The following is a 50,488-nucleotide window of genomic DNA, read 5'->3' as shown; positions in this document are numbered from 1 at the left end:
CCCGCGACCCCCGGCGTGACAGGCCGGTATTCTAACCAACTGAACTACCACTCCCAAACTGGCTATATTGATTGGTGGGTGCTGACGGGATCGAACCGCCGACATTCGCCTTGTAAGGGCGACGCTCTACCAGCTGAGCTAAGCACCCCAATCAGAAAGTGCGCTAGTTTACTGCATCTTTGAGTGCTTTACCAGCACTGAATTTAGGTACCTTAGCTGCTTTGATCTTAATGGCTGCACCGGTACGAGGATTACGGCCCGTGCGTGCAGCTCTTGTGCCTACTTTAAAAGTCCCAAATCCGACCAAAGTTACACTTTCATTCTTTTTAAGCGCTCCCTTTATTGCAGTTAATGCTCCATCCAATGCACTTCCTGCTGAGGCTTTGGAAATTTTAGCCGATTTCGCGATAGCTTCAATGAGTTCGGATTTGTTCATATAATTCCCCTTCTAAGTTAATGGTAATTAAATCACAAGAAAATACTGCAGTCGCACTTATATCAAGCCGTTAACGCCCGGTCAAGCAAATTAAGGCATCCCCGCAACATCATTAATTTGATTGATCAATGTTACAGAAAGCCACACACTTTACATTAAAATAATAAAAATACATACAAACAATGTGTTATATTCAAAAGATAGAAATCATTAACACCTCATCGAATCAATTTAATATCAATAAATTTCTGATTTCTGTTCACGATTTAACAACACTTCCACAGCACTTCGCGCTGGAACACCTTCATGTAAAATACTGCAAATTGCTTGTGTAATGGGCATTTCAATATTCAATCTCTTACCTAATTGCAGCACTGATAGCGCTGCATGCACACCTTCAGCTACATGTCCAAGCTCATTCAAAATATCGTGCAATGTTTTCCCTGCAGCTAACATCAATCCTACTCGCCTGTTCCGTGATAGATCGCCAGTACTTGTCAAAATCAAATCACCCACACCCGCCAATCCGATAAAAGTTTCCATCTTTCCGCCCAAGCTGAGCCCTAGCCTAGTTATTTCCATTAACCCTCGCGTGATTAATGCGGCACGTGCATTGTGGCCAAACCCAATACCATCAGAGATACCTGCCGCGATTGTAATTACATTCTTTATCGCGCCTCCGGTTTCCACACCGACAATATCTTCACTGGTATAGATTCTCAATCTTGGGCTATGCAATTCTGCCGATATTCTGCTTGAAAACTCAGGTTCGTTAGAGGCAAATGTCAAAGCTGTCGGCAATCCCTGTGCAACTTCTTCCGCAAAACTAGGGCCCGATAAAACTCCGCAATAAGAAAATTGAACACCATACTCTTCCTCAACAACTTGATGCGGTAGATAAGCAGTTCCTGCCTCTAAACCCTTACATCCCCAAATAAGCGGCACTCTGATATCGCTTGCAACGATAGTCCGTAAAGTTTCGCGTAAGCCTGCAATGGGAACAACAATCAAAGCAAGATCAACACCATCCAGTGCCTCAGTAAGTTGCGAAGTAATTTTTAGAGATTTAGGTAACAAATATCCTGGCAGGAAAGATTGATTAATGCGTCGATTATCCATATCAACTGCATGTTCTGGATCTTTCGTCCACAAATTTATTTGATGACGTGCAGAAAAACTAATTGCTAATGCGGAACCCCATGCACCTGCACCCAGTACTGCAATTTTCATGAACCCCAAACCTGACTGACTTTAACATAACCCATTGAACCGTCGCTATGTCGCACTTTTACCCACCCTTGAATTTCGGACTGCAACCACTCCATAACTATATTCTCTTCAGCTTGAAATACTAATTCTGAGTTAATATCTGCAGACAGGTAAACATCAGCTAATGGCACTGTCACAATAACATAGCGTTGCTGGCTCAAATCTTTCTTCTGAACCCAAGCAAGCCCCCCGCTACTATCACGAACTTTTGCCCATCCATCGACATCCACCACGACCTCAACTGGGAGATGGCGCCCTGCAACAAATAATTTATCAGCTTGTAGCGACGGCGCATCATACATAACAATGGCATTTTCAGCTATTGAGAAAAACTCCATCTCAGCCATCACATAATCTGGAAGTAAAAATAAAATACTCATCATCGCGGTCAGCATTTTAAACTTCAGTCTAGGCACAGGACTCCGCAATTTTCTTTTCATTGTAGGATAACTTCCAAGCTTCAAGATTTTTATCAATTTAATGTGTACTGGATTCCGCTTTTTTTTGCTGATAGATTGCTTCAAAATTTACCGGATTGAGAATTACCGGTGGGAAACCGGCTCTAGTCACAATATCCGATACCACCTCGCGCAAATAGGGGAAAAGAATATTAGGACACCCGATCCCCAAAACGGGATCTATTTCCTCATTCGGAATATTTTGAATACGAAAAATGCCGGCCTGTTGCGTCTCAATCAAAAACATTATCTTATCTTTAATCTTAGCGGTAACCGTTACCGTTAATTGCACTTCGTACAATCCTGCATCAATACTCTGATGTTTAGTTCCCAGTTGCAAATTAATCTCGGGCGTATCTCTTTCCAAGAAGATATTAGGTGCATTTGGAATCTCCAGAGATAAATCCTTCACATAAATTTTTTCTATAGCAAAAACTGGTTGCAGCTGCTCACTCATATATTAATATCCAGTAGTGAATAAAAGTTATAAATTACATTTAAATCGCAATAAAGACTCTAATCCTGCGATCAAGTTGCCAGCAATACTGCTAATTCCCCCTTACGATCAAGTTGTGTTAAATCATCATAACCTCCCACATACCGCTCTCCAATATAAATCTGAGGAACAGTACGGCGGCCGGTTTTATCCATCATCTCGACACGCTGGTCAGGCTCTAAGTCAATACGAATTTTCTCAATCTCCTCAACACCTCTTGAACGCAATAAGCTTTCGGCCATTTTACAATAAGGACAAAAACCTGATGTATACATAATTACTCTGGGCATATGACTCTCTAACGCTTGGCGATAGGTAAACCAGCACGCTTCCATGCATCAATGCCACCCATTAGATTAATTACCTGAGAAAAACCATTTTTCTTCAAAACCACGCTGGGATTATTCGATCGAATACCAGCCCGATATATTACAAGGATAGGTTTTTCCTTAAACTTCTGAAGTTCTGTCCAGCGCTCCGCAATTTTCTCAGCCGGAATATGTTTAGAATTTGGTAAATGACCTGCTGTATACTCACTATCATCACGGACATCCAGCACTAACGCGTCCTGGTAGTTGATTAATTGAACCGCGACTCGCGTATCGACCTCTTTTATGCCCCGCTGTGTAAGCATAGGCCACAACAACAGTGATCCACTGACTAATGCCGTAATAACAAAGAGCAAATTCTCCAATCTCAGCAGAAAATGGTCTTGAAATATTGATAATTCCATATAAATTTTATTCTAGTATTAAATAATGATTTTATCAGAAACTAAAAAACTACGGGGTTCCTTTAACCTCCTGCAAAGAGTAAATACTTTATCCTGATAATATTCTGATAAAGCAGACAAACACTGTAACTTCAAACTTTATGGCGAGTTATCCGCTCATCCAATAACTCAATCCAGTGTTTCACGGGTGTTGATGTACCGTTCTTCAGATGCATCAAACACCCAATATTCGCAGTAGCAACCTGATCCGGTTTTCCGGACTCAAGCGCAATGATTTTATTTTCTAAGAGCTGTTGCGAAAGTTCCGGCTGCAAAATTGAGTACGTACCTGCTGAACCACAACATAGATGCGCATTGGGAACAACGGTTAAATCAAAACCGGTAAGCATCAGTATTTGCTCCACTACACCACGAATTTTCATGCCATGCTGCAGAGTACAAGGAGAATGGAAAGACAATCTTGTCTGATTCAACTCTAATCGCGATTGGACCAATTGTTGCAGATTCTCGATTTCAACCAATAACACTTCACTAATATCTTTGGTCAGAGCTGAAATATTCTCCGCTTTTTCTGCATAATCCGGATCATGACTTAATAAGTGCCCATATTCTTTGACCGTTACACCACATCCACTCGCAGTCATCACAATCGCTTCGATTCCTTTTTGCTCCACCAAAGGCCACCAAGCATCTATATTGCACCGCATATAGTTAAGTCCATCCTGCTGGGCATTCAAATGAAAGGCAACTGCGCCACAACATCCCGCATTTCTAGCCTTGATCAATGATATGTCCAAGCTGTTTAGCACACGTGCAGTAGCGGCATTAATATTAGGCGCCAATGACGGTTGCACGCAACCGTCAAGAACCAGCATTTTGCGCGCATGCCGCTCTGCAGGCCACGCACCGGCAGGATCAGGCTTAACCGGAACTTTTCTTTTGAGTTTCTGCGGCAAGAATGGGCGTACGACCTGACCCACTTTGAAAAACGTATTGAATAGCGATGGATTAGGCAAAATTTTCCGCAGTGTATAACGCAAAACTTCTGGTCCAAGATTACGCTTTACCTGTTTCTCAACAATGCCTCGGCTGATATCCACTAAGGCACCGTAACGCACCCCTGATGGGCAAGTCGTTTCACAGGCACGGCATGTAAGGCATCGATCCAGATGCAATTGCGTTTTTTGCGTGACCGGCTGCCCTTCCAGCATCTGTTTCATCAGATAAATACGGCCGCGTGGACTATCCAGCTCATCACCCAGAATCTGATAAGTAGGGCAAGTCGCCAAACAAAAGCCGCAATGCACGCAACTACGCAAGATGGCATCCGCTTCCTGCCCTTGGGGTGAGTTTTTTATAAAATTAGCAAGCTTGGTTTGCATTTAAAACTCTGAATAAAGCCGGCCGGGATTAAAAATTCCCGATGGATCAAATTTTTCTTTCAGCAGACGATGAATTTCCATCATAGCCGGATCCAACGGATGAAACACAGCATTGCGAAACGCATTACTACGAAACAAGGTAGCATGACCGCCCGCATTTTTAGCTATTTTACGAATTATTTCCTGATCCACACTTGCATCGCAAAGCAACCACCGTAAGCCGCCACACCACTCCAGTAATTGTTTTCCGGGTAGCAATATAGGCGCTGCTGTTGATTTAATTGATAAACGCCATAGAAGCTTATCTGATTGAAAAAAATCATGCGATTGCTCGCGCACCGATTGCCAGAAGGCCTTACCTCCTGCCAACTCTTCGCCTCCCAATTTTATTTGTGCTGCGCGCACTGCTGATTCAGCACCAGATAGCCTGAGAAACAATACGCCATCAACATAACAAGTTGCTGAAATCGGCAGCGGCTTGCTAGCCCATTGATTCATTTTCTCGATCGCTGCAGCTTCATTCATAGGCATCTGCACCGTAATTTCAAATGACGGTTTTGGCAAGACCTTCAGCGAAACTTCCAGCAACACGCCTAAAGTACCCATGGCTCCCACCATCAACCGGGAAACATCATAACCCGCGACATTTTTCATTACTTGTCCGCCAAAACGCAAATCTCTACCTTTTCCGTCGAGCAATCGCGTACCCAACACAAAATCACGCGTCGCACCAGCAGCAACACGACGCGGACCTGATAAACCAGCCGCTATGCAACCACCCAAAGTCGCATCTGCACCAAAATGTGGCGGCTCGAATGCCAACATTTGCCCATGCTGCGCTAGCAAAGCATCCAGATCCGCTAAGCGTGTACCTGCGCGCGCTGTAATCACCAACTCAGTCGGTTCGTAATCAATAATGCCGTGATACGCCGTCGTATCTAGCAAGGTATCTTTTTGCCCGAATGAGGAATTACCATAAAAATGCTTGGTGCCGCCGCCGCGTATTTGCAATGAGGACTTATTCTCAGCCGCAGCACAAATGACTGCGCTATATTGATCAATAATAATTTGTTGCATAGATTTTAAAAGCGTGGCAATTCCGCAAATTTTTCCTCGCCCCGATGCACATGCATGGCGCCCAATTCCGCGCAACGATGTAAAGTAGGAACCGCTTTACCGGGATTCAGCAATCCCGTTGGATCAAATGCCGCCTTCACCGCATGAAACATTGCCAACTCACCTGCGCCGAATTGGATACACATCTGATTGATTTTTTCCATTCCCACGCCATGTTCTCCGGTAATCGTACCCCCTGCATGAATACACATCTCCAGTATCTTTCCACCAAATTCTTCGGTTCTTTCCAATTCACCAGGCTGATTGGCATCGTATAAAATCAAGGGGTGTAAGTTACCATCCCCGGCATGAAACACATTCATGCAGCGTAACCCATATTCCTGGGATAATTTCTCAATGCCGCGCAGCACGTCGGCCAATCGTTTACGCGGAATCGTTCCATCCATGCAGTAATAATCCCGCGAAACTCTACCAGCAGCAGGAAATGCCGCTTTCCGTCCGGCCCAAAACCTAAGGCGCTCTGCTTCATTGCACGAGGCGCTGATTTTGGTTGCTCCGCTTTGCTGCATGATGGTATAAATTTGCTGAATCTCATCTACCACTTCTTCATCGCTGCCATCGGATTCACACAACAAAATTGCCGCCGCATCCAAGTCATAACCCGCTTGTAAAAATTCTTCCACTGCATGGATAGTAATTTTATCCATCATTTCCATACCGGCGGGAATAATGCCTGCGGCGATGACATTCGCCACCGCATTACCTGCCTTGAGTACATCATCAAATGCTGCCATCACCAACTGTGCTTTCTCCGGCATTGGAATCAGTTTCACGGTAATTTCCGTGATTATACCCAGCATACCTTCGCTACCGGTCATTAACGCGAGCAAATCATACCCCGTACTATCCAAACTCTCGCCGCCTATTTCCAGACACTCACCGCCAATCGTCAAAACCCGCAATTTGACAATGTTGTGCACAGTTAGGCCATATTTCAAGCAATGCACACCCCCCGAATTCTCCGCAACGTTACCGCCGATCGAGCAAGCAATCTGCGATGAAGGATCGGGCGCATAATATAAGCCATACATCGCCACTGCCTCACTAATCGCCAGATTCCTGACTCCTGGCTGCACACGCGCCATACGCGCCAGTGGGTCAATCGCGACAATCTGATTCAGTTTGGCTAATGACAGCAAAACACCTTGCATATGCGGCAGTGCGCCTCCTGATAGACCAGTACCTGCACCACGCGCCACGACAGGAGTGCTCGTAGCATGGCAAAGCTGCAAAATTTTGATGATCTGCTCTTCCGTGTGCGGCAACACAACCACCAGCGGTAATTGCCGATACGCTGATAAGCCATCGCATTCATACGGCCTCAAATCTTCGGTTTCGTATAGCACCGCCTCATGCGGCAATATCGCACGCATTTTGTTAACAAGTTCTTGTAGAGCCATGCAGTTAGTTATTCCAGATGCTTCCGAATTTCGTGGTTAGCAAGTTTTTCCAGCATTTTGACAATAGCGGAATTATCCCATTTTGCACCGCCATGCGCGAGACAAGCAGAAAATAATTCACGCACCGTTGCGGTATTCGGCAAACTCACACCCAAAGCCGATGCGCTTTCCAATGCAATATTTAAATCTTTTTGATGTAATTCAATGCGAAAACCGGGCTCAAAGCGCCGGTTAATCATGCGCTCCCCATGCACTTCCAACACGCGCGAAGCCGCAAAACCGCCCAACAAAGCCTGTCGAACCTTAGCCGGATCCACTCCTGCTTTGGAAGCGAACAATAACGCTTCAGCCACTGCCTCGATCGCTGAAGATACGACAATCTGATTGGCAATTTTGCAAACCTGGCCAGCACCATTTTCACCCACGCGCACAACGCTCTCTCCCATTAACTCAAGAATGGGTTTCACATTCTCGAACACTGCCACGCTCGTACCTACCATGATCGTCAGCGCCGCATTTTTCGCCCCGACATCACCGCCAGACACAGGTGCATCCACATAATCATGACCCAGCGCATTGATGCGCGTTGCAAATTTACGCGTTTCCAATGGCGAAATCGAACTCATATCCACAATCGTTTTGGCCTGTCCTGAACCAAGTCTCAATCCCTCGACAATGCCATTTTGGTCAAACAAAACCTTCTCCACATCCGGCGTATCTGGCAACATAGTTATAATTATATCCGCATGCCGAGCCACTTCTTTAGGCGACAAAAATTCCCTGCCACCCAGCGCAATCAAATCCGCAGTCACCCCGCTGCGCGAATGCAGAAACAGACTATGCCCCCCCTTGATCAAATGTCCAGCCATAGGCTTCCCCATGATACCCAGACCGACAAAACCGATATTTGCCATAAAAATATAAACCGGATTTAAGAAAAATCAAATGAAAGAAGCTAATTACACCATACTTAGCCACTTTTTAGAAACCAATCACGCGGACAACTGCAGCGGCTCCATTAACCCATTCTGGTTAACTGATCACCCCACCAATTGCTGGCAGATGATGGGAAGAACGTGGGAAAGGCGATCAGGTCGGCCCACAATGGCATAACCTCCTTTTCCAAAGAGATAGGGAAAATAATCCTGAGCCTTGCGGTCTATCGTAATCCCAAATACCGAAAGCCCGGCTTTACGGGCTTCCAGAATCGCTCGCCGGGTATCTTCAATACCGTAACGGCCCTCATAATAATCCAGATCATTGGGTTTGCCATCGCTTAATAAGAACATCAGACGATGGCGCTCAGGACGTTTACTCAGAAGTTGACAGGTATGACGTAAAGCGGCTCCCATACGCGTGTAGTAGCCAGGGCGCAGCACCGCGATGCGACGCAATACCTGGCTATTAAAAGCTTCATTAAAATCTTTGATGACTGAGACACGGACATGGTGTTTTTTGCGCGAAGTGAAGGTATAAATTGCGAAGGTATCTTTACAAGTAGCAAGACCCGACGCCAATGTTATCAAAGCTTCTTTTTCGATATCCAGGATGCGTCGGTTATTCACCCAACTATCGGTGGAAAGCGACACATCCATCAATATGGCAACAGCCAAATCGCGCGTCTGCTGGCGCGATTTTAAATAGATTTGATCAGAATTATTTCCATTAGCAAAAAAATCACATTGCGTCCGCACCAATGCATCGACATCCAATTCAATCCCATCCAATTGGTCACGCAAAATTTCACGCTTGGGCCGCAAGGCTTCAAACTGACGCTGGACTTTACGAAAAAGGCGCCTGGCCTGAAGGTCGGGCACCCATAATTCGCTGCCTTCTTCTGCATTCTGAAAAATAACTCGACATTGCTGAGCATGATAATCTTTGCGCCGATAGTCCCACTCAGGATAGGTGTGTTCTGCAATCAAGGCAGCTGGATTGACATCATCGGGTGCGAAATCAAGGTCAAATTTCAGCTTGGTCGCAGCCCTACGCTGATGCGGATTCAACGCTATTTCTTCAATTTTTTCAGAAACTTCCTTAGCTGCCTCTTCATCATCATCCTGCACAGCGCGATTGACATTGACCATTTCAGACCAACTGATGAGCTTCTCAAAACGATTCAATAACATTGGATCATCCCGCTCGCTTTGCTCGAGTCTCTCTCTACGACTTTTTTTCTTGCGCTGATCCTTACTTTCCGCACTGCTACTGCCATCATTCTGATCTGAACGATCCGCCATCGCACCTGAAGAAGCCTTGCCAAAATCTATTCTTCCCCACAAAGGAACTGGCAGAAAAGTATGATAATGCAGTGCGGCATTCCAGCACTCAAAATCAGGCTCAGGCTGCTTAATAGCATGCAAAAATATCTGACCACCTGCGTTTGAGCATGGCTTTCCTAATAGAGCCTGGATCACGGCTTCAATAGCTTGTTCCTGTTCAGACAGGAACCGTTCAGGCCGCTGTCTACAAAGCGCCTGACAGAGTTCTTGATAATCCTGAGCAAGTCCCGGAAAGGTATCGCATACTTTTAAGCTACTCCAATAGGCGTTATGCAAGAAAGCAAGATCCGTTTGCAAGGGATCACCCGATGTTTCACAGTGGAAATCTTCCGCCACGGCAAAGTAGGCGGCTAACCAAAAGTATAGACGCCGATTTAAGGCTGTCGATGGAAAGCAAGCAATGATAGCAGGCAGCAGCATCCGCTCGGCATTACATTCTATTCGCGGCATAGATTCCTGATCCATACCAAGGCGTTGCTTTATTTTCAGACGATGTCCAGAAGATTGCGGCGTCCCTGCTGCCAAAACAATGCCCGGCGCACCACCCATACCGCGAAAAAAAACACTCAGAGAAGAGCGAATCGAATCCAACGTAACCGCATCATCCGGGTAATAGGGATAACTATCTGCCTTACCGACCAGACGATGCCAATAGCGGCCGATTTGCTCTTCCAGATCGAGAAATTCCCACATGCTTTAGCCGTAAGTTGCGCGTATCAGTTCCAACAAACCTTGCTTAATGTCAAGATCATCACACAATGGTTCGACCAGCGCCGCTTCAGCCGCTTGGGCAGGATCCAATCCGGTTTTCATTAGAATCGCGCAGTAAACCAACAAACGAGTGGACACGACTTCTTCCAGATCGACTTCCTTCAGTTCGCGTAATCTATTCGCAAGATTCACCAGTGGCCTGCATTGTTCCATCGATAAACCGCTTTCGCTAGATACAATTTCAACTTCCGCTTCGAGCGGAGGAAAATCAAAGCTGATGGAAACAAAACGCTGGCGCGTACTTGGTTTCAAAGACTTCAGAATATTTTGATAACCTGGGTTATAAGATACCACCAGCATAAATTCATCAGGCGCCTTTAGAATCTCACCGGTGCGTTCCAACGGTAGAATCCGACGATCGTCCGTCACTGGATGCAGCACGACCGTGACATCTTTGCGTGCTTCCACGACTTCATCCAGATAACAGATACCACCCTCGCGCACGGCACGCGTCAATGGACCATCCACCCATACCGTTTCACCCCCCTGAAGCAGATAGCGTCCGGTCAAATCAGCCGCAGTCAGGTCATCGTGACAGGATACTGTATGGAGTGAGCGACTCAATCGAGCCGCCATATGGTTTATAAAACGGGTTTTGCCACACCCTGTCGGTCCCTTGATCAGCAAAGGCAATTGTTGACGATAAGCCGTCTCAAAGATTACGCATTCATTACCAATCGGTTTATAGAATGGAATTTCTTCCAATATGGATGGTCTTTGTAGTTCCTTCTGATGCTGGAACTGACTCACGATTGATAGCCGATATCATTATTGCGCATTCGATTGCGCCGTGACCTGCCCTCGGACAGGCCCCAATGCCGAATAAATATACAGTATTGCTCCGATCACAAAAAATATGCCGGAACCTAACCGGAACCAGTAGAACAATTCAACTTGCGACTGAATTTCCATGAAGCCCATTCCTAGCACACGCTGAAGATGTGTCTGCAAGACACCCGCAAACGCAAGCGTAAAAGTCATCAATACCATCGAACCGGTCATGATCCAGAAGCTCCACATATTCAGAATCTGATTAAATGGCTGCAATCCCCGCAGAGCCGGTAACGCATAAGTAAAGAAAGCTAGATTTAGCATGACATAAGCTCCATAAAAAGCCAGATGTCCATGAGCCGCTGTCAATTGGGTACCATGGGTATAGAAATTTATTGATGGAAAACTATGCATGAGACCTAGCACGCCAGCACCAAAAAAAGCCATTACCGGGCAACCCAGGCTCCAAAGCATGGCCGCTTTATTGGGGTGGTTACGCCCACTTCTGTGAACAAGATAAAAAGCCCATAAGATCATAGCAAAAAAAGGCACCACTTCCAGAATCGAGAATACCGCGCCAATCCAATGCCAGTATTCCGGTGTGCCGATCCAGTAATAGTGATGACCGGTCCCCAGCAAACCACTAAACAGAGAGAAGCCCACAATGACGTATAGCCACTTTTCTATCACCTCACGGTCAACTCCAGTTAACTTGATCAGCAGAAACGCCAACATAGCTGCCATGATCAATTCCCAAACCCCTTCAACCCAGACATGCACCACCCACCACCAATACAACTTATCCAAAGCCAGATTATCAGGGTTATAAAAAGCAAACAGGAAAAAAATCATAGCGCCCCATAGACCCAGCAACAAAACAATAGAAACCACGGTTTTCCGACCTTTGAGAACCGTCATGGTGATATTATAAATAAACACGATAAAGGCAATGGCCATGAGAATTTTGATCACAAAAGGCTGCTCCAGAAATTCACGCCCCTCATGAATGCCAAAAAGATAACTAACTACAGCAGCCAAAGCAGCAAACACAAAGATTCCAAGTTGTAACCAAGCCAGCTTTGGACTATGAATTTCACATTCGCTCTCTTCAGGTATCAGAAAATAGCTCGCTCCAAAATAGCCCAGCAGAAGCCAAACCAGAAGCGCATTGGTATGGATCATGCGGATAATATGAAAAGGAACCGCTTCAGATAAAAAATTTGGAAAAACGTAAACAGTCCCCGCCAGCACACCAGCCAATACTTGGACCAGGAATAAGGCTAGTGCGGCTATAAAATAGGGATATGCAAGCTTCTGAGTCTGGTATTTCATTATGAATCTCCTTAGGCAAATCTTATATACGGTCAGCCGGCATCATTGGGAGGCCAACCCAGTGTATCAATGCGACTTGTCCATTCAAGAAAGTCAATTAAATCGTCCAGCTCTTGTTCTGTCAGATTAAACTGCGGCATTTGCCGCCGCCCCTCTGTGCCAGTGGGCTGCGCACGCATCCAGGCTTTAATACCCATGCGCGCTCCTACCGGACTTTCACGCCCGCCATAACGAACCCATACATTTCCCAGCTCCGGAGCAAAATAAGCGCCTTCGCCCAGCAAGGTATGGCAATTAATGCAAGAATTGCGCTCCCACACATGTTTTCCTCTGGCGACAGCTTCTGTCAGAGTCGATTCATCGGTCGAAACGTTCCTGATATAGTAGTGACTGTGCACTGTTAACAACACAAAAACCACTAGAAAAAAAATCGAACCACCATAGAAAATATTGCGTGCTGCGGACTTAGTCAGACGGTCTGCCATACCTCCCCCTTATTCACAAACGCTCAAAATACACACACCATTAATAGTGTCTTTTATCCATAATAATCAGATGGATAAATTGTTTTTATAGAATATGGTTCAATAATAGCGTAAGTCAATGGCTATGTGAAGCAATGTTTACATAGTCAGAGCAAAGTCGCTTCTTATTGAAAAAATGGATGAGAATTCGTTTCAGTGAAAATCTCAACAGTTTCCCAGCCAGCGCTTCGTACAAAGCATAGAGTTTATTTTGGTTAATGCGTGCCAAGCTCAAGCGTGTCAGCTTCACATACCCCGGGTGATAAAGACGATGGACTGGCTCCGTCTTTACGTATTCTTGCAAATACAAAAAACCATCTGCACTAAGAATGATAAAAAAATAAGTACATGATCAAATTTGCCATTTAGCTATTAAAAAGCCGCTTTATTATCACAAAGCAATCATCGACTTTGCTATATGCTCCTCTGCGTGAAAGATAATATACATTCCTATCACTCGAGTATCGTTAGGGTTTTAGCAATAGCATCGAACAACCAAGAATTATGCGCTGCAATCAATTTTTCTGGAGAAATCTATGGGGAGCATCTGTCTTGGCCGCCAGCCAATTCTAGATCGTAATCGCAATCTAGTGGCATTTGAGTTACTGTTTAGACAAGAAGGCTCTGAAGAAGCAGCTAATGTCATTAATGACTTGTCGGCATCCGCGAACGTTATCGTAAATGCCTACGGAAAGTTCGGAATCCACAATGTGCTAGGTCATCAGCGGGGCTTCATCAACGCGGACCCCGATCTCATCTTGAGTGACATTATTAGCTTACTGCCCAGCAAGCATATCGTGTTAGAAGTGAAGGAATTCGCATCCATTACACCGGAGTTTCTACAGCGCTGTAAGGAACTGAAGCAAAGGGGGTATCAGTTTGCGCTCGACAATATTGTGGCTGTCAACAATCAAGTTGAGCTGCTGTTGCCCTTGGTCAGTGTCGTCAAAGTCGATGTTCTGGCTCAGACCAAAGATCAGCTCACCCAGCTGGTTAATCAGCTCAATCTTTGGCCTGTCTTACTCTTAGCGCTAAAAGTTGAAAACCAAGAACAGGAGACGCACTGCAGGCAATTAGGTTTCCAAATGTTTCAAGGCTATTATTTTGCCAAACCTGAAGTTATGTCGGCCAAGCATGTTGACACTGACAAGGTCTCCTTATTAAAGCTGTTAGCTTTGGTGATGCGCAATAATGATCAAGACAGTGATATAGATCAAATTGAGAAAGAATTTAAAAATCAACCAAGCTTAAGTTATAACCTGTTGCGTATGGTGAATTCAGGTAACGAAGGTTTACCACTCATAATTAATTCTATTAAACAAGCCGTTCAGTTAATGGGACGCAAGCAGTTACAAAGATGGATACAGCTTTTACTCTATACCTCCAGCCAATCGGCGGATACGGATAGTCTATCTGATGAAATCACACAAACTGCCGTAACACGCGGGAAATTGATGGAATTAATCGCAACGGCTGAACGCCCTCATGATAAGAACCATCACGAACGTGCTTATATGGTTGGCATCTTGTCGCTTCTGGACGAACTACTTGGCATTGAAATGCAACAAATCGTCAGCAAATTAGGAATTTCTGATGACACAAGCCAAGCCTTATTAACTCGGCACGGACGTTTGGGTCAGGCATTAAAATTAATCGAAGCCAAAGAAAAAGGTGAAATAACCTCCATTCACTCCCTATTATCCGAACTCGGTTTTCTCAGTTTGGATGACTTTTCAGATATTGAAATGCAAGCAATAGCATGGGTTAATCGTGCAGAAGAAATCATGAATTAACATAGCCTGTAGCAATATTACGCTTAACAGCCTGCGATAAGCCTACGATAGATTCTTTCCATCACACCATTATTGTATTCCTGAACTACAATCTGTGCGTTAAATAGGGCCTTAAGCTCAATGATCGTAATAGCAAGCAATAAAAAAACACCTAAAATAACCGCAGGCGTGAATAGCAACATGACTCCCAGCAGAAAAATACTGAAATTGACTAAACCCCGAAACCATTTACCCAGATAAAAATGATGCAACCCGGCGATGAATAAGAAATTAAGCGTAGCGTAAGTATCCGGATCTTTCAGATCTTTCTCAACTTGCTGGAAGAATTGCAGTCGTTTGTCATCCGGTAATTCGCGCACCAGCCTCCTAATACGTTCTTCCTCCTCCTGAATCACCTGTTTCGTTCCCATCGCACTAGCGTGCCAACGTAATGATCACCGCCTCGCGCTTCCAGAACAGCAAGAACCGTTTCTGCTCAACGAACTGAAAAACCAGTGTCCAACCATCGGCTGCCTCTTTATTCAACGTCGTTTCTAGTCGTTTGATCGGAATACCGGATGCGCCCAAAAAAATTGTTCCGACCCCGCCTTCTGTTACGTGTAACACTTTATATTCCTTATAAGCCATTATTCGATTTCCTTCGATTTAAGTAAAATGTCTGCTTCAAAACCAGCCTTCAAGGCGCCACCCACGCATGACGAACAGCGGAACGAATGCGGGCGGAATAAACAACCGATCCTCTGCATTGGGAATACGAAAATAATGTTGCGCTTGCAGAATGACATCATCATCGCGACTCAAATCAATTACTGCGCGATTGGGTAATTCGCGCCGCCCCAGATAGCGCACTTCAAACGCTTCGAAGCGCAATGGATTGGCTGGATTAAAAACACCCATTCCATTCGCGCGCGCCTGACGCACAAAATCACGAGTACGCCTTAAATCGGAACTAGCTTCAGCTGTTCGCCTTGCCATACCAGGTGAAAAAACAGCTTCCAACAACGATTCTTTCCGGAATGGAGCAATATTCGGCCAGATAAAATACGGCAGTGCCGCACCGCTTTCCAGTTGCCGCTCATTGTACGAAAGCGGCCGTGAGCCAGGTATATTAGCGTTGGGTTGATTACGATTGATAAAAGCCAGAAAACGCCCGTAAGAATCAAATACCTCGAAAGAGAAAGAAAGAAAGTATCCAAATGTATCCGAGGTTTGCCCAAGTGCATCCATATCCGCTTGTACCTGCGCAATCAATGCCTGCTCAGCGTTATCACCGTGGAAGCGATGATTGATGCCTACGCCTGGGCCGATACGAGTACGCAAGTGAGCTATGAGATCAGCATCTAGATTATAAGAATCAAACTGGGGTAGAAAAGGATCCGTCAGATAAGTGTCCCATTCCTCTGAATCAAGTCGACGATGTGCTTGTGAGCCCGGTAGTTGAAAATTCTTTTCCGGTGTATCCACACCGAGAAAACGCACCGATCCACTTCCGGAGAAATAAAAACCAATCGTATCGCCATCCGCGATGGAAGCATCCAGTGATTGCGGATTACCATTCGCCCCGCGACGAATAGAACCAACAGCACGGATATTGCCGTTTACGTCAAAGAAAACATCAGCCATAATTACCCTCCCTGCAGATCAACAGAATTAGGTTCCAAAACAGCTTTTCTTGTTAAGGCCATCAACGAAGTCGCATTTCATCATAACATAGCACGTTAGATCTACCATAGAGTCCGTAGCCCGCAGATTGGAGTGGGTCTGCGAATCCCCAATAGGTTTTATCCTAAATAATCAGAGAAAAACAGGAACTCAATTCCCTGAAAACCTTTTCACCCTTATTGTCGCTTAATTTTCCCGCAATCCCTCTATGTTCTTATACAATATAAAAAATCCGTGCAAAAATTATTTTACGTAAAAAGGACAAAAAATGTGCCAAGCCTCTAACGAGCAAGAAAACACGCATCTGCAACAAAATCAGCAAAGGCGCTCATTTCTAAAAATGGCCGTGGCATCTTCGCTCGGGTTGGGAATTGCAGCTGCTGATAAGGTAATGGCCACATCGGGTGTCGTTACAACGCCGCCACAACCTGAAAATGTACTCACACCGGAAGCGGCGTTAGAGAGATTGATGGCGGGTAATGAGCGTTATGTTGCAGGTCAGTCTACGCCATTGAATTTTAAACATGAGCGTGCCGCATTGGTCAGCGGACAGAATCCCTATGCCAGTATATTAAGCTGCGCTGATTCACGGGTGGGCCCTGAGTTCTCATTTGATGAGCAACGGGGGGATTTGTTTGTCGCGCGCGTTGCTGGAAACTATCTAACTACAGATTTTGTAGCCACACTTGAATATGCCGCATTGGTTTTACATACTCCCCTTATTATGGTGCTTGGTCATCAAAATTGCGGCGCAATCCAGGCTGCTATTGATGCTGTAGATAATAGCACGCAATTTCCTGGGCATATTCAATCTATAGCCAGTGCACTGGCGCCAGCGGTGAGAGCCATTGACAAGAAATCGGAAAACCGCATTGACGATGTAGTGGAAATGAATGTGATACAAAACGTGCGTGAATTGAAAAAGCAGACACCAATCCTCAGTCGATTGGTCGCCGAGAAAAAACTGCTTGTGGTCGGCGGTGTATATAGCTTGAAAACAGGCAAGGTCGATCTGGTTGCTTGATTCTTAACTAGTACAACGCGTAAAAGTAGCAGGCGACCTTAAGAAACGGTAGTTGATACAACAGAATCTGTAGTATTTACAATTCATTTCCCGGTCGATTTTTTATTCCCAAATCACCATCTTGAAACGCTCTTTGACAATACCAAAGTAGTTACACTTCCAATCACTTTGCGCAAAAAAATCCAAGTGATGCCACTGATCTTTCAGTTTCAGGATACTCGCAGCGGCATCGTCCCAATCGATGGCGGCAAGCTTAAGTTCCAGCTGCCGTTTGTGCACTTCGACTTCATCAAAGTCAAAACCATCATATTCCCAGTGTAATACCTCAAATACATTGCCAACGCGATCCGCATAATCCATGCTGAAATCCAACCCCCACTTGGGGCGCATCCTGATAATTTTATAGACGAGCGGGTTTGTTTGCGCCCATCGCTCCAGCTGCTCCAGGGCTTCGCCGGTGTAACCTTTACGCTCAAACAGCAAACTGTGATTCAGCACAGCGCCTTCCACCCGTTCCGGTTGCGTGAACCAAGGTAATTTTAAAGCACGCCGATGTTCTCGATGCGCTTTAGCAGGCGTTAAGTTAACTTCGGCATAACATTGCTCCAAGTCGGTCAGGTCATAGCCATTTTGATCAAAAAGCGCTAATTCACGGGCTGTCGGCGGATTCATGCCACCAAGCGGTTGATTCCAATAGCCGTTAGGGGTAAATTGATTGTTGGTTAAATCCAAGTAATTCATGGTTATGAAAAATTTTATCTGATTGACAAGCTGTTGTGAAACGATCGGCTAAAGTTCGATTCGCGTCTTTCCATACAGTTCACGCAGCTCATTCTTGCCTTTCTCCAGCACATCGCTCTGATGCGCAGACAAATGCTTCCCCGCCCGGTTAATATAAAAATTAAGCATCGACATTGCCGACGCGAGCGGCCCGGCCTTGCACCGCCCGCTATTGTCGGCAGATCGTTTCAGCGACAACGCAATTTTGTGCGGATCATCCCATGAAAAAACACCGGATTCAAGATCCAGTGCATGACTGGTCTCGGTGACTTGTTGTAACCAATGTTGGGATTCATTTTTAAGCATTTATGATTTCAGATATAAAAGTCAAACATTGCAGTATTGCATACTGGATATATAACCTTAGGGCGTGATGTAATGCGCAATAAGTTGTCATTACAACTCACAACACTCCAAATTTTTTAATAAAACACTTTGCAAGTTTATTTTAAGAAAGATGCTAGTGCCAATACTCCAACAACAATAGGTATGTATACCTTCATCCAAAGATTTTCACTAACTATTATAGCTTTAAGACCGCAGAATACCGATTCTATATGCTCCTGTATGCTTGGATAGATAATCACTGATTCACTCAATGTCCCATTTGATTCTTTCCATTTCCCGAGATCGAATTGCTTCCTAAAAAGACAAGCAGTAGAATTGAGAGGTTGCAGCCCGTACTTGTTTGTCTTAGCTGCCAAAGCAATACTTTCTTGTATTAAAATCCCAAGCTTAGGAGCATCTCCATAACCCAAAGTATACTTCTCAGCCACTTCGTCAAACTTAGACCATAAATGACCAATTAAGAGAACAAAAACCATAAAGGGCACTAGCATTGCTACAGCAAACTGGTTGGTTATCTTGATACCCGATAATTCAATCCCCCATGCACTAAAATTCAAGGATTCAACAGTGACACCCAGATACTGAACTATCAGTGAAATCACAGAGACTATCAACAAATAATTTGTACAATTCATCTTCATTTTTCTTATACCCAGAATTTCTCGAGTTTTGAGATAACTAAAGACTTAGCAATTTTTTGCGATTCCATTTTCAAATCAAATGACAATACACTCAGCAAAGGACAACCCAACCGCTGTTCCAATGTCGCAATATTCTGTTCCAGAACTCGCATCTGCGGATCGATACAATTCGCCACCCATCCCGCCAAGGTCAAACCAGCAGCTCGTATTGCCTGAGCCGTCAGCAACGCATGATTCAAACAACCCAAACGCATGCCAACCACCAATATCATCGGAAGATTCAATTTTATCGCCAAATCCGCGCCAGTCTGCTGCTGATTGATCGGCACCAGAAACCCGCCCGCACCTTCGACGATGACAATGTCCGCTTTGCTACTGAGTTCCTGGTAAGCCTGATGAATAATCATCAGATCAATTTCTGTTCCGGTTTGTTGCGCGGCGATGTGCGGAGAAATGGGGGAATCAAACGCATACGGATTGATTTGCTGGCGGGTAATGCTTATGTTGCTGGTGGCGAATAATAGTTCGACATCCGGCCATTTTCCATTCTCGCTGCCTGCCGCGATCGGTTTCATGCCGGCGACTTTGTTGCCTTGTGCGGCGAAGGCGTGCAGCAACGCGCAACTGACAGTGGTTTTGCCGATTCCGGTATCGGTGCCGATGACAAAAAATCCAGCACCCATGCTTAAGGAATCAAACCCAGTTGCCGACGTGTTTCTGGTGTCAGTATTGAATGGCGGTCAAAGGGCCGCCAGGCGTGGCCGTAAATTACTTCAAAGGTGGCGGGCAGTTTGCCGTCGCAGCGTAGTTTTTCGTAGGCGTTGATGGCTTGCTGCCATTTGTTTTTACCCATCAATCCTTGTCGCCTGCCAAGCAAAACGTTATGCGCGCCGATCGCTTTTAAATCGCGCATTACGCTGATCACATCGGTATAGGTCAACGTAATATATTCCATATCCATCACTGGCGTGGAGAAACCATTGTGCACCAGCAAATCGCCGATGTCGTGCATGTCGATGAAGCGATTAACGTGGCTAAACGTATCGGCTTGCGCAAAAGATTGGCGCAGCTCCTTCAACGTGTCCGGACCGAAAGTGCTGAACAGCAGCAGACCATCCGTGCGCAGAATACGGTGCATCTCGGCAAACGTATGCTCCAGATTGTTACACCACTGAAATGCAAGGTTCGACCATACCATGCCGACACTCTCATTTTTGATCGGCAGCTGCTCAATATCGGCGCACACATAGTCCGTGCGTTGCTGCTGCAACGGCAACAAGCGTTGCCACCAGGCCGTATCGGGACGCGCGTGAGACAGCATCGTCCAGGCAATATCCAGCGCAATTAATTGAATTTTCGGATAGCGTTTGGCCAATTGCTGGCTGCCGTAGCCGGTGCCGCTGCCAGCATCGAGGATGACATCAGGCCGGTATTTGATGTATTCCAGGCGCGACAGCATGCGGTTGCTGATTTCACGTTGCAGCACTGCCGCCTGGTCATAGCTGTGGGCGGCACGCCCGAACGCAGTGCGCAGTTGTTTTTTATCAAGCGTGTATTCGGAATTCATTGAGGTAAGTCACAAATTGTTCAGGATAGGATAAAAATGGTGCGTGACCACAGTGCGCAAACATTACCCGCTGCGATTGGGGCAATTGTTGATGCATCCAATCGGCAGCAGCCGGATGAGTAATCACATCATTTTCACCATGTAATAATAAAACCGGCTGTTGAATTGCGGCGACACGATCACGCAAATCACTCTGCTGCAAAATCCTCAGTCCTTTCTCCAATGCGCCGGAATCTGGTTCGGCGCGCTGAAAAAAATGCTTACGCAGTTGCGACAGAACCTTGCTCGCATCACGGTCACCACTCATTTGCAAGGTTAAAAACCGGTTAATGGTCGTGGCATAATTGAGTTTCAGATTTTCCAGGAAAAGTTGCAACAATTTACGCTCCATGCCCGATTCCCAATCGTCGTTTTTGGCAAAGCACGGCGTGGTGGAAATCAGAACCAGTTTCTGTACACGTTGCGGTTGACGCAACGCCAATTCCATCGCGATCTGCCCGCCCAATGACCAGCCACCCAGCATGCAACGCTCGGGCAGAATTTCCGCAATGATCTCGACCAAATGATCCAATGTCCCTGGCTCGCACGCAGAGCTCAGTCCATGTCCTGGCAAATCCACCAGATGCAAGCGGAACTGTTGCGTCAATTGATCACGAACACCACTCCAGATACCGCTGTGCATCGCCCAGCCATGCAACAACACCAGATCGGAGCCATGCCCCATGGATTCAATGTGCAACTGCGTCATGCCTGCAGTGCGATTTCTTGCAATGCTTCTGCCAAACGCAAGACGTCGTGCAACTGATGCGCCGTGGACAACGAAATGCGCAATCGCGCTGTCCCTTGCGCAACCGTTGGCGGACGAATTGCTGGCACCAGAATTCCCCGTTCGCGCAAACGCTGACTGATGCGCACTGCCTCAGTACTTTCCCCGATCAGCAAAGGCTGGATCGGCGTGCTGGAGGGCAACAGCTTCCATGACAGCGATTGCAGCACTTCTCTCAATTGCGCGATATTTTGCATTAACGCATCCCGTCGCCATTCATCCTGTTGAATTAATTTCAGGCTGGCCATCAGCGCTTGTGCTAACAAAGGCGGTGTCGCCGTGGTGTAAATATAACTGCGTGCGGACTGAATCAGGGTTTCGATGACTTCCGCTTGCGCTGCGACAAAAGCGCCGAATACGCCTGCAGCCTTTCCTAAGGTCGCCATATAGATAATATTGGGCGAATGAATGCTAGCACAATCCGACAAAAACAAGCTACCGCGTCCCTGCCTGCCCAACACACCAAAACCGTGTGCATCGTCCAGCAATAATACTGCATGATGTTTCTCGCACAGAGTTATCAGTTCAGAAATGGGTGCAATGTCCCCTTCCATGCTGAATACCGCGTCTGAGATCACAAGCTTACGCCGTGCACTGCTACCAGACAATCGCTGTTCCAATATCGCAAGATCGGCATGCGGGTAGCGGATAAACTCAGCGCGCGATAACAAAGCTGCGTCATTCAGTGATGCATGGTTCAGTTTATCGGCGAATATAGCGTCTTCTCGGCCAACCAATGCCGTGACGACACCGATATTCGCCATGTAACCGGTAGAAAATAACAATGCTTGCGGAAACCCGGTAAATTCCGCCAACGCTTCTTCAAGCACATGATGCGCGGAAGAATGGCCGTTGATCAAATGCGACGCGCTTGCTCCGACACCATAACGCCGCGCTCCTTGACAGGCTGATTCGATCAAATCCGGATGATTGGCCAATCCCAGGTAGTCATTGCTGCAAAAAGCCAGGTAATCACGTCCATCCATAGTGATATGGCTTGATTGCGGGCTTTGGAGAATTCTTCGCTGTCGCAGCAAGCCTTGTTGCTCACGCTTACGTAACTGCTCAGCCAGGTCGGGAAGCATCTATGACAGTGCGTGAAGTCCCAATTTCCCCATCAGCACTTGATCGCGATCGGTTTCGGGATTCCCCGTCGTCAACAACTTATCTCCATAGAAAATGGAATTGGCACCCGCCAGAAAACATAATGCCTGAATAGCTTCAGGCATTTCCTGCCGTCCAGCGGATAAACGCACCATGGCTCTCGGCATGGTAATCCGCGCGGCGGCGATGGTACGGACAAATTCGAGCAGGTCTAGCGCCGCAGTACCATACAGCGGTGTGCCCTTGACTTGCACCAAATGATTGATCGGAACCGATTCGGGGTACGGATTCATGTTGGCCAGTTGTGCGATCAATCCTGCGCGCGAACGGCGTGTTTCGCCCATGCCAACAATGCCGCCGCAACATACGTTGATTCCAGCATCGCGGACTTGCTGTAATGTGTTCAAGCGATCCTGATACTGCCGCGTGGTGACAATTTCTTCGTAGTATTCAGGTGCTGTATCAAGGTTGTGATTATAATAATCCAGCCCTGCATCCCCCAGTTGTTGGGCTTGTCCGGGTTTTAACAAACCCAGCGTGGCGCAGGTTTCCATGCCCAGTGATTTGACTGCACGCACCATTTCAGTCATTTTTTCGATATCGCGCTGCTTCGGACCCCGCCAAGCAGCGCCCATACAGAACCGCGACGCGCCCTTGTCTTTTGCTGCTGCCGCAGCAGATACCACTTCATCCAGTGATAGCATGTCCTGGTTTTCAACTTCGGTATGATAGCGCGCCGCCTGCGGACAATAACCGCAATCTTCCGGGCAACCGCCCGTCTTCACGGAAATCAGCGTAGATAATTGCACACCATTTGGGTCATGGTATTGGCGATGCACCGTTTGTGCTCGAAAAATCAAATCATTAAAAGGCGCATTCAACAATGCTTCAACTTCTGTCACATCCCAAAATTCAGTATCCTGCGATTCCTCGGTAATATTGCTTGAGCTGTTTTCCGTTTCGCTACTCGTAATAAGTGAATTCAAATTCATGCCGATTAACCTGCCATTCTCTTTAAATAAAACACGATCTTCTATCATCAATACTTCGGATGATCAAGGATTCAAGTGGCTCTGTCAATTTTTCCGTGACTCTTTATTCATAACAGATCAGACATTATTCCCATCATGACTCAAACAAACTGTGTGTTATGCGGCGTATCCACAAATCAGGATTTCTGCGAACCCTGTATTCTCGATCTGCCGCAATTGCCAATCAACCATTGCCCTGTTTGCCTATGGCCAGTTCCTACCTCGGAAATATGTGGTGCTTGCCTGAATAAACCACCTGCATTTACACGCACCATTGCAGCCCTTCGCTACTCCTTTCCTGTCGATGCGCTGATTCATGCATTAAAATATCGAAACCATCTTTCCTTGGCATCGATCCTAGCCAACTTGCTCATCAAAAAACTAAAGACCACTAATACACTTCCGGATATCATCATACCGATGCCTTTGCATCCAATCCGATTACGTGAACGTGGATTTAATCAGGCAATGGAAATCAGTCGCTACATTTCGAAATCGATGGAGATAATTGTGCTGCCTGATAGCTGCAGCCGGATTAAGCACACGCTACCGCAAACCGGATTACCCTGGAAAGACAGACAGAAAAATATTCGCAGTGCTTTTAATTGTAAAATAAACCTTTCCGGCAAGCATGTTGCGTTGGTTGACGATGTCATGACAACGGGCGCCACATTGAATGAGCTAGCCAAAGTATTACGTAAACACGGGGCAATTGAAATCAGCAACTGGGTAATAGCCCGGACTTTACCCGAAAAAAGTCAAATAGACTCCCATCCATTATGATATGCAAATAATCGCACACTATGTACAACATTATTCTCTATCAACCCGAAATTCCGCCCAATACAGGTAACATTATCCGTCTCTGCGCGAATACCGGTATGCAACTACATCTTGTTAAGCCTTTAGGATTTCCCCTCAAAGATAAGCAATTATTGCGCGCAGGCCTAGATTACCATGAATTCGCTCAAATCAGAGTACATGACAATTGGGTAGATTGCTGCCAGAACCTGCAAAGCCATCGAATGTTTGCAATCACCACCAGAGGAAAGCAGCAATATGACAAAGTTGCCTACGCAGCGGGAGACACCTTTCTGTTTGGCACAGAAAGCCGCGGATTGCCCCCACATATTATGGACACTTTCCCGGAACAACACCGCATCCGGGTGCCGATGGTAGCCACTAGTCGCAGTCTGAATTTATCCAATGCTGTCGCCATTATTGCTTATGAAGCATGGCGACAGGCTGACTTTTCTATGGGAAGCTAGACAGTGCTATTGTAGATTCAGGCTATCGTTTAAAATACGCGGAGTCACAAAAATCAACAATTCGCGTTTATTGTCGACCCTGCTTGTATTGCGAAAAACGTGACCGAGCACAGGAATATCACCCAACATCGGCACTTTATTGACTACTCGATTCTCGGTTCGATCAAAAATACCACCAATCACTACAGTCCCCCCATTTTCCACCAATACTTTGGTAGTTACTTGCTTAGTATTAATTGATGGTGGGAGGAATTGATTAATAATCGCACCAATTTTGTCCTGATTGACATTTAGTTCCATATCAATCTGACCATTATAGGTAATCAGGGGTTTGACTCTTAAGCGAAGCGTTGCATCCATAAAACGAATACTTGTAGCACCACTGCTTGTGGCTTGTTGGAAGGGAATCCGATCACCTTGTTCAATAATTGCTTCTACGCCATGGGCTGTGACTACACGCGGACTGGCAACCACTCTACCTTTCTGATCTGTTTCCAGCGCCGACAACTCAAGATTGATTAATCGATTATTATTAATCTTCATTAAGCTCAAACCCAATGCGGCCGGACCGCCCAACAAACCGGTGGCAACCGCAGCAGGTAAATTCACATTCAAATTGTTGGCACCGCTCACCCCACCACCAGCAGCCAGCGCACTTGAACCTGTTACATTACCCGAAACCCCCAATGTTTGATCGCCTAGCCCGCTCGCATTTTGTATACCAAAGCGCGCTCCTAAATTGCGACTAAAAGTATCTGTCGCTTCAACAATGCGCGCTTCAATCATGACTTGTCTTTCAAATACATCCAGCTTCTGGATGCGTTTTCTAACTTCATCTATTCTGACTGGAATATCGGTAACCGTCACTGTATTACTAATCTCATCCATATTAATCGTACCACGCCGGCTAAGCATGCCTTCAAATGAAATTGAATTAACCCTGCGATGATTCAGATGATAAGTTTCTGAACGTAACGGCTCCATCTCGGCTATTTGCATTTGCGCCTCCACATCAAGCAACTCTCTGTCTGCCATTTCTTTTCGCGGCGCCACGAAAATGACGTTACCTACCTTACGTTTATCTAACCCGTGTGCCTGTAACACAATATCAAGCGCCTGATCCCAAGGCACATCTTTTAACCTTAATGTGAGATTCCCTCCCACCGAATCACTGGCGATAATATTCAAATTGGTAAAATCAGCGATTACTTGTAACACCGCCCTAACCTCCACATCTTGGAAATTAAGCGATAATCTTTCACCGGTATATCCACCATTAGCACGTCTCTTTTTCGCTTGTTCTTCTTCTTCCTCTGTCAGTGACCTTACTTCCAGAACAAATCTTGTACCAGATTGGCGCGCCGAATGCTCCCAACGTCCACCGGATTTAACATGCATACGAACATTATTCCCTTTCTTGGATGTTTCAATGATCTGTACAGGCGTAGCAAAATCCATCACATCGAAACGCTTTCTAAGACTACCTGGTAGTAACGTATCAACAAATTCAACGAAAATATCATCGCCTTGTTGCTGTACATCGACGCTTGCTCCAGCTTTTGTCATATCAACTTCGATACGACCTTCACCTTTTGCGCCACGGCGAAAATCGATGTCTTGCAAGCTATTCATATGCAAATTAGAAGTTTCCTCGGCAAAACGCACAACAGCAGTAGATGTTCGATTTTCAGGCACAGTGAGCAACTTGATTAATAGTATATTCTCCTGCGCTATGATTTCATGCCGCATTAACCTAGCCAAGTTTAATACCAACCGTGTTCTATCGCCTACCTGAATGACATTTATGCTGCGCAAGTCTCCTTCAGAAGCCTCCTGTTCATTCCGCCCTAAGCCGTTGGAAACTTGATAAAAGTCAAAATAAATACGGTTTGGATTATCTAAAGCAACCCCCATTGGAAGCGCTTGCAGCGGATGATCAAGGGCAATCTTTGCGATTACCTCGCTATTTTGGAAGGTTGAAATATCGATTGAACGAATACTATTATGGAGTGCCTCTGCTGTTGCCGTTTGCGGAGAAAAAATCACCATTGAAAAACAAATCAATATTGCAGTAAATACCATATTAAGGCCATATCCTTTCATAGCTATTGTTAGCTTAATGGTTGTTACGTTGCTAATTTTTCAGCGTAAGTGCACTAGTTCTTTCAATCCATTCATTCACCCCGTCTTGTACGATTTCTAATAATTTAACCTCAGATTCTGTAATATAACTAATCTTTCCGAAATTCGAACCTAAATAATTACCAACCTTTACACGATATAGCGCCCCATCCGGTGATTTTATTACAGCAAAAATCACATCATGCTGTTGTAGTGAGCCAACCATAGATAAGTTCTCCAGCGGATAGGATTCCAAAAACTCTTTACGTCGATTCAAATCAGGTTGAATTTCACTTGTAGGCGCTTGCACTTGATTATTTTTGCGTGGCAGAAAAGGACTTGGCATATCAAACACCTGATAAGTAAAAGATTTATATGGAACAACTTCAGGCAACGGATCAATCTCACCTTGCAACCCTTCCCCCGAACTATGTATGAAAGCTTCCAAATCACTGTAATCACTTCGACTGCACGCAGTTATCAAGTTAAACCAAATTATAATTAATGCTAGCAGATATATGTTTTTAATCATAATTTATTTACTCCCAGTCTGCTTTAATACTTCTTCTTCATCCAAGTAACGAAATGTCTTTGCAACCGCATCCAATACGAGTTTCCCGTCATTCCCAGGTAAAATGCTAACGTCATTTAACGTAACAATCCGTGACATTTGCGCAACATCACTGGCAAATGCGCCAATATCATGATAGTTTCCGGTCACCCGAATTGAGACTGGCAACTCGGCATAAAATGCATTAATCGTTTCCTGCGTATCTGGTTTAAACAATTCAAACTGCAATCCGCGCCCCAAACCAGCTTGATTTATATCCACCAACAATGCTTCCATTTCTGATTTATCAGGAAGCTGTTTCAACAATGCGCCAAGGGATTGCTCAATTTCTTTCAACTGCAAACGCAAAGCAGACAAATTGACAGCACTCCTTTTTTTAACCAAATAAGTATTTTTTAGTGTTTCTTCTTCAGCATGAATATTTTCCAGCGTTTCGATCTGATCCTGCCAAACTAGAAAATGCCCCGCCACGATAATCACAACAAATAATATTACCAGCGCAGCAACCTTAAATACCGCCGGCCAATTTCCGGCATTATTGATATCAAGCTGACGTAATTCTATGAGTAAATTATTCATCATAGTATGATTTTATTTTATCCGGCAGAACTCAAAGTTGAGTCTTGTCGATCACTGATCGATGCTTGTTTAAGCTTTATTCTCATATTGAACTCATTTTGACGTACATTATTAATTGTCATCGCTTTGATTTCCACCAACAACGGTGACTCAAGCCAAGGTGAGGACTCAAGATTTCGCATCAACGTCGATACCCATGCATTGGATTGCGCATATCCAACTAAAGTAATGTTGTTACCCTCTTGTTTGACGCTTTGCAGATATACACCATCGGGAAGCAACCTCACCAATTGATCCAACAAATGGACAACCTCTGATCGACTGTTCTGTAAGGTCTCTACGATTTGTTTACGTGTAAGTAGCTCTTGTGTTTGATTCTTAATTTCTCGGATCTCTGCGATCTCTTTATCCAAAATCGCAATCTGCTCATTTAAGTATTGATTACGGTTATTCTGAAATTCTATTTTTTCAGCAATAATGTCATGAACACCCCAAACCGCTATCAAACCTAAAAAACCAACCAAACCAGCCAATACCGCAATTTGCTGCTGCCGTGCTTTACGTTTAAGTTCACGATGAGGGAGTAAATTAATGCGAATCATGATGGATCAAAATTTCTTAAAGCTAGACCACAAGCAATCAAAAGAGAAGGCGCGTCGAGATTCAGTTGCCGCGAAATAATACGGCTCGACAATTCCATAGTTGCAAAAGGATTCAGAACCAAAGTGCTGACTTGCGTACGTGCTGCAATAATCGCGTCCAATCCAGGAATCACTGCGCTTCCACCCGCTATAAAAATATAATTCACTTCGGTATATTGCGTTGAGGTATAGAAAAACTGAATGGCACGCATCACTTCGATAGCCAATGTTTCGCAAAATGGTTGCAAAACATCCGCTTGATAGTTTTTAGGTAACTCTCCGCTACGCTTAGCTGCTTCAGATTCTTCCAGCGAGAGATTAAATTGATTATGAATTTCTTGTGTTAATTGATTGCCACCGAATGATTGATCTCGAGAATATATCGACTCATTATTAAGTAGCACATTAATTTTCATGACAGTCGCGCCAATATCAACCAGTGCCATTACCTGATCTTTGCCTCCCCCTGGCAATTGATTCAGTGTCAATTCGAACGCTGCTTGCGCCGCATAAGGCTCCACGTCCATAACAATGGCTTTCAAACCGCCAGATAGAGCTGCTGCCACACGATCTTCAACTTTTTCTTTACGCGAAGCCGCAATTAAAACTTCAACTTCCTCCAAACTATCGGGAATTGATCTAGTAATTTGAAAATCAAGATCAACTTCATCTAATGGAAATGGAATATATTGACTCGCCTCATTTTCCACTTGAAAAATTAAATCATCTTCTCGCTGTCCCGCCGGGACAATTATTTTTTTAGTAATCACATCTGTCGCAGGCAATGCTAGTGCTACATTTTTATGGCGAGTTCCCAAACGCTTCCATCCACGTAGTAAGCATTCACTCACTGCTTCCATATTCGCAATGCCACCATCTAGCATCGCATCTACTGGCAAAGATTCTATAACATAGCGATCTATCCGATAAGTTTGGCTTCCCTTATCAATCTGTGATAACTCAACCATTTTTACCGATGAAGAACTGATGTCTACACCAATCAATGGAGACGACTTCATTTTTAAGAAGCCTAGATCAATAGCTAAATTTTCCTTGAACATTGTCTGTTTAGCGACGATACTCGCAAATTAAAAGTTGCCCTATTAGAGCTAGAATATGTAAAATTCCAACTGTCGGCATAAATTCCATGAAACTATTCGACAGATTGAAGAAACTGGAATTGATTCTGACAGAATCTGAAAAATTCTATTCAAAGAAAAACACTAGATATACCCCCCCTTTCACTGGGTAAATTGACAATACCACTCTATGACAAACCCATATCTATTTTCATGTTAGCTCGTTGGTCATATTATTTCTTCCTTACATTTTCAGCATTAGGCTTAATTGGTATACTATTAGCAGGCTTTGCTGCGTTGGTTATCTACTCAAACCTGCCATCGCTGGAAACATTGACTGATTACCGTCCTAAAATTCCCCTAAGAATATACAGTGATGAAGGTTTATTAATCGGAGAGTTTGGTGCAGAGCGAAGAAATGTTGTAACTATTTCTCAAGTTCCAGAAAATCTAAAACAATCAATTCTTGCAGCAGAGGACGATCGTTTTTACGAACACGGCGGCGTTGATTATCTTGGTGTGCTACGAGCAGCCTATTCAAATTTTTCTGCAGGAAGTGTACGACAAGGTGCCAGCACCATAACAATGCAAGTGGCACGAAACTTTTTTCTGACGAGGGAGAAGACACTCACCAGAAAATTCAGCGAAACACTATTAGCATTTAAGATTGAGCGCAGCCTTACTAAAGACAAGATTTTAGAACTCTACATCAACCAAATCTATCTTGGACAGCGTAGTTATGGTTTTGCAGCAGCAGCACAAACATACTTCGGAAAATCTTTACAAGAAATTAATATTGCAGAAGCCGCCATGCTGGCAGGACTTCCTAAAGCGCCTTCTAGCTATAATCCTGTTAGTAATCCTAAACGAGCTAAAAGCCGACAACTTTACGTTTTAGGAAGATTATATAAACTTAACTACATTTCTAGTAAAGAACTAAGCGAATTAACAAAACAATCTGTTCCAGTAAAAAAAAGGGCGGCAGCCTTTGCAGTACCAGCAGAATATGTTGCCGAAATGGTTCGTCAGGTAATCTACGATCGATATCAGGAAGATGCATATAACAAAGGTATAAAAGTCTATACGACGATCCGTCAACTTGATCAAGAGTCTGCTTATCGGGCTCTACGAAAAAATGTAATTGAATACGATCGGCGTTGGGGTTATCGAGGCCCCGAAGCATTTGTTGATTTACTGAAAAATGGAGCGAACCAGGAAAAAACATTGAATGATGCATTAGATGAGATTAATGACAGTGATGATATTTATGCAGCAATTGTATTAGCTGCAAAACCAAATAAAGTTCAGGCTTATCGTAAAGGCGGGGAAATCATAGAAATTACAGGTGATGGACTTAAATTTGTACAAAAATCTCTTACTGACAAAAATGAGCCAGGGAGAAAGTATATTATCCCTGGCGCACTAATCCGCATTCAGAAAAACCAAAAGAATTTATGGCACATCGTTCAACTGCCTGAAGTTGAATCAGCGCTTGTTTCAATTGATTCCAATGATGGCGCGGTGCGCGCTTTGGTCGGCGGTTTTGATTTCTATAAGAATCAATTTAATCACGTCACCCAAGCATGGCGACAGCCTGGATCCAGCTTTAAACCATTCATTTACTCTGCCGCTTTGGAAAAAGGCTTCACTCCGGCGACAATTATCAATGATGCACCGCTTTCGTTTAGCGCAACTCAGACGGGAAGTCAGTCATGGGAACCGAAAAATTTCGATGGCAAATTTGAGGGACCAATACGCATGCGCACCGCCTTGGCCAAATCAAAAAACCTTGCATCTATTCGGATACTACAAGCCATTGGTATCAGCTACGCACAAGATTATATAACGCGATTTGGTTTTGATGCGGAACGCCATCCCCGTTATTTACCGATGGCACTTGGAGCAGGTTCAGTGACACCAATGCAAATGGCTGTAGGTTATGCCGCATTCGCAAATGGCGGATTTCGTGTTGCTCCATACTTTATAAAAAGTATCGAAGATGAAAAAGGTAACATCATTGAACAATTCCGCCCCATATCAGCATCAAGTGGTGCCAAAAGAGTCATTGATCCACGCAATGCATTTATTATGACTAGTATGATGCAAGATGTGATTAACCGTGGCACAGCTGTTAAAGCTAAACAGCTAGGACGCAGTGATCTTGCAGGGAAAACCGGCACTACTAGTAATTTTATAGATGCTTGGTTTTGCGGTTTTCAGAAAGACTTGGTCACTATTGCCTGGACAGGATATGACGAACCAAAATCATTAGGCAACAATGAAACTGGCGGGCGTGTCGCATTGCCTCTATGGATGGATTATATGGACCCAGTTTTGAAAGGCGTTCCAATAGCCGAGTACCGGCCACCCAATGGAGTTCAGACAGCGAAAATTAATTCAGCGACAGGGTTTAGAGATGATTATGGGGATATTACAGAATATTTCTTTAATGAATTGCTTCCTCCCATTATCGAAAATTCTATTGAGCTCACACCTAAAGTAACAAAAGATGTCAAAGATCAATTATTTTAAGAAATAGAATAGCAAGTTAAGTGGATTCTAATTTCATGCATTCGAGTCTTTCTTGAGCCATTCAGCCGCCTTGACAGCATAATAAGTTAAAATCCCATCTGCTCCCGCGCGTTTAAAAGAAAGCAATGACTCCAACACGCAAGATTCTTCATTTAGCCATCCGTTAATCGCGGAAGCTTTGAGCATTGCGTACTCACCGCTGACTTGATAAACAAATGTAGGTGCACCGAACTGATCTTTCACTCGGCGAACGATATCTAAATAAGGCATCCCAGGTTTAATCATCACCATATCGGCACCCTCGTCCAGATCTAACCCAACCTCCCATAAAGCCTCATCGGAATTTGCAGGATCCATTTGATAAGTATATTTGTTACCCGCACCTAGATTATTAGCGGATCCAACAGCGTCGCGAAATGGTCCATAAAAACTTGAAGCATACTTAGCAGAATACGCCAAAATGCGTGTATGAATAAATTCCTGACTATCCAAGCTGGTTCTAATTGCGGCAATACGTCCATCCATCATATCTGAAGGTGCCACAATATCTGTCCCTGCTTGAGCATGAACCAAAGCTTGTTGACAAAGAACATTTACTGTTTCATCGTTCATCACATAACCAGACAGGTCAACCAAGCCATCTTGGCCATGAATTGTGTATGGATCCAAAGCAATATCAGTAATTACTCCCAATTCAGGAAAGCTTATCTTCAGTTGCCTCACTGCCCGAGGCACAAGTCCATCAGGATTATAAGCTTCACTTGCAGTAAGGTTTTTATGTTCAATATCAATAACTGGAAAAATAGCAATAGCTGGAATACCAAGTTGCACGCACTTCTCTGCCTGAATCATTAAAAGATCGATACTCTGTCTTACTATGCCAGGCATTGATTCGATATTTTCACTACGATTCTTTCCATCTAAAATAAAAACTGGATAAATCAAATCTTCTGGTAGAAGATGTACCTCTCGTATCAAATTGCGAGAGAACTTATCGCGACGCATTCGCCGCATTCTTCTTTGAGGAAAATGACTACTTTGAAACATAATAATAATAAATAAGAAAAATTAAAAAATGATCTGGGAACTGACTTGAATATTGTGTGTCTCACAAGTGGACAATCTTGATCGTCCCCCTGTCTTTCCTCCCTGAGGCAGGGAATGTGATATTAAGGCGGTTCCCCCGGTTTTACTCCCCTTTAACCGGGGTTTTTTATGTCTAATCATAATAATTAAGCAATTGCTAATTTGTTTGTAACCATTCATTTATGATTGTCGTTGCATCATCAATGCCAATATTCGTTATGCTTGAGAATAATTGCACACTACATTGTGGATAGAATTCTTTTATGAAGAAAGTTACTTTATGTAAAGTGATATTTGCTTGCAGCTTACTTAATTTATCAGCCTTTGTTAATAAAATATGAATTACTTTTCCTGTCGGCGAGAACCAATCAAGCATTTGAATATCCAGAGGTTTCAGAGGATGACGAATATCCATTATTAATATCAATCCCTTAAGTGAATCACGTGTCTGTAAATAATTACTTAATAAATTTTGCCAATGTTGCCGTATGTGCTCTGGAACCTTAGCGTAGCCATAACCAGGTAAGTCAACAAGAAACTGGTCTGATGTCAATTGAAAAAAATTTATTAGTTGTGTACGTCCTGGTGTTTTGCTAACAAATGCTAAGCGGTTTCTATTGGTTAATGCATTGATAGCACTTGATTTCCCAGCATTTGAACGTCCAGCGAACGCAATTTCAATGCCAGAATGCTTGGGTAAATCTCGATCGTCATGTGCAGAAGTATAAAAAGTGGCATTCAGTAATCGAGGCATATTAGCTAGGTTCTGAATTTCCTACAGTATCATTAGCGACTATTATCAAGCCTTCCAGCACTAAATTATTAATTACCTTTATTGGAAGTTTGAAAAAAGGAATTAATAACGAAGCACTGCCGCCACTTATGATGCAATTGACAGAGGCTAGATTCACACTTGACAATAACAGATTGTACATCCGATCAACAGCACCTAGAATGCAATGTATCAACCCACTTTGTAGCGCATTTTCAGTACTGACAGGAAAATCTTCATAACGACCCAACTCGACATTAGTAAGTTGAGTGCCTGATAAAAGGCTTCTAGTCATTAAATTAAAACCCGGCAGTATGATTCCACCAAGGAATTTCCCAGATTCAGAAAGAACATCAATTGTTACTGCTGTTCCAACATTAATTACTAAGCATGGCTGCTTTTCGATTCTCCAAGCAGCGATTAAAGCTGCCCAACGATCACTTCCTAATTGACTCGGATCACTGTAGCCATTAATCACATTACATCTAAAATTGTTAGAACTTAGCCATTGTGGTTTCGAGGGCCATAGAGAAATTAATTTAGTTATTTGATTTTTAGTTTCACTTCGTGCAACATGAGAAATAATAATGAAAGTCGGCGTGGGGAGATTTATGAATTCATCTTCAAGATTAAAAACATCCTTGTAAAACACATTACCTTGCTTTAACCACTGATCACCGCGATATAATCCCCATTTTATATTAGAATTTCCAGAGTCTATGGCAAGTATATGGGACATTAATTCTTAGTAAGCTCTAGATCGCACCGAAATATTTCCGACATTAAATGACTTCTTTCCTTCAGGTGTTAACAAACAGATAGCGCCATTATCTGCTATTCCATCAACTATACCTGTGATCGACAAACCATTTGGAAAGATCAAATCAACTTCACATCCTTCGTAAGAATGATAACTGATCCATTCTTTTTTAAAATATACAAAACCATAATAATTGAAATCTTTGAGAATATTGTGTAGCTCTAATAATAACTCACCAAATACTTGGTTGCGGTCTATTAAATTACTAGTGACCTCTGACAGATCGATAGCTTTCTGATCAATCGAAGGTTTAATCGATTCAGATAGATTAAAATTAATACCTATGCCTATTACCGCATACGATGGTCCACATATTTCACCACGAATTTCGATCAAAATACCAGCTAATTTATGATTATTACATAGAATGTCATTTGGCCACTTGATGTTAATATTCTGAATAGAATAAGATTTTAAGACCCTTAAAATTGCAATGCCAGTTACTAAACTTAAACCAGATAAATGAGACACTCCTTTGTCAAAGCGCCAACACATTGAAAACATAAGCCCATTACCAAAGCCACATTGCCAAATACGTCCCTCGCGTCCTCGACCGCTAGTTTGAAATTCTGTAGCAACAACTGAGACTGTGCCTTTAATTAATGCTTTTCTTTTTAATTGATTAAGAAGGTAATTATTCGTAGAGTCAACAATATCGAATAATCTTAAATCGAATTTCTTTGAGCTAACTGACGTGTATTTAATAATTAATTCAGTATTCAACCAAACTATTGGCTTATTCATCCGAATTATATTTCCATCAATATCTACTACATCAACACTATAATTTTTTAGTTGATAAACTAAGAAATAAATTGAAGTTAGTGAACATTTAAGATGTTTCGCTAAAGAACTCGCTGAATGATGCATACCGTCATTTAGCAAGACTAACAAATGCAGTGCTTTTAAATTTACATACATATCTGCATGAAAATATAATAGCTCAGATTATTGAGTATTTTTTTACAAAAAAATTAATTTATTAATTACTTTTATCTGTAATAGCAGATTTAGACTCAACTTCATATACAGGTTTATCTAATAGCTCTACCAAAGCCATTGGAGCATTATCCCCTTTTCTGTAACCATATCTAAGAATTCTGATATATCCTCCCGAGCGAGAGATATAACGAGGCCCCAATTCAGAAAATATTTTTGTTACACTTGAACGATCACGAAGTCTATCGAAAGCCAACCTTTTATTTGCAAGTGAAGGGTTTTTTCCTAAAGTAATCATAGGCTCAACATATCTTCTTAGTTCTTTAGCTTTTGGAAGTGTCGTTTTAATTATTTCATGACGTAATAGTGAATTACTCATATTACGAAACATAGCTTTTCTATGACTACTAGTTCGATTTAGCTTTCTCAAAGCATTATTGTGGCGCATGATTATTTTCCTTTGAAACACTATCAAGATTAGCCGGTGGCCAATTATCTAATTTCATTCCCAATGTAAGCTCTCTTGAAGCCAAAACTTCTTTGATTTCATTAAGTGATTTTCTTCCCAAATTAGGTGTTCTAAGCAGCTCAGCTTCAGTTCTTTGAATTAAATCACCTATATAATATATATTTTCTACTTTCAAACAGTTAGCTGACCTTACCGTTAATTCTAAATCATCAACCGGACGGAGTAATATGGGATCAATCTGCGGAGCTTGTGGTTTTTCTTTTGGTATAGGTGTACTTTCAAGATCAGCAAAAACAGATAATTGCTGAACTAAAACTCGAGCAGCAAAACGTATTGCTTCCTCAGGCTCAACTGCACCATTTGTTTCGATATCGACAATTAATTTATCTAGATCTGTTCGCTGCTCAACACGGGCACTCTCAACCGAATAACTAACGCGTTTAATTGGGCTAAAAGATGCATCCAGCAATATCGTCCCTATACTATTTTTTTCATTGATGCCAATTTTTCTAATATTAGCAGGAGCATAGCCTCTTCCTTTTTCCACTTTAAGCTGCACATCAATTTTTCCGTCTGATGTCAGATGAGCAATCACATGCTCTGGATTAATTATTTCAACATCGTGGCTTAATTCAATATCTGCAGCTGTAACAATACCTTTACCAGTTTTATTTAATGTAAGAACAACCTCATCATTATTATGTAGTTTTAAAACAATACCCTTTATGTTCATCAATATATCAACAACATCTTCTTGCACGCCATCAAGTGCCGAGTATTCATGCAATACGCCAGCAATTTTAACCTCTGTTGGAGCATATCCAGTCATAGAAGACAATAATATCCGCCGCAAGGCATTGCCTAATGTATGACCATAACCCCGTTCAAATGGCTCCATAACAACTTTTGCATGAAGTGGTGATATATTTTGAACATCAATAATTCTTGGCGTTAGCAAATCTGTGCCGTGCATAATAATAATGTGCCTTTAGATAAAGAAAATCAATACTATTATTGATTACTTAGAATACAATTCGACAACCAAAGATTCATTAATTGTCGTAGGTAGATCAGATCGTTCAGGCTTCATTTTAAAAATGCCTTTCATTGCCTTAGTGTCAACTTCAATCCATGTTGGGAAAGTTCGACTATTTGCCATTTCAAGTGCGTGTTTAATTCTCAATTGTTCTTTTGCTGCACTCACAACCTCAACAATATCTCCTGCTTTCACTCTATATGAAGGAATATTTACACGACTACCATTTACTAAAATACAATTATGCCGGACTATTTGTCTAGCCTCAGATCTTGATGCTCCAAATCCCATATGAAAAGCGACATTATCAAGGCGACTTTCAAGCAACTGAAGGAGATTATCACCAGTTATACCACGTTGTTTGTCAGCAATTTTATAAATATTCCTGAATTGTTTTTCCAAAATTCCGTATATCTTTCTTATTTTTTGCTTTTCCCGTAGCTGACCACCATAATCGGAAATTCTTCCTTTCTTCTGACCATGTTGTCCCGGTGGATAATTTCTTCGTTCTATTGCACATTTGTCAGTAAAACATTTTTCACCCTTCAGGAAAAGCTTCTCACCTTCACGTCTACATTGCTTGCATTTAGGTTCAATATTTTTTGCCAAAGTTTAATCTCCTCAGATTCTTCGTTTTTTTGGAGGACGGCAACCATTATGCGGTACTGGTGTTACGTCTGAAATGCTAGTTATTTTAAATCCAGCCGAATTCAAAGCTCTCACAGCTGAATCTCTTCCGGGTCCAGGGCCTTTAACTCTGACCTCTAAGTTTTTTACGCCACAATCAATTGCTATTTTACTTGCATTTTCAGCAGCAATTTGTGCTGCAAATGGTGTACTCTTACGAGAACCTTTAAACCCTGCCCCTCCGGAGGTTGCCCATGATAAAGCATTGCCCTGTCTATCAGTAATTGTAACAATTGTGTTGTTAAACGAAGCATGTATATGAGCTATGCCTTCCGACACATTCTTCTTTATTTTTTTTCGAACTTTAGAAGTTGCTTTAACCATTTAATTACCTTTTATACCTATACATAAAATTATCATCGAGCACGTATCGCTTTACGAGGCCCTTTTCTAGTCCTTGCATTAGTGCGGGTTCTCTGACCACGGACAGGAAGGCCACGTCGATGACGTAAACCACGATAACATCCAAGATCCATAAGTCTCTTTATATTCATTGAGATCTCTCGGCGCAGATCTCCTTCAATTGTTAGTTTTGCAACTTGATCACGTATCAATTCTATCTGATCCTCAGATAAATCCTTAAGCTTTCGATCAATATCGACACCTATAGCTTTACATATATCATTAGAACTTGTTCGGCCAATTCCATATATAGAAGTTAATGCTATACCGATATGTTTATGGTTGGGAATATTTACACCAGCGATACGCGCCATTCAATTTCCTTGTGTATAAAAAAATAACTAATTAATTATCCTTGCCGCTGTTTGTGCCTAGGATCTTCGCATATAACTCTAAGCACTCTATTACGACGTATAATCTTACACTTCCTACAAATTTTTTTTACGGATGCATTTACTTTCATATTTTCTAGTCCACAAAGGGTTTTAAAAAAGCACTATTTAGCTCGAAATGTAATTCTAGCCCTAGTAAGGTCATACGGGGTCAAGTCGACCGTTACCTTGTCACCAGGCAAGATCCTTATATAGTGCATTCGCATCTTACCTGAGATATGACCAAGAACAATATGGCCATTTTCTAGCTTAACTCGAAATGTCGCATTGGGAAGAGTTTCAAGTATCTCCCCTTGCATTTGTATTGTTTCTTCTTTAGCCATTAAATTATTGTGATAACCTGCTATTTAGCATTTAGCTTTCCGGTATTGGTTTTAAGATTAGTTTTTTTCAATAAACTGTCATACTGCGAAGACATCACATGAGACTGTACTTGCGACATAAAATCCATTGTAACTATCACTATAATTAAAAGCGATGTACCACCAAAATAAAATGGCACATTCCATTTTAGGATCAAGAACTCTGGTAACAGGCATACGAGTGTCACATATATCGATCCTGCTAAGGTTAAGCGAAGCATTATTCTTTCAATATATCTAGTAGTTTGTTCTCCAGGCCTAATACCAGGAACAAAAGCTCCGCTTTTTTTAAGATTGTCGGCTGTTTCTTTTGGATTAAAAACAAGCGCTGTATAAAAAAAACAAAAGAAAATAATCATTACAGCGTACAGCATCACATAAATTGGCTGTCCAGGAGATAATGCAGCACTAATATCTTTTAATAGTATCATTGACTCATTATTTGCAAACCATCCTGCCAAGGTTGCCGGAAATAAAATAATGCTTGATGCAAAAATAGGCGGTATCACTCCCGCCATGTTTATTTTTAAAGGTAAATGGGAACTCTGGCCGCCGTATATCTTTTGACCAACCTGGCGCTTTGCATAATTCACCAAAATACGTCTCTGCCCTTTTTCAACAAATACGACAAACCACGTGACTAAAGCGGCAGCTATAAATATCCCCAGCGCAACAAGAAAATGCATCGAACCAGTACTAACTAAATCCAAAGTTCCACCTATAGCACTTGGTAAGCCTGCTGCTATACCAGCAAATATTATTAGAGAAATACCATTACCAATACCACGCTCGGTTATTTGTTCACCCAACCACATTAAAAAAATTGTTCCTGTTACCAACGTAATCACTGTAGTCAGTATAAACATCCCACCGGGGTCAATTACCAATCCACTTTGCGATTGAAGTGCAATTGAAATTCCATAGCTTTGTACTAACGCAAGAGCAAGCGTACCATATCGCGTATACTGGGTAATTTTCCTTCTACCACTTTCACCTTCCTTCTTTAGTGCTTCCAAGTAAGGTACAGCAACAGTTCCAAGTTGCATAATAATAGAAGCTGAGATGTAGGGCATTATACCCAACGCAAATATCGAGAAACGTGAAAGTGCCCCACCTGAGAACATATTAAACATCCCCAAGACGCCACTTTCCTGGGATTCAAATAGGTCTTTTAATACAATTGAATCAATACCAGGAACTGGAACATGAGCTCCAATCCTATATACAATTAACGCTAGTAACAAAAACCATAAACGTCGCTTTAAATCAGAAAATTTGTCGACAGGCTTATTTAATGAACCTTTTATAGCCACTTTTATTCCTTATGCTTCTATAATATTTTTCCACCCGAAGCTTCTATCATCACTTTGGTTCCTTTGCTGATATAGAATCCTTGCAACGAAATCGCTCTATCAATTTGATCTATACCATAAATTTTAACTTTTTTAACTTTATCGGAAATAATATTATATTTTTTTAACAAATCAACACTAATCACTTCCTCAGAAACTATCTTTAAATCCCTCACCCGCAAGCAAGAATAATCATCTCTTTTAAAAGTCAAAAAACCTCTTTTTGGCAAACGCCGCTGAATTGGCATTTGTCCGCCCTCAAACCCTACTTTATGAAATCCTCCGGAACGTGATTTTTGTCCTTTATGGCCTCGACCGCAAGTTTTTCCAAAACCTGACCCCATACCCCGCCCCACTCGCACTTTACTTTTCGCAGAACCAATAGCAGGTTTAATTGAATTTAAAAACATATCAATCGCACTTTATTAAGTATTTAATCTTATTAATCATTCCAATAGTTTCGGGTGTTTTCTCTAGCACTGATGAGCTGTTAATTTTTTTTAAACCCAAACCCCTTATAGTTGCTCTATGAGATTGTTTCACGCCTATTAAACTTTTAACCAAGTATATTTTTATAGTATTTGGTATTTTTTCATCAACCATTATCAAGTCCTAAAATTTCTTTAACCGTTTTCCCACGTTTTGCAGCTATACTTGCAGGTGTGTTCATAGAACTTAATCCCTTAATTGTTGCTCGCACAACATTATATGGATTCGTAGAACCAATACATTTAGCTAGAATATCCGTCATACCAATTACTTCAAAAATCGCTCGCATAGGTCCGCCAGCAATAATTCCCGTCCCCTCTGGTGCAGGCTGCATATATACTTTAGCAGCTCCATGGGAAGCAATAATTGGATGATATATAGTACCGTTTTTTAATTTAATCTTAATCATTCTTCTACGAGCTTCATCCATAGCCTTTTGAACGGCAACCGGAACTTCCCGTGATTTTCCCTTTCCCATCCCGACACTGCCATCGCCATCTCCCACAACAGTAAGCGCTGCAAAGCCTAAAATACGTCCACCCTTTACAACTTTGGTAACTCGATTGATAGCCACCATTTTCTCTCGCAAATCATCACCAGTCTCTTCATTTCCTGAGGGCTTCACACCTGCCTTGCCAATTTTTGCCATTTTAAATCCTTGATTAGAATTTTAATCCATTTTGGCGCGCAGACTCTGCCAGCGCCTTTATTCTTCCATGAAATTTATATCCAGATCTGTCAAAGGCGATATTTGTAATTCCACACTCCTTACCTTTCTCGGCGATTCTTTTCCCAATAAAAGACGCAGCTGTCACGGAGCTACCTGATGAAATTTCTTTTTTAACATCGGACTCTAAAGTAGACGCACAAGCTATGGTTTTATGCTGATTATCATCTATTAATTGCGCATATATATGCAAATTAGTTCTATGCACACATAATCTTATTGTTCCGATTTCTGCAATCTTATATCGAGTCTTTCTTGAGCGTCTTAATCGCCTATCTTTTAAATTTGCCATATTATTTCACTTATTTTTTCTTCGTTTCTTTGAGAATAATTTTCTCATCTGAATAACGAACACCCTTACCCTTATATGGCTCTGGTTTTCTATATGCTCGTATTTCAGCAGCCGTTTGCCCAACTACTTGCTTGTTCATTCCTTTAATAAGGATCTCTGTCTGCGTCGGGGTTTCAATTTTGATTCCATCAGGGATGATATAATCTATAGGATGTGAAAATCCCAAAGCCAAGTTAATTTTATTCTGCGCTGCCTGAGCTCGATAGCCAACACCCACTAACTGTAATCTCCTTTCAAAACCGACAGTCACACCGTGAACCATATTAGCCACAAGAGACCTGACTGTCCCTGACATAGCGTTAGCATGCTTTGATTCATTTACTGACTTAATTCTAATTTCATTTTCAACCACTTCCAACACAACAACATTAGTTAATTTTTGATGTAAAGTTCCTAGAGGTCCTTTTATTGATATGTTATTATTAGAAGCGATCACTTCAACATTGGATGGGATGGTTATGGGATTTTTACTAACACGAGACATTTAATATCTCCTTTAAACAACATAACATAATAATTCTCCGCCAACTCCAAGATGTTGTGCTTTTCTTTGAGTCATCACACCTTTAGATGTAGACATGATTGCAATCCCCAATCCGTTCATTACATTAGGCAAATTCTTACTAGATTTATAAATTCTTAAACCAGGTTTGCTAACGCGTTTTATCTTTTCTATTACTCGATCACCCGAATGATATTTTAGTTTGATTTCTATATTTTTTTTGCCTCCCTGATCGATGATATCAAAAGCTTCTATATACCCCTCATCTTTCAGAACACTAGCTATTGCATGTTTAATGCGAGAACTTGGCATTATTACTGATATTTTTTTTGCCATTTGCCCATTACGCACCCGTGTTAGCATATCCGCTATAGGATCACTCATACTCATAATGCATTACCTACCGATTAGTTACATTAATACAAAATTGATAATTTTTACTATCAAGCAAAGATCATACATTACCAGCTAGCTTTGATTATTCCTGGAATTTTACCACTCATCGCGATATCTCTTAACTTGCTCCTTCCTAGGCCAAATTTAGAGTAAACACCTCTAGGCCTACCGGTTAATGCACACCTATTTCTTAATCGCACTGGACTAGAGTCTCTCGGTAAATTTTGCAATGCTAGACGAGCTTCACTACGCTCGGTATCACTGAGCGCAGAATCATTTATTATTTTCTTTAAATTTATCCTTTGCCCAACATACTTCTGCACTATTTTATATCTTTTGATATTTCTATTAATAATAGCAAGCTTTGCCATTTTGATCTCAGTTTTTAAATGGAAAATTGAAGGCAGATAACAATGCCTTCGCCTCAGCATCACTTTTAGCTGTAGTTGTAATTGATATATTCATTCCACGCAAATCGTCTATTTTATCATAATCTATCTCGGGGAAAATAATTTGTTCTTTTATACCCATATTATAGTTACCCCTGCCATCAAAAGATTTTCCAGAAATTCCTCTAAAATCTCTTATTCTGGGTATTGCGATGGTTATTAGTCGATCGAGAAACTCATACATTCTAACTCGTCTCAGTGTAACCATACATCCTATTGGATAATCCTGTCTTACCTTAAATGTTGCAATAGATTTCTTAGCTTTAGTAATTACAGGATGCTGGCCAGATATTTTTTTTATGTCAGCTAGTGCGTTCTCTATTATTTTTTTGTCTATAGTCGCTTCACCTAGACCAATATTTAAAGTAATTTTTGTTATGCGTGGTACTTCCATTATTGAATTGTATTTGAATTGTTCCATTAGTTTCTTAACAGCCACATTCTTATAATATTCTTGTAAGCGAGTCATACTTAAATCCACTTCCTTTTTACGGTTCAATCAAATCGCCACTAGATTTAAATATACGGACTTTATTATTTTCCGAAGTAAGCTTAAATCCAACTCTGTCAGGTTTCTTTGAATTAAAATTATAAATTGCAACGTTAGAAACATGTATCGGCATTTCTTTTCCGATTATGCCACCCGCACTACCATTAGTCGGGTTAGGTTTTTGATGTTTCTTAACTATATTTATTCCTTGAATGATTAAATAATCGATTCTTTCAATACGAAGAACAGTTCCTCTTTTGCCTTTATCTTTACCGGCAATGATAATCACGTCATCACCCTTTTTTAATTTTTGCATATCACTCCCCTCCCATAGCTATAATACTTCTGGAGCTAGAGATACAATTTTCATAAAATGCACATTTCGCAACTCTCGAGTCACTGGGCCAAATATACGTGTTCCTATCGGCTCAAATTTATTATTAAGCAATACAGCTGCATTGTCGTCGAATTTTAATAAAGATCCGTCATTACGTCTTACACCTTTCGCTGTTCTAACTACTACTGCATTATATACCTCACCTTTTTTTACTTTTCCTCTAGGTGCCGCATCTTTAACGCTAACTTTAATAATATCACCTATTCCAGCGTATTTTCTTTTTGATCCGCCAAGTACTTTTATACACATAAGTGAACGAGCACCAGTATTATCTGCTACCCGTAATATTGATTGCATTTGAATCATTTTCTATTCGCTTTTCGTTATAATTTATTTCAAGCACTGATTAAATATTATTTTCAATGGCTAGATCAGAACAAATCAATTAAAATTCTTACCATATCCAAAACCTAATATGAAATAAACATTGATATATCACATAGTCTAAATACTATACAAATATCTTATTTACTCTGTATTCTCTATATTTTATCTATTACTTTCCAATTTTTGGTTTTAGATAAAGGCCGACATTCTTCTAATAAAACGGTATCGCCTATCGAATACCGATTAGTTTCATCGTGAGCATGATATTTCTTAGTTCTTGTAATAAACTTCCCATACAGTGGATGTATCAATCTACGCTCTACCAATACGGTTACAGTTTTATCCATCTTATTACTAATAACTTTCCCACTTATAGTACGTGTACGGTTTAATTTATCGCTATTCATGATCATTTTGTTGCTGGGTTATAAATGTTTTTACTCTGGCAATATCTCTTTTTATCATTCGTAGCTTATTAGTATTCGACAACTGCTGCGTTGCCAGTTGCATTCTTAACCCAAATTGCGCTTTTAATAAAGAAATTAGCTCGACATTTAATTCCGATAGCTGTTTGTTTTTCAATTCGACTGACTTCATCACTATCCACCAATTTGCCTTATAGTAAATGTTGTTCTAATAGGAAGCTTTGCTGCAGCTAGTCGGAAAGCTTCTTTTGCCAACTCTTCTGTCACTCCATCCATTTCATACAAAACTTTTCCCGGTTGTATTTCTGCCACATAATACTCTGGATTTCCTTTTCCATTCCCCATTCTAACTTCAGCAGGTTTTTGCGAGATTGGTTTATCAGGAAAAATCCTGATCCAAATTCGCCCCCCTCTTTTGATATGTCTCGTCATCGCCCTACGAGCCGCTTCAATTTGACGTGATGTTAGTCGTCCTCTTCCTATCGCTTTTAAGCCGAATTCACCGAAGCTAACTTTAGCTCCACGCGTGGCGATCCCAGTATTTCTTCCTTTTTGCTGCTTTCTATATTTAGTTCTAGCTGGTTGAAGCATTCATTTCTCCACAATTCATTTTTCATCAACTTCTGCAATCTGCTCAGTATGGGTCGAACTATCTTCTAAACCTGAATCTTTATTACTGTTTATTTCATTCTTTGAATCTGAGGAATTTATGAATGACAAAGAAGAACGCTTATTGTGTCTTTTTTTTTCATTTTCTGAATTCTGATTTGTAAATGAATGAATTACTTGTTCGCCTTTACCAAGTAATTCACCTTTAAAAATCCATACTTTTATACCTATGATTCCATAAGTTGTTTTAGCTTCTGATGTTCCGTAATCAATATCAGCTCTTAACGTATGAAGTGGAACTCTTCCTTCTCTATACCACTCAGTACGAGCAATCTCAATCCCATTTAATCTACCAGAGCTCATAATTTTTATTCCTTGAGCACCAAGTCTCATAGCATTCTGCATTGCCCGTTTCATTGCTCTTCGAAACATTATTCTTTTTTCTAACTGTTGCGCGATATTATCCGCTATTAATTGTGCATCAATTTCTGGTTTTCTAATTTCTTCTATATTTACATGAACAGGAACACCCATTCTTTTTTGTAGCTCGCTACGCAATACTTCAATATCTTCACCTTTCTTACCTATAACGACACCCGGGCGAGAACTAAAAATTGTAATTCTAGCATTCTTTGAAGGCCTTTCTATCAAAATCTTACCAACCGATGCATTTTTAAGTCTATTTGCAAGAAAAGTCCGAACCTTTATGTCTTCATTAAGCATAGCCGGAAAATTACTACTATTCGCATACCATCTCGACAACCAATTTTTTTGCACAGACAGCCTAAAACCAGTCGGATTTATTTTTTGACCCATATCAGTTAGTGCCTTTATTAGTATAACTACTACCATCACCCAAAGTCAGTGATATGTGGCAAGTTGGTTTCACAATTCTATTTCCACGACCTTTAGCACGAGCACTAGTTCTCTTCATAGATGCACCTTGATCAACAATAATTGATGAGATCGTAAGCTCATCAATATCAGCACCATCATTGTGTTCAGCATTTGCTATTGCAGACTCTAGTAGCTTATGTATTATTTCCGCACCCTTTTTTGGACTAAATATTAATATGTTCAACGCCCTGTCCACAGCTAAGCCCCTTACTTGATCAGCAACAAGACGACATTTCTGAGCTGAAATTCTTGCACCACGTAATTTAGCAATTGTTTCCATTTTTATTTTTTAACGCTTCGTAACAACTTTCTTGTCACCAGCATGTCCTTTAAAAGTACGTGTTAATGAAAATTCCCCAAACTTATGACCCACCATATTTTCGGTAACAAATATCGGTATGTGTTGTTTTCCATTATGGACTGCTACAGTTAATCCAATAAAATCAGGCAATATCGTTGATCGTCTCGACCATGTTTTAATAGGCCGCTTATCATTTGTATTTCGCGCCTTTTCTATTTTTAACACTAAATGAGTGTCAACGAATGGTCCTTTTTTTACTGAGCGTGGCATTTAATCACCCTTTTTTTGAATAACGATGACGAATTATCATCACATTTGTTCTTTTATTTTTGCGAGTCCTATATCCCTTGGCTGGTGTCCCCCAAGGACTTACCGGATGTCTCCCCGCTGATGTTCTACCTTCACCGCCACCATGAGGATGATCTACGGGATTCATTGCCACGCCACGCACAGTCGGCCTAACTCCACGCCATCTTACTGCGCCCGCCTTACCAATGGATCTCAAACCATGCTCTGCATTTCCTACCTCACCGATAGTAGCACGGCAATCTATATGAACTTTACGCACCTCACCTGACCGCAGTTTAATTTGCGCGTAATTACCTTCTCTAGCTTGCAATTGAACAAACGAACCTGCTGATCTAGCTAATTGAGCTCCTTTTCCAGGCAACAACTCAACACAATGAACTATTGTTCCTATTGGTATATTACGTAGTGATAAAGTATCACCAAGCTTAATTTGTGCCAAATTTCCACTACCAATTTTCATTCCTACTGCCAATCCTTTTGGTGCAATTATGTATTTTCTTTCCCCATCGGCATAACATACCAAAGCGATATTAGCTGATCTATTTGGATCATATTCAATACGCTCTATAGTAGCGGCGACATCATCTTTATTGCGTTTAAAATCCATCAACCTATAATGTTGTTTATGACCTCCACCACGGTGCCGTGTGGTGATATGCCCATGATGATTACGGCCTGCAGTTTTAGACTGCTTTTCAAGTAAACTTTTATGAGGCTTTCCTTTGTGCAATTCTTTATTTACCAGCTTAACAACAGATCTTCGCCCAGGCGATGTTGGTTTTAATTTTACAAGCGCCATCATTTAGCCTCTACATTCGAAAAATTTGCAAAATTCAACTCTTGCCCGCTTTTAATCCTCACTATAGCCTTTTTCCAATCAGATCTTTTTCCCATAAAACGTCCAAACCGCTTTTTCTTTCCTTTAACATTAATCGTTTGAACCTTTTCTACTTCAATTTTTTGTTCTTTCCATAGCAACTCCACAGCTCTTTTTATTTCTAGCTTAGTAGCGTCCGTCGCTACACGAAACATAGTTTGATTATTTTTCTCGCCTAAATAGGTTGCCTTTTCTGAAATATGAGGCGCCAATATGATTTTTAATAAACGGCCTTGATTGCTAATTACACTATTCATGAAAGAAGCTCCTCTATCCTTTTTAAACTATCGCTCGTGATAAGTGTTTTTTTAAATTTCAAAAGACTGACTGGATCTATATTGTGCACTTCAACAACAGCAATATTAGGAATATTTCGCGATGACAAATAAAGATTACTATCAATTTCATTCGTTATAATCATCGCATTACTCAATTCGAGAGCTTCTAATTTCTCTGACAATGCTTTAGTTTTATACGAATCAACGCTAAATGATTCAATAACAAATAACCTATTATCACGAATTAGTTGCGAGAATATAGAACTAATTCCGGCACGATACATTTTTTTATTCAATTTCTTTTTAAAACTTTCCTCAGAACTGCTGGGAAAGATTTTACCGCCACCGCGCCATATAGGACTCGAAGCCATACCAGCACGTGCTCTGCCCGTACCTTTTTGGCGCCATGGCTTGCGAGTTGACTTTGCGATATCCGATCTACCTTTTTGTGCCCGAGTTGCAGAACGTGCATTAGATAAATATGAAGTCACAACCTGATGAACGAGCGCCTCGTTATAATCTCTCTTAAAAAGCTCATCAGAGACAGTTATGCTTCCTGTTTTCTGATTTTTATTATCGATAAGCTCAATTTCCATTACTTATTCACCCTACTGTTTATATTTTATCTTTATGAATTCACTTTTTTTCTTTTACGCTTGATCGAACTATTACATATCCATCTTTCGATCCTGGAACCGCACCCTTAACTAACAACAAATTTCTTTCGCTATCAATTCTTAATATTTCAATATTTTGTGTAGTTCTTCTCACATTACCCATATGCGCAGCCATACGCTTACCTGGAAAAATACGCCCCGGATCTTGGGCCATACCAATTGACCCTGGTTTATTATGCGCTTTCGAATTGCCATGACTTGCTCTATTGGAAGAGAAGTGATGTAACTTTATTGCTCCTGCAAAACCCTTTCCTATCGTAACTCCAGATATATCAACTTTTTGCCCTATTTTAAATATATCGCTCCTAATCTCCATACCATTCTGGAATTGATCAAGAATAGAATCATCATTTACCCTGAACTCTCTGACAATGCTCCCAACCACCACACCAGCTTTAGCACAATGACCGGCTGTCGATTTATTCACCCTTGATATCTTTTTCTGACCAAATGATATCTGTGCAGCACAATAACCATCAGAAGAAGTTTTCTTTATTTGAGTTATACGATTATTTGTAACATCAATTACTGTTACTGGAAAAGCATCTCCATTCTCCACGAATATTCGCATCATACCGATCTTACGGCCAATTAATCCTAAACTCATTCTATCTCTCTTCTCAGGAGTGTTCTTTATTTAATTTCTTAATCTTAAGAAAATATTAATTTTTTATTACAGCTTTATCTCTACATCGACACCTGCAGGCAGGTCCAATTTCATCAATGCGTCCACTGTCTTATCTGTCGGATCTATTATATCCATTAACCTTAAATGCGTTCTAATTTCAAACTGATCACGCGAAGTCTTGTTCACATGAGGCGAGCGCAACACATCAAAGCGTTCTATCTTTGTTGGTAATGGAATCGGCCCCTTTACTACCGCTCCTGTCCTTTTTGCTGTTTCAACAATTTCTATAGCTGATTTATCTATCAAACGATAATCGAAGGCTTTAAGACGAATTCTAATTTTTTGATTTTGCATATACTCGTTCCCGAATTAATAAATTCAATAATTAAACCAAACTATATTGAACTTATTTTTCTTTACCTTCTCGATCACTCAATAATTTTAGCAACAACGCCGGCACCAACAGTTCTACCACCCTCGCGT

68 protein-coding genes and 1 tRNA gene are annotated in these 50,488 nt (G+C 41.9%); 5 read left to right on the top strand and 64 right to left on the bottom strand.

All coding sequences use genetic code 11. From position 1 onward, the window contains the following. Positions 1-72: 72 nt before the first annotated feature. The 15 genes from QZV86_RS03985 to QZV86_RS03915 form a co-directional block, all read right to left on the bottom strand. Positions 73-148: transfer RNA gene (locus QZV86_RS03985), tRNA-Val, on the bottom strand. Between the two features lie 15 nt (positions 149-163). Then, positions 164-436, bottom strand: a complete 273-nt coding sequence (locus QZV86_RS03980) for an HU family DNA-binding protein (RefSeq protein ID WP_013648000.1) — start codon at positions 434-436, stop codon at positions 164-166. A gap of 237 nt (positions 437-673) precedes the next feature. Then, on the bottom strand, positions 674-1,666 hold the full coding sequence (locus QZV86_RS03975) for an NAD(P)H-dependent glycerol-3-phosphate dehydrogenase (RefSeq protein ID WP_295624255.1): 993 nt from the start codon (positions 1,664-1,666) through the stop codon (positions 674-676). Then, entirely contained in the window at positions 1,663-2,145 is a 483-nt protein-coding gene (locus tag QZV86_RS03970; protein WP_295624253.1) for an SH3 domain-containing protein, read from the bottom strand. Before QZV86_RS03970 ends, QZV86_RS03975 begins: the two co-directional genes overlap by 4 nt. 37 nt (positions 2,146-2,182) lie before the next feature. Continuing rightward, positions 2,183-2,620, bottom strand: coding sequence for a protein-export chaperone SecB (gene secB, locus QZV86_RS03965; RefSeq protein WP_295624251.1), 438 nt, complete (start codon positions 2,618-2,620; stop codon positions 2,183-2,185). A 71-nt stretch (positions 2,621-2,691) separates the two neighbouring features. Further along, the gene (grxC, locus tag QZV86_RS03960) at positions 2,692-2,949 is read right to left on the bottom strand and encodes a glutaredoxin 3 (protein ID WP_295624249.1); all 258 of its coding nucleotides are present in this window, start codon (positions 2,947-2,949) and stop codon (positions 2,692-2,694) included. Positions 2,950-2,957: 8 nt separating this feature from the next. Next, a complete protein-coding gene (locus QZV86_RS03955) occupies positions 2,958-3,392 on the bottom strand; it encodes a rhodanese-like domain-containing protein (RefSeq protein WP_293005676.1) in 435 nt (144 codons plus the stop codon). Between the two features lie 131 nt (positions 3,393-3,523). Further along, positions 3,524-4,774 (bottom strand): glycolate oxidase subunit GlcF, encoded by a 1,251-nt coding sequence (gene glcF / locus QZV86_RS03950; RefSeq protein WP_295624239.1) that lies wholly within the window; start codon positions 4,772-4,774, stop codon positions 3,524-3,526. Next, on the bottom strand, positions 4,775-5,851 hold the full coding sequence (glcE, locus tag QZV86_RS03945) for a glycolate oxidase subunit GlcE (protein ID WP_295624238.1): 1,077 nt from the start codon (positions 5,849-5,851) through the stop codon (positions 4,775-4,777). Between the two features lie 5 nt (positions 5,852-5,856). Further along, the gene (locus QZV86_RS03940) at positions 5,857-7,311 is read right to left on the bottom strand and encodes an FAD-linked oxidase C-terminal domain-containing protein (protein ID WP_295624237.1); all 1,455 of its coding nucleotides are present in this window, start codon (positions 7,309-7,311) and stop codon (positions 5,857-5,859) included. An 8-nt stretch (positions 7,312-7,319) separates the two neighbouring features. Then, the gene (locus QZV86_RS03935; RefSeq protein WP_295624236.1) at positions 7,320-8,225 is read right to left on the bottom strand and encodes a 2-hydroxy-3-oxopropionate reductase; all 906 of its coding nucleotides are present in this window, start codon (positions 8,223-8,225) and stop codon (positions 7,320-7,322) included. 126 nt (positions 8,226-8,351) lie between these two features. Further along, on the bottom strand, positions 8,352-10,286 hold the full coding sequence (locus tag QZV86_RS03930; RefSeq protein ID WP_295624234.1) for a nitric oxide reductase activation protein NorD: 1,935 nt from the start codon (positions 10,284-10,286) through the stop codon (positions 8,352-8,354). Positions 10,287-10,289: 3 nt separating this feature from the next. Beyond that, on the bottom strand, positions 10,290-11,114 hold the full coding sequence (locus QZV86_RS03925) for a CbbQ/NirQ/NorQ/GpvN family protein (protein WP_295624232.1): 825 nt from the start codon (positions 11,112-11,114) through the stop codon (positions 10,290-10,292). An 18-nt stretch (positions 11,115-11,132) separates the two neighbouring features. Further along, on the bottom strand, positions 11,133-12,467 hold the full coding sequence (locus QZV86_RS03920) for a cbb3-type cytochrome c oxidase subunit I (RefSeq protein WP_295624230.1): 1,335 nt from the start codon (positions 12,465-12,467) through the stop codon (positions 11,133-11,135). 32 nt (positions 12,468-12,499) lie between these two features. Further along, complete coding sequence (locus QZV86_RS03915) at positions 12,500-12,952, bottom strand: cytochrome c (RefSeq protein ID WP_295624228.1); 453 nt, start codon at positions 12,950-12,952, stop codon at positions 12,500-12,502. Between the two features lie 575 nt (positions 12,953-13,527). Between QZV86_RS03915 and QZV86_RS03910 the strand changes: the two genes are divergently transcribed. Further along, positions 13,528-14,784, top strand: coding sequence for an EAL and HDOD domain-containing protein (locus QZV86_RS03910; protein WP_295624226.1), 1,257 nt, complete (start codon positions 13,528-13,530; stop codon positions 14,782-14,784). 23 nt (positions 14,785-14,807) lie between these two features. Here QZV86_RS03910 and QZV86_RS03905 read toward each other — a convergent pair whose 3' ends face one another. From QZV86_RS03905 to QZV86_RS03895, 3 genes are read right to left on the bottom strand one after another with little or no spacing between them, the layout of a single operon-like run. Further along, positions 14,808-15,194, bottom strand: a complete 387-nt coding sequence (locus tag QZV86_RS03905) for a TM2 domain-containing protein (protein ID WP_295624224.1) — start codon at positions 15,192-15,194, stop codon at positions 14,808-14,810. 4 nt (positions 15,195-15,198) lie between these two features. After that, positions 15,199-15,411, bottom strand: a complete 213-nt coding sequence (locus QZV86_RS03900; RefSeq protein ID WP_013647157.1) for a DUF4177 domain-containing protein — start codon at positions 15,409-15,411, stop codon at positions 15,199-15,201. Positions 15,412-15,447: 36 nt separating this feature from the next. After that, positions 15,448-16,407: a hypothetical protein gene (locus QZV86_RS03895; RefSeq protein ID WP_295624222.1), complete on the bottom strand. Its 960-nt coding sequence runs from the start codon at positions 16,405-16,407 to the stop codon at positions 15,448-15,450. Between the two features lie 307 nt (positions 16,408-16,714). Between QZV86_RS03895 and QZV86_RS03890 the strand changes: the two genes are divergently transcribed. Then, on the top strand, positions 16,715-17,470 hold the full coding sequence (locus QZV86_RS03890) for a carbonic anhydrase (protein ID WP_295624220.1): 756 nt from the start codon (positions 16,715-16,717) through the stop codon (positions 17,468-17,470). A gap of 102 nt (positions 17,471-17,572) precedes the next feature. Here QZV86_RS03890 and QZV86_RS03885 read toward each other — a convergent pair whose 3' ends face one another. From QZV86_RS03885 to bioB, 8 genes are all read right to left on the bottom strand, one after another. Next, entirely contained in the window at positions 17,573-18,211 is a 639-nt protein-coding gene (locus QZV86_RS03885) for a hypothetical protein (RefSeq protein WP_295624218.1), read from the bottom strand. Between the two features lie 48 nt (positions 18,212-18,259). Next, positions 18,260-18,556, bottom strand: a complete 297-nt coding sequence (locus QZV86_RS03880; protein ID WP_295624215.1) for a DUF3175 domain-containing protein — start codon at positions 18,554-18,556, stop codon at positions 18,260-18,262. A gap of 137 nt (positions 18,557-18,693) precedes the next feature. Continuing rightward, complete coding sequence (locus QZV86_RS03875; RefSeq protein ID WP_295624213.1) at positions 18,694-19,239, bottom strand: hypothetical protein; 546 nt, start codon at positions 19,237-19,239, stop codon at positions 18,694-18,696. Between the two features lie 5 nt (positions 19,240-19,244). Further along, positions 19,245-19,922, bottom strand: coding sequence for a dethiobiotin synthase (gene bioD, locus QZV86_RS03870; protein ID WP_295624211.1), 678 nt, complete (start codon positions 19,920-19,922; stop codon positions 19,245-19,247). 2 nt (positions 19,923-19,924) lie between these two features. After that, on the bottom strand, positions 19,925-20,806 hold the full coding sequence (bioC, locus tag QZV86_RS03865; RefSeq protein ID WP_295624209.1) for a malonyl-ACP O-methyltransferase BioC: 882 nt from the start codon (positions 20,804-20,806) through the stop codon (positions 19,925-19,927). Then, entirely contained in the window at positions 20,784-21,554 is a 771-nt protein-coding gene (gene bioH / locus QZV86_RS03860) for a pimeloyl-ACP methyl ester esterase BioH (RefSeq protein WP_295624207.1), read from the bottom strand. The genes bioC and bioH overlap by 23 nt, the downstream gene beginning before the upstream one ends. Continuing rightward, a complete protein-coding gene (gene bioF / locus QZV86_RS03855) occupies positions 21,551-22,717 on the bottom strand; it encodes an 8-amino-7-oxononanoate synthase (protein ID WP_295624206.1) in 1,167 nt (388 codons plus the stop codon). The genes bioH and bioF overlap by 4 nt, the downstream gene beginning before the upstream one ends. After that, positions 22,718-23,728, bottom strand: a complete 1,011-nt coding sequence (gene bioB, locus QZV86_RS03850; protein ID WP_295624204.1) for a biotin synthase BioB — start codon at positions 23,726-23,728, stop codon at positions 22,718-22,720. It abuts the gene before it with no gap. Between the two features lie 135 nt (positions 23,729-23,863). On the opposite strand from bioB, the gene QZV86_RS03845 reads away from it, so the two are divergent. Together QZV86_RS03845 and trmL are read left to right on the top strand one after the other, a co-directional pair. Next, a complete protein-coding gene (locus QZV86_RS03845; protein ID WP_295624203.1) occupies positions 23,864-24,550 on the top strand; it encodes a ComF family protein in 687 nt (228 codons plus the stop codon). Between the two features lie 20 nt (positions 24,551-24,570). Next, a complete protein-coding gene (gene trmL / locus QZV86_RS03840) occupies positions 24,571-25,035 on the top strand; it encodes a tRNA (uridine(34)/cytosine(34)/5-carboxymethylaminomethyluridine(34)-2'-O)-methyltransferase TrmL (protein ID WP_295624201.1) in 465 nt (154 codons plus the stop codon). A gap of 6 nt (positions 25,036-25,041) precedes the next feature. On the opposite strand, the gene QZV86_RS03835 is transcribed toward trmL, so the two are convergent. From QZV86_RS03835 to QZV86_RS03815, 5 genes are read right to left on the bottom strand one after another with little or no spacing between them, the layout of a single operon-like run. Further along, entirely contained in the window at positions 25,042-27,138 is a 2,097-nt protein-coding gene (locus tag QZV86_RS03835) for a type IV pilus secretin PilQ (RefSeq protein ID WP_295624199.1), read from the bottom strand. A 31-nt stretch (positions 27,139-27,169) separates the two neighbouring features. Further along, positions 27,170-27,688 carry a pilus assembly protein PilP gene (locus tag QZV86_RS03830; protein ID WP_295624197.1) on the bottom strand — a complete coding sequence of 173 codons (519 nt, stop codon included), beginning with the start codon at positions 27,686-27,688 and terminating at the stop codon, positions 27,170-27,172. 3 nt (positions 27,689-27,691) lie between these two features. Next, positions 27,692-28,306, bottom strand: a complete 615-nt coding sequence (locus QZV86_RS03825) for a type 4a pilus biogenesis protein PilO (protein WP_295624263.1) — start codon at positions 28,304-28,306, stop codon at positions 27,692-27,694. A 17-nt stretch (positions 28,307-28,323) separates the two neighbouring features. Further along, positions 28,324-28,908: a PilN domain-containing protein gene (locus QZV86_RS03820; protein WP_295624195.1), complete on the bottom strand. Its 585-nt coding sequence runs from the start codon at positions 28,906-28,908 to the stop codon at positions 28,324-28,326. Then, complete coding sequence (locus QZV86_RS03815) at positions 28,905-30,008, bottom strand: pilus assembly protein PilM (RefSeq protein ID WP_295624193.1); 1,104 nt, start codon at positions 30,006-30,008, stop codon at positions 28,905-28,907. The genes QZV86_RS03820 and QZV86_RS03815 overlap by 4 nt, the downstream gene beginning before the upstream one ends. A 231-nt stretch (positions 30,009-30,239) precedes the next feature. On the opposite strand from QZV86_RS03815, the gene QZV86_RS03810 reads away from it, so the two are divergent. Further along, positions 30,240-32,558: a penicillin-binding protein 1A gene (locus QZV86_RS03810; protein ID WP_295624191.1), complete on the top strand. Its 2,319-nt coding sequence runs from the start codon at positions 30,240-30,242 to the stop codon at positions 32,556-32,558. A 33-nt stretch (positions 32,559-32,591) separates the two neighbouring features. On the opposite strand, the gene hemB is transcribed toward QZV86_RS03810, so the two are convergent. From hemB to rpsJ, 33 genes are all read right to left on the bottom strand, one after another. Beyond that, positions 32,592-33,605: a porphobilinogen synthase gene (gene hemB, locus QZV86_RS03805; RefSeq protein WP_295624189.1), complete on the bottom strand. Its 1,014-nt coding sequence runs from the start codon at positions 33,603-33,605 to the stop codon at positions 32,592-32,594. A 196-nt stretch (positions 33,606-33,801) separates the two neighbouring features. Further along, a complete protein-coding gene (yihA, locus tag QZV86_RS03800; RefSeq protein ID WP_295624187.1) occupies positions 33,802-34,398 on the bottom strand; it encodes a ribosome biogenesis GTP-binding protein YihA/YsxC in 597 nt (198 codons plus the stop codon). Between the two features lies 1 nt (position 34,399). Continuing rightward, positions 34,400-35,155, bottom strand: a complete 756-nt coding sequence (locus QZV86_RS03795) for a type III pantothenate kinase (protein ID WP_295624185.1) — start codon at positions 35,153-35,155, stop codon at positions 34,400-34,402. Between the two features lie 6 nt (positions 35,156-35,161). Next, the gene (locus tag QZV86_RS03790; RefSeq protein WP_295624183.1) at positions 35,162-36,157 is read right to left on the bottom strand and encodes a biotin--[acetyl-CoA-carboxylase] ligase; all 996 of its coding nucleotides are present in this window, start codon (positions 36,155-36,157) and stop codon (positions 35,162-35,164) included. 61 nt (positions 36,158-36,218) lie between these two features. Next, positions 36,219-36,623 (bottom strand): 50S ribosomal protein L17, encoded by a 405-nt coding sequence (gene rplQ, locus QZV86_RS03785; protein WP_295624181.1) that lies wholly within the window; start codon positions 36,621-36,623, stop codon positions 36,219-36,221. Then, a complete protein-coding gene (gene rpoA, locus QZV86_RS03780; protein ID WP_295624179.1) occupies positions 36,610-37,617 on the bottom strand; it encodes a DNA-directed RNA polymerase subunit alpha in 1,008 nt (335 codons plus the stop codon). The genes rplQ and rpoA overlap by 14 nt, the downstream gene beginning before the upstream one ends. A 45-nt stretch (positions 37,618-37,662) precedes the next feature. After that, on the bottom strand, positions 37,663-38,289 hold the full coding sequence (gene rpsD / locus QZV86_RS03775) for a 30S ribosomal protein S4 (RefSeq protein WP_295624177.1): 627 nt from the start codon (positions 38,287-38,289) through the stop codon (positions 37,663-37,665). Positions 38,290-38,301: 12 nt separating this feature from the next. Then, complete coding sequence (gene rpsK, locus QZV86_RS03770; RefSeq protein ID WP_293005623.1) at positions 38,302-38,691, bottom strand: 30S ribosomal protein S11; 390 nt, start codon at positions 38,689-38,691, stop codon at positions 38,302-38,304. Between the two features lie 32 nt (positions 38,692-38,723). Continuing rightward, positions 38,724-39,083 (bottom strand): 30S ribosomal protein S13, encoded by a 360-nt coding sequence (gene rpsM / locus QZV86_RS03765; protein WP_295624173.1) that lies wholly within the window; start codon positions 39,081-39,083, stop codon positions 38,724-38,726. Between the two features lie 35 nt (positions 39,084-39,118). Beyond that, complete coding sequence (rpmJ, locus tag QZV86_RS03760) at positions 39,119-39,232, bottom strand: 50S ribosomal protein L36 (protein WP_295624171.1); 114 nt, start codon at positions 39,230-39,232, stop codon at positions 39,119-39,121. A gap of 33 nt (positions 39,233-39,265) precedes the next feature. Then, positions 39,266-39,484: a translation initiation factor IF-1 gene (gene infA / locus QZV86_RS03755; RefSeq protein WP_013647126.1), complete on the bottom strand. Its 219-nt coding sequence runs from the start codon at positions 39,482-39,484 to the stop codon at positions 39,266-39,268. 20 nt (positions 39,485-39,504) lie between these two features. Beyond that, positions 39,505-40,836 (bottom strand): preprotein translocase subunit SecY, encoded by a 1,332-nt coding sequence (secY, locus tag QZV86_RS03750; RefSeq protein WP_295624169.1) that lies wholly within the window; start codon positions 40,834-40,836, stop codon positions 39,505-39,507. 17 nt (positions 40,837-40,853) lie between these two features. Further along, positions 40,854-41,285, bottom strand: coding sequence for a 50S ribosomal protein L15 (gene rplO, locus QZV86_RS03745; RefSeq protein WP_295624167.1), 432 nt, complete (start codon positions 41,283-41,285; stop codon positions 40,854-40,856). Position 41,286: 1 nt separating this feature from the next. After that, the gene (gene rpmD, locus QZV86_RS03740) at positions 41,287-41,478 is read right to left on the bottom strand and encodes a 50S ribosomal protein L30 (protein ID WP_295624165.1); all 192 of its coding nucleotides are present in this window, start codon (positions 41,476-41,478) and stop codon (positions 41,287-41,289) included. Beyond that, positions 41,471-42,013, bottom strand: a complete 543-nt coding sequence (gene rpsE / locus QZV86_RS03735; RefSeq protein WP_295624163.1) for a 30S ribosomal protein S5 — start codon at positions 42,011-42,013, stop codon at positions 41,471-41,473. Before rpsE ends, rpmD begins: the two co-directional genes overlap by 8 nt. A gap of 13 nt (positions 42,014-42,026) precedes the next feature. After that, a complete protein-coding gene (gene rplR / locus QZV86_RS03730) occupies positions 42,027-42,383 on the bottom strand; it encodes a 50S ribosomal protein L18 (protein ID WP_295624162.1) in 357 nt (118 codons plus the stop codon). A gap of 10 nt (positions 42,384-42,393) precedes the next feature. After that, positions 42,394-42,927, bottom strand: coding sequence for a 50S ribosomal protein L6 (gene rplF / locus QZV86_RS03725; RefSeq protein ID WP_295624160.1), 534 nt, complete (start codon positions 42,925-42,927; stop codon positions 42,394-42,396). 12 nt (positions 42,928-42,939) lie between these two features. Then, complete coding sequence (gene rpsH / locus QZV86_RS03720) at positions 42,940-43,335, bottom strand: 30S ribosomal protein S8 (RefSeq protein WP_295624158.1); 396 nt, start codon at positions 43,333-43,335, stop codon at positions 42,940-42,942. Between the two features lie 71 nt (positions 43,336-43,406). Beyond that, positions 43,407-43,712, bottom strand: coding sequence for a 30S ribosomal protein S14 (rpsN, locus tag QZV86_RS03715; protein WP_295624156.1), 306 nt, complete (start codon positions 43,710-43,712; stop codon positions 43,407-43,409). 7 nt (positions 43,713-43,719) lie between these two features. Beyond that, a complete protein-coding gene (gene rplE / locus QZV86_RS03710) occupies positions 43,720-44,259 on the bottom strand; it encodes a 50S ribosomal protein L5 (RefSeq protein ID WP_295624261.1) in 540 nt (179 codons plus the stop codon). A 19-nt stretch (positions 44,260-44,278) separates the two neighbouring features. After that, positions 44,279-44,596, bottom strand: a complete 318-nt coding sequence (gene rplX, locus QZV86_RS03705; RefSeq protein WP_295624154.1) for a 50S ribosomal protein L24 — start codon at positions 44,594-44,596, stop codon at positions 44,279-44,281. Between the two features lie 18 nt (positions 44,597-44,614). Next, positions 44,615-44,983, bottom strand: coding sequence for a 50S ribosomal protein L14 (rplN, locus tag QZV86_RS03700; RefSeq protein WP_292921636.1), 369 nt, complete (start codon positions 44,981-44,983; stop codon positions 44,615-44,617). A 176-nt stretch (positions 44,984-45,159) separates the two neighbouring features. Beyond that, positions 45,160-45,411: a 30S ribosomal protein S17 gene (rpsQ, locus tag QZV86_RS03695; RefSeq protein WP_366925684.1), complete on the bottom strand. Its 252-nt coding sequence runs from the start codon at positions 45,409-45,411 to the stop codon at positions 45,160-45,162. After that, complete coding sequence (gene rpmC / locus QZV86_RS03690) at positions 45,404-45,601, bottom strand: 50S ribosomal protein L29 (protein ID WP_295624152.1); 198 nt, start codon at positions 45,599-45,601, stop codon at positions 45,404-45,406. The genes rpsQ and rpmC overlap by 8 nt, the downstream gene beginning before the upstream one ends. Positions 45,602-45,603: 2 nt before the next feature. Further along, on the bottom strand, positions 45,604-46,020 hold the full coding sequence (gene rplP, locus QZV86_RS03685) for a 50S ribosomal protein L16 (RefSeq protein WP_062558938.1): 417 nt from the start codon (positions 46,018-46,020) through the stop codon (positions 45,604-45,606). 15 nt (positions 46,021-46,035) lie between these two features. Beyond that, positions 46,036-46,854, bottom strand: a complete 819-nt coding sequence (gene rpsC, locus QZV86_RS03680) for a 30S ribosomal protein S3 (protein ID WP_295624150.1) — start codon at positions 46,852-46,854, stop codon at positions 46,036-46,038. Between the two features lies 1 nt (position 46,855). After that, complete coding sequence (gene rplV / locus QZV86_RS03675) at positions 46,856-47,215, bottom strand: 50S ribosomal protein L22 (RefSeq protein ID WP_295624148.1); 360 nt, start codon at positions 47,213-47,215, stop codon at positions 46,856-46,858. Positions 47,216-47,224: 9 nt separating this feature from the next. Next, the gene (rpsS, locus tag QZV86_RS03670) at positions 47,225-47,506 is read right to left on the bottom strand and encodes a 30S ribosomal protein S19 (protein WP_292921646.1); all 282 of its coding nucleotides are present in this window, start codon (positions 47,504-47,506) and stop codon (positions 47,225-47,227) included. A 4-nt stretch (positions 47,507-47,510) separates the two neighbouring features. Further along, positions 47,511-48,344 carry a 50S ribosomal protein L2 gene (gene rplB, locus QZV86_RS03665; protein WP_295624146.1) on the bottom strand — a complete coding sequence of 278 codons (834 nt, stop codon included), beginning with the start codon at positions 48,342-48,344 and terminating at the stop codon, positions 47,511-47,513. After that, entirely contained in the window at positions 48,344-48,679 is a 336-nt protein-coding gene (gene rplW / locus QZV86_RS03660) for a 50S ribosomal protein L23 (RefSeq protein WP_295624144.1), read from the bottom strand. Before rplW ends, rplB begins: the two co-directional genes overlap by 1 nt. Continuing rightward, a complete protein-coding gene (gene rplD / locus QZV86_RS03655) occupies positions 48,676-49,296 on the bottom strand; it encodes a 50S ribosomal protein L4 (RefSeq protein ID WP_295624142.1) in 621 nt (206 codons plus the stop codon). The genes rplW and rplD overlap by 4 nt, the downstream gene beginning before the upstream one ends. 40 nt (positions 49,297-49,336) lie before the next feature. Next, a complete protein-coding gene (gene rplC / locus QZV86_RS03650; RefSeq protein ID WP_295624140.1) occupies positions 49,337-49,984 on the bottom strand; it encodes a 50S ribosomal protein L3 in 648 nt (215 codons plus the stop codon). Between the two features lie 66 nt (positions 49,985-50,050). Then, entirely contained in the window at positions 50,051-50,359 is a 309-nt protein-coding gene (rpsJ, locus tag QZV86_RS03645; protein WP_013647104.1) for a 30S ribosomal protein S10, read from the bottom strand. Between the last annotated feature and the right edge of the window lie 129 nt (positions 50,360-50,488).

It is taken from the genome of uncultured Nitrosomonas sp. (assembly GCF_902826915.1).
Taxonomy (GTDB): domain Bacteria; phylum Pseudomonadota; class Gammaproteobacteria; order Burkholderiales; family Nitrosomonadaceae; genus Nitrosomonas.
This window is presented reverse-complemented; position numbering and strand designations above follow the sequence as displayed.

Bases quoted from the DNA above. Each gene is read 5' to 3' on its own strand.
- QZV86_RS03835 (WP_295624199.1), bottom strand. From the start codon at position 27,138: ATGAAAGGATATGGCCTTAATATGGTATTTACTGCAATATTGATTTGT.
- rpsN (WP_295624156.1), bottom strand. From the start codon at position 43,712: ATGGCAAAGCTTGCTATTATTAATAGAAATATCAAAAGATATAAAATA.
- QZV86_RS03980 (WP_013648000.1), bottom strand. From the start codon at position 436: ATGAACAAATCCGAACTCATTGAAGCTATCGCGAAATCGGCTAAAATT.
- rplO (WP_295624167.1), bottom strand. From the start codon at position 41,285: ATGTTTTTAAATTCAATTAAACCTGCTATTGGTTCTGCGAAAAGTAAA.
- QZV86_RS03910 (WP_295624226.1), top strand. From the start codon at position 13,528: ATGGGGAGCATCTGTCTTGGCCGCCAGCCAATTCTAGATCGTAATCGC.
- secB (WP_295624251.1), bottom strand. From the start codon at position 2,620: ATGAGTGAGCAGCTGCAACCAGTTTTTGCTATAGAAAAAATTTATGTG.
- rplQ (WP_295624181.1), bottom strand. From the start codon at position 36,623: ATGCGCCACAATAATGCTTTGAGAAAGCTAAATCGAACTAGTAGTCAT.
- rplF (WP_295624160.1), bottom strand. From the start codon at position 42,927: ATGTCTCGTGTTAGTAAAAATCCCATAACCATCCCATCCAATGTTGAA.
- QZV86_RS03970 (WP_295624253.1), bottom strand. From the start codon at position 2,145: ATGAAAAGAAAATTGCGGAGTCCTGTGCCTAGACTGAAGTTTAAAATG.
- QZV86_RS03815 (WP_295624193.1), bottom strand. From the start codon at position 30,008: ATGTTCAAGGAAAATTTAGCTATTGATCTAGGCTTCTTAAAAATGAAG.
- QZV86_RS03900 (WP_013647157.1), bottom strand. From the start codon at position 15,411: ATGGCTTATAAGGAATATAAAGTGTTACACGTAACAGAAGGCGGGGTC.
- bioD (WP_295624211.1), bottom strand. From the start codon at position 19,922: ATGGGTGCTGGATTTTTTGTCATCGGCACCGATACCGGAATCGGCAAA.
- rpmC (WP_295624152.1), bottom strand. From the start codon at position 45,601: ATGAAGTCAGTCGAATTGAAAAACAAACAGCTATCGGAATTAAATGTC.
- glcF (WP_295624239.1), bottom strand. From the start codon at position 4,774: ATGCAAACCAAGCTTGCTAATTTTATAAAAAACTCACCCCAAGGGCAG.
- QZV86_RS03920 (WP_295624230.1), bottom strand. From the start codon at position 12,467: ATGAAATACCAGACTCAGAAGCTTGCATATCCCTATTTTATAGCCGCA.
- rplV (WP_295624148.1), bottom strand. From the start codon at position 47,215: ATGGAAACAATTGCTAAATTACGTGGTGCAAGAATTTCAGCTCAGAAA.
- yihA (WP_295624187.1), bottom strand. From the start codon at position 34,398: ATGCCTCGATTACTGAATGCCACTTTTTATACTTCTGCACATGACGAT.
- QZV86_RS03915 (WP_295624228.1), bottom strand. From the start codon at position 12,952: ATGGCAGACCGTCTGACTAAGTCCGCAGCACGCAATATTTTCTATGGT.
- QZV86_RS03955 (WP_293005676.1), bottom strand. From the start codon at position 3,392: ATGGAATTATCAATATTTCAAGACCATTTTCTGCTGAGATTGGAGAAT.
- QZV86_RS03825 (WP_295624263.1), bottom strand. From the start codon at position 28,306: ATGAATAATTTACTCATAGAATTACGTCAGCTTGATATCAATAATGCC.
- QZV86_RS03790 (WP_295624183.1), bottom strand. From the start codon at position 36,157: ATGTATGTAAATTTAAAAGCACTGCATTTGTTAGTCTTGCTAAATGAC.
- rplD (WP_295624142.1), bottom strand. From the start codon at position 49,296: ATGGAAATTGAGCTTATCGATAATAAAAATCAGAAAACAGGAAGCATA.
- QZV86_RS03975 (WP_295624255.1), bottom strand. From the start codon at position 1,666: ATGAAAATTGCAGTACTGGGTGCAGGTGCATGGGGTTCCGCATTAGCA.
- QZV86_RS03895 (WP_295624222.1), bottom strand. From the start codon at position 16,407: ATGGCTGATGTTTTCTTTGACGTAAACGGCAATATCCGTGCTGTTGGT.
- grxC (WP_295624249.1), bottom strand. From the start codon at position 2,949: ATGCCCAGAGTAATTATGTATACATCAGGTTTTTGTCCTTATTGTAAA.
- rplB (WP_295624146.1), bottom strand. From the start codon at position 48,344: ATGGCGCTTGTAAAATTAAAACCAACATCGCCTGGGCGAAGATCTGTT.
- QZV86_RS03940 (WP_295624237.1), bottom strand. From the start codon at position 7,311: ATGGCTCTACAAGAACTTGTTAACAAAATGCGTGCGATATTGCCGCAT.
- QZV86_RS03905 (WP_295624224.1), bottom strand. From the start codon at position 15,194: ATGGGAACGAAACAGGTGATTCAGGAGGAGGAAGAACGTATTAGGAGG.
- rplE (WP_295624261.1), bottom strand. From the start codon at position 44,259: ATGACTCGCTTACAAGAATATTATAAGAATGTGGCTGTTAAGAAACTA.
- rpsJ (WP_013647104.1), bottom strand. From the start codon at position 50,359: ATGCAAAATCAAAAAATTAGAATTCGTCTTAAAGCCTTCGATTATCGT.
- rplX (WP_295624154.1), bottom strand. From the start codon at position 44,596: ATGCAAAAATTAAAAAAGGGTGATGACGTGATTATCATTGCCGGTAAA.
- rpmD (WP_295624165.1), bottom strand. From the start codon at position 41,478: ATGGTTGATGAAAAAATACCAAATACTATAAAAATATACTTGGTTAAA.
- QZV86_RS03830 (WP_295624197.1), bottom strand. From the start codon at position 27,688: ATGATTAAAAACATATATCTGCTAGCATTAATTATAATTTGGTTTAAC.
- rpsC (WP_295624150.1), bottom strand. From the start codon at position 46,854: ATGGGTCAAAAAATAAATCCGACTGGTTTTAGGCTGTCTGTGCAAAAA.
- rpsS (WP_292921646.1), bottom strand. From the start codon at position 47,506: ATGCCACGCTCAGTAAAAAAAGGACCATTCGTTGACACTCATTTAGTG.
- rpsM (WP_295624173.1), bottom strand. From the start codon at position 39,083: ATGGCGCGTATCGCTGGTGTAAATATTCCCAACCATAAACATATCGGT.
- QZV86_RS03820 (WP_295624195.1), bottom strand. From the start codon at position 28,908: ATGATTCGCATTAATTTACTCCCTCATCGTGAACTTAAACGTAAAGCA.
- rpsH (WP_295624158.1), bottom strand. From the start codon at position 43,335: ATGAGTATGAGTGATCCTATAGCGGATATGCTAACACGGGTGCGTAAT.
- QZV86_RS03935 (WP_295624236.1), bottom strand. From the start codon at position 8,225: ATGGCAAATATCGGTTTTGTCGGTCTGGGTATCATGGGGAAGCCTATG.
- bioB (WP_295624204.1), bottom strand. From the start codon at position 23,728: ATGAATTTGAATTCACTTATTACGAGTAGCGAAACGGAAAACAGCTCA.
- QZV86_RS03810 (WP_295624191.1), top strand. From the start codon at position 30,240: ATGTTAGCTCGTTGGTCATATTATTTCTTCCTTACATTTTCAGCATTA.
- rplN (WP_292921636.1), bottom strand. From the start codon at position 44,983: ATGATTCAAATGCAATCAATATTACGGGTAGCAGATAATACTGGTGCT.
- rpmJ (WP_295624171.1), bottom strand. From the start codon at position 39,232: ATGAAAGTAAATGCATCCGTAAAAAAAATTTGTAGGAAGTGTAAGATT.
- glcE (WP_295624238.1), bottom strand. From the start codon at position 5,851: ATGCAACAAATTATTATTGATCAATATAGCGCAGTCATTTGTGCTGCG.
- bioH (WP_295624207.1), bottom strand. From the start codon at position 21,554: ATGACGCAGTTGCACATTGAATCCATGGGGCATGGCTCCGATCTGGTG.
- hemB (WP_295624189.1), bottom strand. From the start codon at position 33,605: ATGTTTCAAAGTAGTCATTTTCCTCAAAGAAGAATGCGGCGAATGCGT.
- infA (WP_013647126.1), bottom strand. From the start codon at position 39,484: ATGGCTAAAGAAGAAACAATACAAATGCAAGGGGAGATACTTGAAACT.
- rplP (WP_062558938.1), bottom strand. From the start codon at position 46,020: ATGCTTCAACCAGCTAGAACTAAATATAGAAAGCAGCAAAAAGGAAGA.
- QZV86_RS03845 (WP_295624203.1), top strand. From the start codon at position 23,864: ATGACTCAAACAAACTGTGTGTTATGCGGCGTATCCACAAATCAGGAT.
- rplW (WP_295624144.1), bottom strand. From the start codon at position 48,679: ATGAATAGTGTAATTAGCAATCAAGGCCGTTTATTAAAAATCATATTG.
- rpoA (WP_295624179.1), bottom strand. From the start codon at position 37,617: ATGCACGGCACAGATTTGCTAACGCCAAGAATTATTGATGTTCAAAAT.
- rpsE (WP_295624163.1), bottom strand. From the start codon at position 42,013: ATGGCAAAAATTGGCAAGGCAGGTGTGAAGCCCTCAGGAAATGAAGAG.
- rpsK (WP_293005623.1), bottom strand. From the start codon at position 38,691: ATGGTTAAAGCAACTTCTAAAGTTCGAAAAAAAATAAAGAAGAATGTG.
- rpsQ (WP_366925684.1), bottom strand. From the start codon at position 45,411: ATGAATAGCGATAAATTAAACCGTACACGTACTATAAGTGGGAAAGTT.
- bioF (WP_295624206.1), bottom strand. From the start codon at position 22,717: ATGCTTCCCGACCTGGCTGAGCAGTTACGTAAGCGTGAGCAACAAGGC.
- QZV86_RS03875 (WP_295624213.1), bottom strand. From the start codon at position 19,239: ATGAAGATGAATTGTACAAATTATTTGTTGATAGTCTCTGTGATTTCA.
- QZV86_RS03795 (WP_295624185.1), bottom strand. From the start codon at position 35,155: ATGTCCCATATACTTGCCATAGACTCTGGAAATTCTAATATAAAATGG.
- bioC (WP_295624209.1), bottom strand. From the start codon at position 20,806: ATGAATTCCGAATACACGCTTGATAAAAAACAACTGCGCACTGCGTTC.
- rplC (WP_295624140.1), bottom strand. From the start codon at position 49,984: ATGAGTTTAGGATTAATTGGCCGTAAGATCGGTATGATGCGAATATTC.
- rplR (WP_295624162.1), bottom strand. From the start codon at position 42,383: ATGGCAAATTTAAAAGATAGGCGATTAAGACGCTCAAGAAAGACTCGA.
- trmL (WP_295624201.1), top strand. From the start codon at position 24,571: ATGTACAACATTATTCTCTATCAACCCGAAATTCCGCCCAATACAGGT.
- QZV86_RS03930 (WP_295624234.1), bottom strand. From the start codon at position 10,286: ATGTGGGAATTTCTCGATCTGGAAGAGCAAATCGGCCGCTATTGGCAT.
- QZV86_RS03890 (WP_295624220.1), top strand. From the start codon at position 16,715: ATGTGCCAAGCCTCTAACGAGCAAGAAAACACGCATCTGCAACAAAAT.
- QZV86_RS03880 (WP_295624215.1), bottom strand. From the start codon at position 18,556: ATGCTTAAAAATGAATCCCAACATTGGTTACAACAAGTCACCGAGACC.
- QZV86_RS03885 (WP_295624218.1), bottom strand. From the start codon at position 18,211: ATGAATTACTTGGATTTAACCAACAATCAATTTACCCCTAACGGCTAT.